Here is a 56082-nt window from a genome sequence, read left to right on the forward strand (position 1 = left end):
GTTAGTCAGATGTACATTTGCTGACTAACACAGCTATCGTCGGCACGCCGCCCGGAGCAGGCTCACTCCTACAATTGGATTTGCGGTGTTATTGCTGGACGGGTACCCACGGCAGGATCGGGATCGCGGTCACGGCATTCTGCGGACTGCCTTCGATCAAGCGATCGCTGTAGACCAGATACACCAGCGTATTGCGCTTCTTGTCCAGGAATCGCACCACCTGCATGGTCTTGAATACCAGCGAAGTGCGCTCCTTGAACACCTCATCGCCATCCTTCAGATCACCCTTGAACTTGATCGGGCCGACCTGACGGCAAGCGATCGACGCTTCTGCGCGATCTTCAGCGAGGCCCAGACCGCCCTTCACACCCCCCGTCTTGGCGCGCGACAGGTAGCAGGTCACCCCCTCAACTTTCGGATCATCGAAAGCCTCGACCACAATGCGGTCGTTCGGACCGACAAACTTGAACACCGTCGACACCTGACCGATTTCCTCGGCCGAGGCCAGCAATGGCATCGCCATCAGCAAGCCCAACAATCCTTTCGCTAAACGCATCGAATTTTCCTTAGACCAGAATTAGGTTGTCACGGTGAACCAGCTCAGGCTCCGCCATGTAACCAAGCAAACCAACAATCGCATCCGACGACTGACCGATGATTTTTTGTGCTTCCAGCGCACTGTAGTTAGCCAGGCCACGAGCAATCTCACGACCATCGGGCGCCACGCAGACGACCATTTCACCGCGACGGAAACTGCCCTGCACCAACTTCACACCTACCGGCAGCAAACTTTTATTGCCCTGTGACAACGCCGACACCGCACCATCATCCAGCACCAACGTGCCGCGAGTCTGCAGATGCCCGGCCAGCCATTGCTTGCGCGCCGCGAGCATGCCGCGCTCAGGCGACAGCAACGTACCGATACGCTCACCCGCCTTCAGACGATCAAGCACACGCTCAAGACGCCCACCAACAATGATGGTGTGCGCACCGGAACGTGCAGCCAGTCGCGCAGCACGCAACTTGGTCTGCATACCGCCACGCCCCAGCGCACCGCCCGTACCACCCGCTACCGCATCGAGACTCGGATCATCGGCGCGCGCTTCGTAAATCAGCTGCGCCTCGGGATTATTGCGCGGATCGGCGTCAAACATGCCATCGCGGTCGGTCAGGATCACCAGCAAATCCGCCTCGACCAGGTTAGCCACCAGCGCCGCCAGGGTGTCGTTGTCGCCAAAGCGGATTTCGTCGGTGACCACGGTGTCGTTTTCGTTGATCACCGGGATGACTTTCAGGTCGACCAATGCGCGCAAAGTGCTGCGGGCGTTGAGGTAGCGCTTGCGGTCGGACAAATCGTCGTGAGTCAGGAGAATCTGCGCAGTGTGCCGGCCATGCTCGGCGAAACTCGATTCCCACGCCCGCACCAGACCCATCTGACCAATCGCAGCGGCTGCCTGGAGCTCGTGCATCGCACTGGGTCGTGCGGTCCAGCCCAAACGACTCATGCCGGCCGCTACCGCCCCGGAGGACACCAGCACCAACTCGACACCAGCCTCATGCAAGGCCACCATCTGCTCCACCCAGACACTCATTGCCGCGCGATCCAGCCCTTTGCCATCAGCTGTCAGCAAAGCGCTGCCGATCTTCACGACCCAACGCTGCGCACCTGTCACCTTGCTCCGCATCATCTTCAACCTTAGCTTGAGGGCAACGCGACCCAGCGCCGCCCATGACGTTATTTGTGACTTGCGATTTCCAGATACTAAAACGCCGCTCGATTGAGCGGCGCTTAAGTTTACTGCAACGAATCAGTCACGCACGTAAATGATTTCCGGACCGTCTTCGTCATCCACATCTTCTTCGTCCCAATCATCGTCGCCGATGTCATGGACCGACTTCACGCCGCTGCGACGCAGGGCACGCTTGTCATCCAGCGCCTGCAGTTGCGCGCGCGCTTCGTCTTCGATGCGCTGATCGAGATCGGCAAGCTCTTCCTTGTAAGCCGGGTCATTGGCCAAGCGATCGGCACGATCTTCCATGTAACGCATGATGTCGTGACACAGACGCTCGGTACCGATCTTGGCGATCGCCGAGATCACATAGACCGGACCGGTCCACTCGAGGCGATCAACGATTTCCTTGACGCGCTCTTCGTGCTCTTCTTCAAGGATCTGGTCGCACTTGTTCAGCACCAGCCAGCGATCACGCTCGGCCAGGGACGGGCTGAACTTGATCAGTTCGTTGACGATCACTTCAGCGGCATCCGGCGCGCTGGAATCATCCAGCGGCGCCATATCGACGAGGTGCAGCAACAGACGCGTACGCGCCAAGTGCTTGAGGAAGCGAATGCCCAGGCCAGCACCGTCGGAGGCTCCCTCGATCAGACCCGGAATGTCGGCAATGACGAAGCTCTTCCAGCGATCGACGCTGACCACACCCAGGTTCGGCACCAGCGTGGTGAACGGATAGTCAGCCACTTTCGGCTTGGCGGCCGAGACCGAACGGATAAAGGTACTTTTACCGGCGTTCGGCAAGCCCAGCAGACCGACGTCAGCCAGTACTTTCATTTCCAGTTTCAGGTCGCGCTGCTCACCCGGCTTACCCGGCGTGGTCTGACGCGGCGCCCGGTTGGTACTGGATTTGAAACGGGTGTTACCCAGACCGTGCCAACCACCCTGCACTACCATCAGTTTCTGGCCAGCCTTGGTCAGGTCGCCAATCACTTCCTGAGTAGCAGAGTCGATCACCGTAGTGCCGACCGGCACGCGCAGGATCAGGTCTTCGCCCTTCTTGCCGGTGCAGTCAGTGCTGCCGCCATTGGAGCCACGCTCGGCATCGAAGTGCCGGGTGTAACGGTAGTCGACCAGGGTGTTGAGGTTTTCGTCAGCCATCATGTAGATGGAACCGCCGTCACCGCCATCACCGCCGTTCGGGCCACCGTTTTCGATGAATTTTTCCCGACGGAAACTCATGGCGCCATTGCCGCCATCACCAGCCTTTACGCGAATCGATACTTCATCAACAAACTTCATAACCAACGCCTCTCGCCGTACGGACGAGCCGAAAAACAATCAAGACATAAGACTCTTGCAAAAATGAGCGCAGCGACCCCAAAACACGACCTGCATCGCACGCCGACAGCCCATACAAACAGTTTTGCAAGAGACTCACCCCACAAACGAAAAAGCCCCGTCGCGAGACAGGGCTTTTCCAGCGATCGCGCAATTAAGCTGCGACAACGCTCACGTAACGGCGGTTGAACGCGCCTTTTACTTCAAACTTGATCACGCCTTCGATTTTCGCGAAGAGGGTGTGATCCTTACCCATGCCAACGCCGTAGCCAGCGTGGAATTGGGTGCCGCGCTGACGCACGATGATGTTGCCCGGAATGATTTTCTGGCCGCCATACATCTTAACGCCAAGGCGTTTGGCTTCTGAGTCGCGACCGTTACGGGTACTACCACCAGCTTTTTTGTGTGCCATGAGTCAATTCTCCTAGTGAGGAATTAGGCTGAAATTAAGCCTGAATACCGGTGATTTTGATCTCGGTGTACCACTGGCGGTGGCCCATACGCTTCATGTGGTGCTTACGGCGACGGAACTTGATGATGCGGACTTTATCGTGACGACCTTGGGAGATCACTTCAGCCACAACGGTAGCGCCAGCAACAACTGGAGCGCCGATATTCACGTCGTCGCCATTGGCAACCAACAGAACGCGATCAAAGGTAACGGATTCGCCGGTAGCGATTTCCAGTTTTTCGATCTTCAGGTATTCACCCGGGGCGACTTTGTACTGCTTGCCGCCAGTAACGATTACTGCATAAGACATGGTATTTCTCCGATAATCCTGCTCACCCAGCTCTTTATAAGAAGAGGTATTGGCTGGCATGGCTGCATAAGGCTGGAAGGCCCGTTGCAATTGCGTAAGGCAGGTGCTGCCCAGGAAGTTCAGGGTGCGCGATTGTACGCAAGGTGCCGCAGGCTTGCAAGTAGCCGTCTATCGCGCCTTGACAGGTCTGGATGGGGGTCCTAGCATGCCGCGCAACCCTTCTGGAGCGACTCTCGCTGATGCAACCCCAAGCTTTCTACCGCGCGGTGGCGGACGATTTTAGCGCCGTCGACGGCATCATCAAGAAGCAGCTGACTTCCCGAGTACCGCTGGTATCGAAAATCGGCGATTACATTACCTCGGCCGGCGGCAAACGTCTGCGTCCTTTATTAGTGTTGCTGTGTGGCAAGGCCCTGGGTCGCGAAGGCGACGACATGCGCCTTTTGGCCGCCACCATCGAATTCCTGCACACCGCCACCCTGCTGCATGACGACGTGGTCGACATGTCCGGCATGCGCCGTGGCCGTTCTACCGCCAACGCCATGTGGGGCAACGCCCCGAGCGTGCTGGTCGGCGATTTCCTGTACTCGCGCTCGTTCGAAATGATGGTCGAACTGGGCTCGATGCCGGTGATGAAGATCCTGTCCCAGGCCACGCGCATCATCGCTGAAGGCGAAGTACTACAACTGTCCAAGGTGCGCGACGCCAGCACCACCGAAGAAACCTATATGGAAGTCATCCGCGGCAAGACCGCGATGCTCTTCGAAGCTTCGACCCACAGCGCCGCTGCATTGGCCGGTGCTACCGCTGAGCAGAGCGAAGCCCTGCGCACCTTCGGTGATCACCTCGGTGTGGCGTTCCAACTGGTCGACGACCTGCTCGACTACAAGGGCGACGCCGAAACCCTGGGCAAGAACGTCGGTGACGATCTGGCCGAAGGCAAACCGACCCTGCCGCTGATCTACACCATGCGTGAAGGTACGGCTGAACAGGCTGCACTGGTGCGTCAGGCGATCCAGAAAGGCGGGATCGAAGACCTGGAAAGCATCCGCATTGCCGTGGAAGCCTCCGGTTCGCTTGAGTACACCGCGCAACTGGCCCGCGATTACGTGGCCCGTGCGATCAAGTGCCTCGATGCCCTGCCGGCCAGCGAATACCGCGATGCGCTGGTTGAACTGAGCGAGTTTGCGGTCGCCCGTACGCACTGATACAGCCCACTGTGGGAGCGAGCCTGCTCGCGAAAGCAATCTGCCAATCGACATCAATGTTGACTGACACACCGCTTTCGCGAGCAGGCTCGCTCCCACAGTTGTTTCTGCGCTATGCCCTCCCTCGCGTAAAACCCTATACAATGTGCGACTTTTAGCGATCCATACCCAAGGAGCCTTAGTGAGCACGTTGCCACCCTGCCCGAAATGCAATTCCGAATACACCTACGAAGACGGTACCCAGCTGGTGTGCCCGGAGTGCGCCCACGAGTGGTCCGCCAGCGGCGAAGCCGAAGTGGCGTCTGATGATGCCGTGAAGAAAGACTCGGTCGGCAACGTCCTGCAGGACGGCGACACCATCACCGTGATCAAGGATCTGAAGGTCAAGGGCACTTCGCTGGTGGTCAAGGTCGGCACCAAGGTCAAGAACATCCGTCTGTGCGATGGCGACCACGATATCGACTGCAAGATCGACGGTATCGGCCCGATGAAACTCAAATCCGAGTTCGTCAGAAAGGTCTGATTCCGTTGTCATCCATCCCGCGCCAGGCGTGGGATGGAGCTTCACCCTCCCCGCTCTACCCCAGCAAAACCGCGCAATAGCCAAACGCCAGCCGTTTTGACCTTACGCAATCTTTACCCGGAAAATTTCAGAATCCGCCAATAGACGCTTGCTATTTGGCGAATAAGAATTATTCTCATTGAAACCCTTCAAGGAGATGAGAACCATGACTTATTTGATCGACGCGTGGCTGGATCGCCCACACCCTTACCTCAGAATCCTCCATCGGGAGACCGGTGAAGTCTGTGCGGTGCTTGAGGAAGAAGCCCTGCATGAGTTGCAAGACCAAGGGGATCTGGACGTCAGCAGTCTCAATTCCAGCGAACCATTGGTGCTCAAGGAGCTGGTGCGCAATCTGTTTCTGTTCTGCTATGCCCGGGCCTTGCGCCCGACCAGTGAACTGCATCACAAGATAGAAGTATGAGCAGTAATACAAAACATGTGGGAGCGAGCCTGCTCGCGAAGGCTTCAACTCGAATCTCAGTTTAGATCCAGTCGCCTGCATTCGCGAGCAAGCTCGCTCCCACAAAGGTCTTACAGAACGTCCAGCAGCTCGACGTCGAATACCAGAACGCTATGCGGCGGGATGCTGCCAACGCCTTGAGCGCCGTAAGCCAGTTCGCTCGGCACGTACAGACGCCATTTGCTGCCGGCATTCATCAGTTGCAGGGCTTCGGTCCAGCCAGCGATCACGCCGCCAACCGGGAATTCTGCAGGCTGGCCACGCTCGTAGGAGCTGTCGAACACAGTGCCGTCGATCAGTGTGCCGTGGTAGTGAGTACGGACCTGGTCTTCACGGGTAGGCTTGGCGCCTTCGCCCTGAGTCAGCACTTCGAATTGCAGGCCGGAAGCCAGGGTGGTGATGCCGTCACGCTTGGCGTTTTCAGCCAGGAAAGCCAGGCCTTCGCCAGCAGCGGCTTCAGCTTTGGCAGCGGCTTCGGCTTGCATGATTTCGCGGATAACCTTGAAGCTGGCGGACATTTCTTCCTGGCCAACACGGCTTTCCTTGCCGGCGAAAGCGTCGGTCAGACCGGCCAGGATCGCGTCCAGGCTAACGCCCGGTGGCGGGTTGTCGCGCAGCTGGTCGCCCAGTTGACGGCCGATGCCGTAGCTGACGCGGGTTTCGTCGGTGGACAGATTTACTTCGGACATGACACTGCTCCGCTGTGCGGACGGCCACAAGACTTGCCGTGCGAGCACAGCGCGTCCCGGCGCGCCCGGAACCAAAAGGGCGAGCAGACTAGCACAGATGCCCGGCGATGGGGCGCAAGGCCTACAGGGCTGAACGCCAGGCGAGCGGCACCTTCAGGCATTCATCGATACTGCCGCCCAGGCCGCACATTTCGTCATGCACCGAGGTGTGGACAAGATTGAAGGGCAGCACCGGAAACGCATGCAGCAGATCCCGCGCATGCTCCACTGATCGCAGGGTCAGCATCTTGCCTTTGGGATCACTCAACGGATATGCCGCCCCGTGCATCCGCGCTTCGAGCAGATAAATCCCGCCCTCCATGGAGATCAGGTTCAACTCATCGACCTTCCTGGCGATGGCAAACGCATTCAGCTCTTGCAGGTTCATGAACGCACCTCACAAAGTGGCGAGTCAGGACCTCTACAGGGATATGCTTGCGCGCACCAAAGCACAAGCCACAAACGACACCGCCCGTCTGTTTCGCAACAGACGGGCGGTGTTTTTTTGCAGCGATCAACGGTTGATCAGTGCTTGGTGACTTTGTCCAGGTAACCCATGGCGAACGCCGAAACGACGAAGGTCATGTGGATGATCACGTACCACATCAAATGCTCGGGATCGACGTTCTTGGCGTCCATGAAGATGCGCAGCAAGTGGATCGATGAAATCGCCACGATCGAAGCCGCCACTTTCATCTTCAACGACGAAGAGTCCATGGTGCCGAGCCAGCTGAGCTTTTCCTTGCCTTCGTCGATGTTCAGTTCAGAGACGAAGTTCTCGTAGCCGGAAATCATCACCATCACCAGCAGGCCGCCGACCAGTGCCATGTCGATCAGCGACAGCAGCACCAGAATCAGTTCCGACTCGGCCATCGAAAAAACGTTGGGCAGGATGTGGAACACTTCCTGGAAAAACTTCAGTGCCAGCGCCAGCAACCCGAGCGAGAGCCCGATATAGATTGGCGCCAGCAGCCAGCGCGAGGCGTACATTGCATTTTCGATAAAGCGTTCCATTGAATCTCACACAAGGGGGTGGAAATGGCGGCGAGTATACCAGCCCCCTGTGACAGCCAGAAACTGCCCGAAAATCCGCCACCTGCGCGTGTGGATGATTTTTTTCTGCTAGTGTCGAAACCATTGACAGCCCAGTGACTGCAGACAGGACGTGTGGAAATGGATGTGCGATTACCGATAACGACGGCCGGAATTTGCCTTGCTCTGTTGATCAGCGGTTGCTCGCCCGGCGACGAAAAACACGCCACCAGCCTTGAAGAAAAAACCGCAAAGTTCGAACAGTCACTGGACGCCATCACCGACACCAAGCTCAAGGACGCCATCACCGAACTCGGCGGCTCACTGCTGCTGCTCGAACGCGCGCAACTCAAGCTCAACGACAATCCGCCGCGCACCGAATACGGTGAAGACGCACTCGCCGTGCTCAAGCACTATCCTGCCCCGCAGGCGCTGGTCGATACGTTTATCAACGGCCTGTTCGTGCTGCACAAGGATGCCAGCTCCGATTACCTCACCGATCTGCAACCGGTGTTCCCGTTCAACCTGAACATTCCCGGCGGCTTCTTGTTTCCACACGGTGTGGAATGGCAGTCGGTGACGTTGAGCAACAAACGCGTGATCGCCTATCAGCCGGAATGGTCGGAAACCGATCCGGGCATTCAGCTCAGCCCCTCCAGCTCCAACGTCACCAACCCCGATGACCTGACCGTGACCTACCCGTTCATTGACGGACTGGACGTGGACAAGAAGTCCCTGCCGCAACCGGTCAGCCTGCAAGGCCAGATCGAAGTCATCGCACCGCGCCGCTTGTACAGCTTCGACCTGACGCAAAAAGACGTCGGCCAGACCCGCAGTAACGACAACCTCAGCGTCAAACTGCTGAAGCTCGAGAACAACTACGCCGAAGTGGAATTCAGCAACAATCTGCCACTGGCGGCGGAAGTCGCAGAGACGCAGCTCAATCCGCTGATCGTCCAGGCCCGCGACAAGACCGGGCAATACCTGATACGCGCCGGCTCGATCAACGAGAGTCCGGAGCAAGTCGCGTTCTACGAAAAACAACTGGCCTACCTGCAACAGCAGAAGGGCTGGAGCGATGCGCTGGAGAAGCAACTCACCGAAGAGCAGCAGGCATTCGAGGACAAGCACCCGCGTCGCTATAACAAGGTCTATTTCAATGGCCCGATCGACACTCTGGAAGTCAGCGTACTCGACTTCTCCTCGGCGACGGTGACGCGCAAATCGCTGGATCTGCCGATTCGCACGTTCAATCAACACACGACGCAGAAGGCCATTCAACCGCTGGATCTGCCAGTGACGGTCTACGACGATCTGGCAGCCAACTGGCTCAAGGGTGCGAGCCTGACCGAAGAGCAACTGAAGGCAGGCATTCGCATTCATCAATACGTTGAAGAACCGAGCGCTGCACGCATCGAGTTTTCCCATCGCCGTACGTTCAACGATGAACTGCTGGGCGATGACTTCAGCCCGGGGGTCAGCCCTGTCACGTTCTTTACCGAAAAACGCAGTGGCAAACTCGATGAACCGATCGAACTGCCGCCCGAGGCATACCAGGTCGATCCGCTGCGCGCGACGATCACTTACGACCTGAACCTGTTCCCGGAAACCCCAGCGATCGCCGTCGGTTCAATGCCGCTGTTTCTCGCGACTGTGGCCAAGCAGGCATACGACGCCAAGTCCTTGCCCAAAGGTCTGGAGATCAAGAACAACCTGCTGGTGGTGGACCTGAAATTGTTTCCGCCCAACGAATGGCGTTTCTTCGTCAAAGACGACAGCGGCAACTACCTCAAGCAGATTCTTTCTGTCAGCCACGATGCGAGCGCAGAAGGCCCGGCGCTGTTCGGCGTGCACTATTTTTATGGCCGCCCGACGCACGTGGAAACCTATCAGCGCACCGACCTCGCCACTGTGCAATACGGCTTTGAGGTCAAACTCGACCGGGCGCAGGTACCTGAGGCTGCCCACTGAAGAGCCAGATCAAAAGATCGCAACCTGCGGCAGCGCCTACAGGGCGCGGCCACGGCCACCGTTGATCTGCCGCAACTGGGCTTGCAGGTGCAGGCTCCAGATCTGCGGATCATCGGCCAGTTCATAGCCGTGCAAGGTCAGGCTTTCAACGATGGTGTCGAGTATCGATTCGGCGGCGACCGGCCCATGAAACGGGCCCTGAGCTTTGATGGCGGAAGGTTGTTCACCGGCCATGCCGGCCGCGAAGAGCAGCGTCCACATGCCGTTATCGCCGGCCAACGGCTTGATGGCGCATTCGATACGGGTCACCAGACCCAGGCATTGACGGGTGAGACAGAGGTTGCGCGACATGGCGGCGACCCTCGGTGAAGCCGGTATTCAGCCCTCACGGGAGGACTGGCTCGATCCAGTGATACTGTCGATATCCTTGAGCTGAGAATAGAAGAAAAGTCCGCTGCGCAAGCCGAATGAGACCAGAAGGCGCCGAATGGTCATTGTGTGAATATTGGCGTCAGAGTTGTGGCATATCTCCCGAAGATCTCCACAAAAATCAATCTGGAAAAACAACTGTGGGAGCGAGCTTGCTCGCGAATACGGAGTGTCAGGCAACTGATTCGTCGACTGATACGCCGCTTTCGCGAGCAAGCTCGCTCCCACAGGGTTCGCTTTAAGACTGTTAAGCCGGTTTGGCTTCGGCCAGCGCTTCTTGGGCCAACTCTTTCTCGGCTTCCTTGAGGTCTTCTTCGCTGATCATCTCGGCGATGTCGCGCAAGCGCTCGACCACCCGTGCGTTGATGCTGCCTTCCGGGAATTCGCCGTCGGCATTCGGTTCACCGGCCGGTTCGCCCACCAACAGACTCAACGCCTCGTCGGCCTGACGCACCGCGTACACGTGGAACTGCCCGGCACGCACCGCCGCCAACACTTTCTCATCAAGCATCAGCGTGGCCACGTTGGCCTGTGGAATGATTGCGCCCTGCTCGCCAGTCAGCCCGCGCGCTTCACAGAGTCGGAAGAAGCCTTCGATCTTCTCGTTGACCCCGCCCACCGCCTGCACTTCGCCGAACTGGTTGATCGAACCAGTGATCGCAAAGCACTGCTTGAGCGGGGTTTTCGACAGCGCCGAAATCAGCGTGCACGCCTCGCCCAGCGACGCGCTGTCGCCGTCGACGTAACCGTACGACTGCTCCAGCGCGATGCTCGCGGAAATCGCCAGCGGGAATTCCTGGGCATAACGGCTGCCCAGATACCCGGTGAGGATCATCACGCCTTTGGAGTGGATCGGCTGACCGAGGTTGACCTCACGCTCAATGTCGACAATGCCGCTGCCACCCGGGTAAACCGTGGCGGAAATCCGCGCCGGCACACCGAACGCCGAATCGCCGACTTCGAGCACGGTCAGACCGTTGCACTTGCCGACCGCCGCGCCATCGGTGTCGATCAGGATGATCCCGGCAAGCATGTCGTCGAGAATCCGCGCCGACACACGACCGGTGCGCGTGGCCTTGGCTTTCAAGGCACGTTCGATATGCCCGGCATCGGTCATTTCATCGCCGGCCAGGTGACGGATGAAATCCGCTTCGCTGACCAGTTGGAACAGATCGCCAATACGCGCCGACAAACGCCCTTGGTGCTCGGCCAAACGTGCGCTGTAAGTCGCCAGGCGCGCTACCGCATCGGCAGTCAGCGGCGCCATGCCTTCTTCCGAAGTACGGGTTTTCAACAACTGGGCGAATTGCTCCAGGCTCTCGTCGACCATCGGGATGTCTTCGTCGAAATCCACGAGGACGCGGAACATCTCCTGGAAGTCCGGATCGAGGTCTTGCAGCGTGTAGTACAGCGACCGCGCACCGATGATGATGACTTTGACCTGCAACGGAATGTGCTGCGGGTTGAGCGTCACAGTGGCGAAACGGCCCATCTCGCCCAGCGGCGATTCCATTTTCAGCTTGCGCGATTGCAGGGCGCGTTTCAGCGCATCCCACACGAACGGCTCGCTGAGCATTTTTTCCGCTTCAAGAATCAGGAAACCGCCGTTGGCGCGGTGCAAGGCGCCCGGACGCAACTGACGATAAGTGGTGTAGAGCGCGCCCTGATCGGTGGTGTATTCGATGCGACCGAAGAGGTTTTCGTACGTCGGGTGCGGCTCGAAAACGACTGGCGCACCGCCGCTGAGCGGATGACCGACCACCAGGCTCGGTGCGTATTGTTCTTCCAGCAGTTTGCGCGCGACGGCGTCGGTCTTGCTGTCATCGACCAGTTGCTCGACCACGGTTTTCAGCAGATAGACCTGCATGGCTTGCAAGTAACCACAGACCGCAGCGTTCTCGGCGTACTTCTCCGACAGCGGCGACAGCAATGGCTGCAAGGCTAGGGTGATGGTTTCTTCGTTGAGCGCACGCAGTTGATTGTTCGATTCGCGCTTCCACTGCGGCAGGCTGGCGAGTTCTTCGTTCAGACGCTCTTCGAGACCGGAGATGTCCTCGTGGAAACGCTCGCGATCGGCTTCCGGCAACTGGGCGAATTCGGCTTCGTCCAGCGCTTTGCCGTCGAGCATCGGCGTGAAGGCGATATTGCTGCTGTCGCGGTACAGGGCGACGTCTTTTTCCAGGGCCAGGCGCTCGATGATGTCGAGGGCTTTGTCGTAGCGCTGGTTGAATGCACGGTCGATGGCACTTTTCTTTTGCTGATAGGACGGGTGTTCGAACACCGCTGGAAACGTCGCCAGCAAGTTGTCGATCAAACCGTTGATGTCACCGATAAACGCGCCGGCAGTGCCCGAAGGCAGTTCCAGCGCACGCGGCTCGCGCGGCTCATCGAAGTTATTGACGTAGACCCAGTCCGCCGGGGTCTGCAGGCGCTTGCCTTCGGCCTTCAGGTAGCGTTTGACGAACGAGAAACGACCAGTGCCGGGCTCGCCCATGACGAATACGTTGTAACCGGGGCGTGGCATGGCCACACCGAACTGCAAGGCTTCGACCGCGCGTTCCTGGCCGAGCACACCGCGAAAGGGCTCCAGATCATTGGTGGTAGTGAAGCTGAACTGTTCAGCGGAAAACGGACGGGTCAGCGCTTCGGGCGCGAGACGCAAGCTGGCAGCAACAGGATCAGGCATCGGGCTTCCTTAACAATCAGGCGGGGCAGATAGCGGCATTCTGGCGCTGCCTGTGCCCCACTGGCAAGGCGCGCCACATGACAAAGCATAGACAACCGGCCAAGCCTGCGGCCCGCCCCCTGAAACCGGGGTTTATTCCAAATATTTTGCAAAAAACCACGGAACCCCTGGAACGTGCCTAAACTCCAAACTGCGCGGCTGGAACTAATACCGGCCCACTGGCTTCGTTTGGCTCTGTCTCATACAGAGCTTGGGGGGCCAGAACCCTGTCCATTGGTATGCACACAAAGAGAAAAAAGCTATGAAACGGATTCTTCTCGGTACTCTCTTCACCGCTGTATCCATCAACGCAATGGCGCAAGCTCCAGGCGGCCCGGATTGCGGTTGGGGCAACATGCTGTTCGAAGGTCAGCGTGGCACCCCGGCGCACTTCCTCGCTTCCACCACCAACGGCACTTCCGGTAACGCCACCTTCGGTATGACTTCCGGCACCAACGGTTGCTCGACCAACGCGTCGCTGACCTACGGCGGCAAATCCTGGTTTGCCATGAATGGCATGATGAACGAGCTGTCCGAAGACATGGCCAAAGGCAACGGCGAAGCGCTGACGACTTATGCCGTGGTACTGGGCGTGGCGCCGGAAGACCGTGCGCACTTCGCTGCTGTGACTCACGAGCACTTCCAGCAGATCTTCAGCAAGGCTGACGTGACCGCTGAAGACGTGCATACCAACACCCTGGCCGTACTGAAATCGGATCCTCGTCTGGCCAAGTACGCAACTCAGGCTTAAGCTCGACCTCGCCCGCTTCCTTCGGGAAGCGGGTTTTGTTTTTTCGGCCCGCCCTCCTTGGGTCTTTATTTCTTTCCTGTTCAAGTTGCCGACTATGCTCAAACGCCTTGCCTGGCTGGCGCTCTGTGTCTGCGCCCCGCTGTCCGCCGCGCCCCACATCGACCCTCAACGTTTGCAGCAACTGGCCAACGACCGCTTCTGGATTTCCCTCGGTCACTACGAAACCGCCAAGCTTGGCGGCTGGCGCAGCTATGTCAGCGACAAGAAATTCTTTCTCGCGCCCGATGGCAATGAGCATCCCGACCACGAACTGGCGGCCACCGTGCAAGCGCTGTACGCCCCGGCCAGTCTTGGCGAGCAACATGCGCAATGTGTTTATCCGGCGCGCACTCGCTGGCTGAAGGCGCAACTCAATCTCAGCGATCTGCCGACACCGGCATGCGCCGAATACAAAAAGTGGTTCAAGGACGTCTCGCCGCACAGCGCGGTGATGATCTTCCCGGCGGCTTATTTGAACAGTCCGTCATCGATGTTCGGCCACACCCTGCTGCGCATCGATCAAGCCGATGTGCAGGCCGACAAGACCTCGCTGCTCAGTTACGCGATCAACTTCGGTGCCTACATCGAAGGTTCGGACAACAGCATTCTGTATGCCTGGAAAGGTTTGATGGGCGGCTATCCCGGGTTGTTCGCGCTGGTGCCCTATCAGGAAAAACTCTCGGAATACCGCAGCCTGGAAAACCGCGATCTGTGGGAATACCGATTGAATCTGACCCAGGAAGAAACCGCGCGCATGGTCGAGCATGTGTGGGAGTTGAAGCAGATCCAGTTCGACTATTTCTTCTTCGACGAAAACTGCTCGTATCGTCTGCTTGAGTTGCTGCAGGTGGCGCGGCCGAGCCTGCGCCTGACCGAACAATTCCCGTTGACCGCAATTCCCACCGACACCGTCAAAGCGGTGAAGGAAGCCGGGCTGGTGGAAAGTATCGAATACCGCCCGTCCCGCGAGCGCGAATTGCTCAGCCGTGCCGAGCCTTTGAACAGTGACGAACAGCAATGGGTGCTGAACGTCAGCGCCGATCAACAGCAGTTGCAGGATCCGGCGTTCAAAGCCCTACCCCGCGACCGTCAAGCGTTGATCATCGACGCGGCATATCGTCTGGAGCGCTACCGCGCCAACGGCCAGGAACGCGATCCACAACGGGCACAGCGCAGCTTTGAACTGCTGCGGGCGATCAACAAGAACCCCGCCCCCGAACTGGACATCCCACAACCGGGCTTGCCCGAAGACGGCCACGAATCGCGCACCTGGCAGGCCGGTCTCGGCACCCGTGGCGACCGTGCGTTCGGTGAGTACGGCTTGCGCATGGCGTATCACGACCTGAATGACAACGCCGAAAGCTTCCCGCTCGGCGCGCAGATTGAAATCCTGCAGATGAAGCTACGTCAGTACGAGGGCAATCACTGGCAGTTCCAGCAACTGGATCTGGCGACCATTCGTTCGCTGACACCGCGCAATGAGCTGCTGCAGCCACTGTCGTGGCAAGTCACTGGTGGTCTTGAGCGCGTACCGGGCAAGCACGATGACGAGACGCTGGTCAGCCACGTCAATGGTGGCGGTGGCGGCACTTGGGCGTTGGGTGATGACGTATTGGGTTTTGCCCTCGGCACCGTGCGCGTCGAGCACAACAATGACTTCGCCGAATTCGTCTCCCCGGCCGGCGGTTTCAATACCGGCGTGCTGTGGAAAAACCCGCTGGGCAATCTCAGCCTCGAAGCCAAAGGTGATTACTTTTTCAATGGCGAAGTGCGCCGCAGTCTGAGTCTGAATCAGCAGTGGGAGTTGTCGCGCAACCTTGGTTTGCGCCTGAGTGCGCAGCGTGAGTTCAGCCATCTCGCCACCCCGGAAACCGAGGTCATGCTTGAAGTGAAGTGGTATCACTACTGATCCCAAAACCAATGTGGGAGCGAGCTTGCTCGCGAAAGCGGTGGGTCAGTCGATATCAGAGTTGCCTGACACGAAGCCTTCGCGAGCAAGCTCGCTCCCACAGGGGATTTGTGGTGTTAATGGATTTTTCACGGCGCTTCGACAGCCGCCTCATGAATCAGCTTCTAGACTTTCCCCATAGGCCGGAGAACCGGCGCGGGAGAGTGCGATGTGGCGGTGTGCGGGTTTGCTGGGTGTTGTGCTGTTACTGGGCGGTTGCCAGACCACCCATGAAGATCTGATCGCCAAGGGTTATCCACCGGCCTTCGCCGACGGCTTCGATGACGGTTGTGTCAGCGGTCGTCAGGCGGCGGGTTCGATCAGCGGCGAGTTTCGCAAGAACGTGCCGCGCTATCTGAAGGACAAGCAATACGCCGAAGGCTGGACCGACGGCTTCCGCCAGTGTCAGGCAATGCTGGAAAACAAGGACCGCGAACAGTATCGCAATGAACATTGGGACGAACGCGAGCGCGCCTGGCAGCAACAGAAAGATCAGGACGCCGGGCGGGCCTATCGCTCGCAATAGTCGTTTCCAGACATCCAGTGAAACCAAATGCCTGCGAGCATGGCCCAAACCTCATACGAGGAGGACACCATGAGTCGCGCATTCGTCAACGAAGACAACGCCGCCGCGCAAGCCGATCAGCCGGTCGAACGGCAGGTCAGCACGCAGCCCAACTACGTCACTGCTCAAGGGCTCGCGCAGCTGCAGGAGAAAGTCGCCGAACTGCAAACCTTGCATGCCGAACAATCGGCCAAAGGAGAGCAGGCTGACAAGCAGCGTCTGGCGGATCTGGAAAGGGATTTGCGGTATTTCAATCAACGCCTGAGCAGCGCACAAGTCGCGGTTGCCGCGACCTCCACCGACAAAGTGCAGATCGGCAGTTGGGTGACCTACGCCGACGAACACGACACCGAACGCCGGGTGCAACTGGTCGGCGAAGATCAGGCCGATGCCAGCAAAGGCCTGATCAATTGGGGCTCACCCTTGGGCCGGGCGCTGTTCGGTGCCCGGCTCAATGACGAGGTGCTGTGGCAGCGCCCCGCCGGCGATCAAGTGATTGAAGTGATCCGCATCGAACCGGCTTAAACCACGCCCTGCGCGAGCATTGCGTCGGCGACTTTGACGAAGCCGGCGATGTTCGCGCCTTTGACGTAGTTGATGCGCCCGTTCTCTTCGCCGTAATGCACGCAAGCGTGGTGGATCGACTGCATGATCGCGTGCAGCTTGCTGTCCACCTCACCTGCCGTCCACAGCAAGCGCATGGCGTTCTGCGACATCTCCAGACCACTCACCGCCACACCGCCAGCGTTGGACGCTTTGCCCGGCGCAAACAGAATCCCGGCCTCGATAAAGATATCCACAGCCTCGAGCGTGGTCGGCATGTTCGCGCCCTCAGCTACGCACACGCAGCCATTGCGCAGCAGTGTGCGCGCGGCTTCGGCGTCGAGTTCGTTCTGCGTAGCGCACGGCAGCGCGATATCGCACGGCAACGACCACGGCAACTGACCGGCGCGGAATTCCAGGCCGAACGCTGCCGCCAGTTCGCTGATGCGTCCGCGGTTGACGTTTTTCAGTTCCAGCAGTGCCAGCCACTGCTCTTCGCTCAGCCCGGCTTCGCAATACAACGTGCCTTCGGAGTCGGACAGGGAAATCACCTTGCCGCCCAGGTCCATCACCTTGCGCGCCGCGTATTGCGCGACGTTGCCGGAACCGGAGATCGCCACACGCTTGCCTTCGACGGTCTGCCCGCGACGCTTGAGCATTTCTTCAGCGAAATATACGCAGCCGAAACCGGTGGCTTCCGGACGAATCAGGCTGCCGCCGTAGGTCATGCCTTTGCCGGTCAGCACACTGGTGAACTGGTTGCTCAGGCGCTTGTACTGGCCAAACAGGAAACCGATCTCGCGCGCACCGACGCCGATGTCACCGGCCGGCACGTCAACGTCGGCGCCGATGTGGCGGTACAACTCGCTCATGAACGCCTGGCAGAAACGCATGACTTCAGCGTCGCTCTTGCCCTTCGGATCGAAGTCGGAGCCGCCCTTGCCGCCGCCCATTGGCAGCGAGGTCAGGGAGTTTTTGAAGGTCTGTTCGAAGGCGAGGAATTTCAGCACGCCCATGTTCACCGACGGATGGAAACGCAGGCCACCCTTGTACGGGCCGATGGCGCTGTTCATCTGGATGCGGAACCCGCGATTGACCCGGACTTTGCCCTGATCGTCGACCCACGACACGCGAAACATCACCGCGCGCTCCGGCTCGCAGATGCGCTCCAGAATCCCCGCGGTCAGGTAATGCGGATTGGCTTCGAGAAACGGCCACAAACTGCGCAGGACTTCTTCGACGGCCTGGTGGAATTCGGGTTGATCCGGGTCGCGTTTTTTCAGGCGAGCGAGGAAGGATTCGACGGATTCGATCATGGGAAAAGTCTCGGCAAATTTATTGTCGTTGGAGGAGATTGGGCCGGACTGTAACAAACGAAATGCGCACAGGAACAGAGCAAAATGTCGCAGTTATGAAATTAAATGGTGCACAGGATATAAATCAGGCCGGTTTTTGGACCTGCTTTGCACTCTAATGGTGAGATTAGATTCACGTCATGCACCAACAGTTACAGCCCCTTCGCGAGCAAGCTCGCTCCCACATTTGAAATGCGTTCCCCTGTGGGAGCGAGCCTGCTCGCGAAGGGATCGCCTCGGTCTCGCTGACAAAAACCAGGCAAAAAAAACGGAGCCCGAAGGCTCCGCTCTTTTATGCCACCAACCCGATATCAGGCCAGTTTCTTGTGACGTACCCGGTGTGGCTGAGCAGCCGCTTCGCCGAGACGCTTTTTACGATCCGCTTCGTACTCGGTGTAGTTGCCTTCGAAGAACACCGCTTGCGAGTCATCTTCGTACGCCAGGATGTGCGTCGCCACACGGTCCAGGAACCACCGATCGTGAGAGATCACAATGGCAGCGCCCGGGAAGTCCAGCAGGGCTTCTTCCAGGGAACGCAGGGTTTCCACGTCGAGGTCGTTGGACGGTTCGTCGAGCAGCAGGACGTTGCCGCCCTCCTTCAGAGTCAGCGCAAGGTGCAGACGACCGCGCTCACCACCGGACAGATCCTTGACGAACTTCTGCTGATCGCCGCCCTTGAAGTTGAAACGACCAACGTAGGTACGCGACGGGATCTCGTAGTTGCCGATGCGGATCTGGTCGGAACCGTCGGAGATTTGCTGGAATACAGTCTTGCTGCCATCCAGGTCATCACGGCTCTGGTCAACGCAGGCCAGTTGCACGGTTTCACCGACTTCGATGCTGCCCGAATCCGGTTGTTCCTTGCCCATCAGCATGCGGAACAGGGTCGACTTACCGGCACCGTTACCGCCGATCACGCCGACAATGGCGCCTTTCGGCATCGAGAACGACAGGTTGTCGATCAGCACGCGATCGCCGTAGCCCTTGGTGACGTTCTTGAATTCGATGACCTTGTCGCCCAGGCGCGGACCGGCCGGGATGTAGATCTCGTTGGTTTCGCTGCGTTTCTGGAATTCCTGCGATTGCATTTCTTCGAAGCGTTGCAGACGCGCCTTGGATTTCGACTGGCGGGCTTTCGCGCCTTTGCGCACCCACTCCAGTTCTTCTTTCATGGCTTTTTCGTGCGCCGACTGCTGCTTGGATTCAGCGGCCAGACGATCGGACTTGGCTTCAAGCCAACCGGAGTAGTTGCCTTCGTATGGAATGCCCGCGCCGCGGTCGAGTTCGAGAATCCAGCCAGCGACGTTATCGAGGAAGTAACGGTCGTGCGTGATCGCTACCACAGTGCCCGGGAAGTCGTGGAGGAAGTGCTCCAGCCACGCCACCGAGTCGGCGTCCAAGTGGTTGGTCGGTTCGTCGAGCAGCAGCATGTCCGGCGCGGACAGCAGCAGACGGCACAGGGCCACACGGCGTTTTTCACCACCGGACAGGTGTTCTACTTTGGCGTCCCAGGCCGGCAGACGCAGCGCATCGGCGGCGACTTCCAGTTGACGCTCAAGGTTRTGACCATCGCTGGCCTGCAGGATCGCTTCGAGTTTGGCTTGCTCGGCGGCCAGCTTGTCGAAGTCGGCATCCGGATCGGCGTAAGCGGCGTAGACCTCGTCCAGACGCGCTTGCGCATCCTTGATCACGCTGACCGCTTCCTCGACCACTTCACGCACGGTCTTGGTCGGATCAAGTTGTGGCTCTTGCGGCAGATAACCGATGTTCAGGTCCGGCATCGGACGGGCTTCGCCCTCGAACTCGGTGTCGACGCCAGCCATGATTTTCAGCAGCGTGGACTTACCCGAACCGTTGAGGCCGAGTACACCGATCTTGGCGCCGGGGAAGAACGACAGCGAAATGTTTTTGAGAATTTCCCGCTTCGGCGGAACAACTTTGCCCAGCCGATGCATGGTGAAGACGTATTGAGCCATGGAGAACCTTGGGTCAGTGACAGATGAATGATTGCAGCGCAGGCGAAGCCCGGCCAGACCATGCGCGTCGTTCACTTGATGGTTATCAATGCGTGCGCGCTGAAAAAGTCTGAGTCTAGGAGCTGGAACGCTCCCGCGTAACCGGCAAAGCTACCTTAATGACCGGTGGCAGTCCAGCCGCGCGGGGCTGGCACTTCGCCACGACTCAAGGCATGCTAGCCGCCCTTTGGGCGTCCGGCTTATAGTGCACGTCGCGCCAGTCCAGCCAAATCGCAGGATCACAGCTTGTCCAATGTCACTCCGCCAGCTTCTGTGAGCAGCACCCCACCGGCGCCCGGCTCGTCCCTGCGCGGTACATTAAAGGGTGCGCTGGCGACGCTCGTGCTTTTATTGCTGGCGTTGCTGTTCTGGCAACTGCTCGATCAACTGCGCGAAACCCAGAAAAACCAGCGTCAGTACACCATCGATTACACCGCCGACCTCGCCGCGCAGGTCAGCCTGAACATGGCGCTGAACGCGCAAATCGCCCTCAATCTGCTACCGATCGTCGAACAACCGCAATCAGCCGACGAACAGCAGGTGCTATTGCGCAAGCTCCAGCAATCCTTGCCTGACCTGCGCAGCCTGGCCCTGCTCACCCCTTCCGGCAAAATCATCAGCGACAGTGACGACAACAGCCACGACGCCAGCTACCTCACCGAACTGGTACGCCGCAGCCGTGCACAGGCGCATTACTTCAGCAACGCCGACGATGGTTCTGTGGTGCATCTGTTATTGCATCAGGCCAGCGGCAGCACGCGCGGTTATTGGGCATTGCGCCTGACGCCGACGTTCTTCGACTCGCTGACCAAACAGGGCGAAACCGGCATCCGCCCGTTGTGGCTGGTGGAAAACCGCCTCAATCATCAGATCATCAGCCGTGACGAAGCGCAGCCCTCGGCCAAGGCTGGCGTCTTGAGTCCGGACGACATGGCCAACACGGTGTTGACCGTGCCGCTGAGCAGCAGCGACTGGCAGTTGCGTGGTCTGTTTGACCGCCAGCGTGTGCTCGAAGAACTGCTGCCGGCGTTCATCGGCAAATGCCTGCTGGGCCTGGCGTTCTCGATGTTGCCGGTGATTGCCCTGCTCAACATGCGCCGGCGCCAGCGCCAGTTGCATGAGGGTCGCCGGCGTTATCAGGACATCTTCGAAGGCACTGGCGTGGCCCTCTGTGTGCTGGACCTGTCCGGTCTGAAGCAGGTCTTCGACAAGGCGCAGATCCAGACCAGCGACCAGCTCAAGGCCTGGCTCGACCAACCGGCGCAACGCCAGCAACTGTTGCAGGAACTGCGCGTCACCGAGGTCAACCAGGTCGCGCTGCAACTGCTTAACGTCAACTCCTGCGAGCACGCCTGGCAGCTGTTGATCGACGGCCATCCGCACCGCCAGTGCGCCATCGGCAATCAAGTGCTCGACGCTGTGTTGCAGCAACAAAAGCAGCTGGAACTGGAAATCAAACTGCCGGACATCAACGGCCGCGACCAGCACCTGTGGATGGTGTTGCGTCTGCCGACCGAGCAGCACGACTACAAAGCGGTGATCCTCAGCATCAACGACATCACCAGCCGCAAGCTGATCGAACTGTCGCTGCTCGAACGTGAAGGCTTCTGGTCAGACGTGGTGCGCACCGTGCCGGATCATCTGTATGTGCAGGACGTGATCAGCCAGCGGATGATTTTCAGCAACCACCACCTCGGTCAGACCCTCGGCTACAACCGCACCGAACTGCACCAGATGGGTGAGTATTTCTGGGAGATCCTGCTGCACCCGGAAGATGCCGACTACTACCATCGCTCGCGGCAGATGCAGCGCCACGCCGGTTACAGTCAGTTGCTCCAGTGCCAGTTGCGTTTCCGCCATCGCGACGGCAAATGGCGGCGTTTCGATATTCGCGAACAAGCGCTGGCCCGGGACAAACACGATCAGGTCACGCGGATCATCGGCGTGGCCAAGGACATCACCGAACAGATCGAAGCCAGCGAATCCCTGCGCGACAGCGAGCAGCGCTACCGCATGCTCGCCGAAAGCATCAGCGACGTGATTTTCTCCACCGACAGCAAGCTCTCGCTGAACTACGTCAGCCCGTCGGTGCAGGCGGTGCTGGGTTATGACGCGGAGTGGATTTTCCAGAACGGCTGGCAATCGACCATTGCCAACCCGCAGCAACTGAGCGGCATCTACACGCTGATGGATCGCGTCAGCAAGGCGTTGGACAAACCCGAGCAACTGGCGGTGTTGCGCAACCAGGTACAGACGCAATTGTTCCTGTTCGACTGCCTGCGCGCCGATGGCCGCAAGATCCCGATCGAGCTGCGTCTGGTGCTGGTGTGGGATGAACATGGCGCGTTCGAAGGCGTACTCGGTGTCGGTCGCGACATCAGTCAGCAGCGCCGCGCCGAGAAAGACCTGCGCATGGCCGCCACGGTTTTCGAACACTCGACCTCGGCGATCCTGATCACCGACCCGGCCGGTTACATCGTGCAAGCCAACGAAGCCTTCAGTCGCGTCAGCGGTTATGCCGTGAGCGAAGTGCTCGACCAATTGCCGAACATGCTCACCGTTGATGAACAACAGGACGCGCACCTGCGCTACGTGCTCAAACAATTGCATCAGCACAGCACCTGGGAAGGTGAAGTCTGGCTCAAGCGCCGTAACGGCGAGCATTACCCGGCGTGGGTCGGCATCACCGCGGTGCTCGACGACGAAGGCGATCTGGCCAGTTACGTGTGCTTCTTCAGCGATATCAGCGAACGCAAGGCCAGCGAGCAGCGGATTCACCGCCTCGCCTACTACGACGCCCTGACCCACTTGCCGAACCGCACGCTGTTCCAGGATCGTCTGCACACCGCGCTGCAATCGGCCGAGCGGCAGAAGTCGTGGGTGGTGCTGATGTTCCTCGACCTCGACCGTTTCAAACCGATCAACGACTCCCTCGGTCACGCCGCTGGCGACCGCATGTTGAAAGACATGGCCACGCGCCTGTTGGCCTGCGTCGACGATGACGACACCGTGGCGCGCATGGGCGGCGACGAATTCACACTGCTGCTGCAACATCGCTCCAGCCGCGAACTGGCGCTGAACCGGGCGATTCATGTGGCCGAGCAGATCCTCGGCAGCCTGGTGCGGCCATTCGTGCTCGAAGGCCGCGAGTTCTTCGTCACCGCCAGTATCGGCATCGCCCTGAGTCCACAGGACGGCAACGAACTCAGCCAGTTGATGAAGAACGCCGACACCGCGATGTACCACGCCAAGGAGCGCGGCAAGAACAACTTCCAGTTCTATCAGGCCGACATGAACGCCAGTGCGCTGGAGCGTCTGGAACTGGAAAGCGATTTGCGCCACGCCTTGGAACAGAACGAATTCGTCCTGTATTACCAACCGCAATTCAGCGGTGACGGCAAACGCCTGACCGGCGCCGAAGCGCTGTTACGCTGGCGCCATCCACGCCGTGGCCTGGTGCCGCCGGGGGATTTCATTCCGGTGCTGGAAGAGCTGGGTCTGGTGGTGGACGTCGGCGACTGGGTGATCAGCGAGGCGTGTCGTCAGTTGAAGACCTGGCACCAGAATCGTGTGCGTGTGCCGAAGGTGTCGGTGAACATCTCGGCGCGGCAATTCTCCGATGGCCAGCTCGGCACGCGGATCGCCACAATCCTGCGTGAAACCGGCCTGCCACCGGCGTGTCTGGAGCTGGAGCTGACCGAAAGTATCCTGATGCGCGAAGTCAGCGAAGCGATGCAGATTCTCGCCGGGCTGAAAAACCTTGGCCTGAGCATTGCGGTCGACGACTTCGGCACCGGTTACTCATCGCTGAACTACCTAAAACAATTCCCGATCGACGTGTTGAAGATTGACCGCACCTTTGTCGATGGTTTGCCGTCCGGTGAGCAGGACGCGCAGATCGCCCGGGCGATCATCGCCATGGCGCATAGCCTGAATCTGGCGGTGATCGCCGAGGGCGTGGAAACCCATGAACAGCTGGACTTCTTGCGTGAGCATGGTTGCGATGAGGTTCAGGGGTATCTGTTCGGGCGGCCGATGCCGGCGGGGCGGTTTGAGGCGCAGTTCAGTAATGATGCACTGTTCATGTTCGACTGAAGTCCTGCGGCGCGGCATTCGCGAGCAGGCTCGCTCCCACAAGGGATTGATGTCGGTCAGGAAATCGCAAGAGCACCCCGGTTACTGTGGGAGCGAGCCTGCTCGCGAAGAGGCCTTCAAAAGCACCGCACATCTGTCATGAACGCCACTTGTCTGCGACATGATGTCGTTTCATATGCCATCCAAAACCCATTGGGTTAGAATGCCCCCCTTTTCTGCCCCCGATCCTTGAGGACCGCCATGTTCAGCCGTGATTTGACTATTGCCAAGTACGACGCCGACCTTTTTGCCGCCATGGAGCAAGAAGCTCAGCGCCAGGAAGAACACATTGAGCTGATCGCTTCGGAAAACTACACCAGCCCAGCGGTGATGGAAGCTCAAGGCTCGGTCCTGACCAACAAGTACGCTGAAGGCTACCCAGGCAAGCGTTACTACGGTGGTTGCGAGTACGTTGACGTTGTTGAGCAACTGGCCATCGACCGCGCCAAGGAACTGTTCGGCGCCGATTACGCCAACGTTCAGCCGCACGCCGGTTCGCAAGCCAACGCCGCTGTTTACCTGGCCCTGCTGCAAGGTGGCGACACCATTCTGGGCATGAGCCTGGCACACGGTGGTCACCTGACCCACGGCGCCAGCGTTTCCTCCTCCGGCAAGCTGTACAACGCCGTACAGTACGGCATCGACGCCAACGGCCTGATCGACTACGACGAAGTCGAGCGTCTGGCGGTTGAGCACAAGCCGAAAATGATCGTGGCCGGTTTCTCTGCCTACTCGCAGATTCTCGACTTCCCACGCTTCCGCGCCATCGCCGACAAAGTCGGTGCTTACCTGTTCGTCGACATGGCTCACGTGGCCGGTCTGGTTGCCGCTGGCGTTTACCCGAACCCGGTGCCTTTCGCTGACGTCGTGACCACCACCACCCACAAGACCCTGCGCGGTCCACGTGGTGGCCTGATCCTGGCTCGCGCCAACGCCGAGATCGAGAAGAAGCTGAACTCCGCGGTATTCCCGGGTGCCCAGGGTGGCCCGCTGGAGCACGTGATCGCCGCTAAAGCGATCTGCTTCAAGGAAGCGCTGCAGCCTGAGTTCAAGGCCTACCAGGAACAAGTGGTGCTGAACGCCCAGGCCATGGCCGAAGTGTTCATCGAGCGCGGTTTCGACGTAGTGTCGGGCGGTACCAAGAACCACCTGTTCCTGCTGTCGCTGATCAAGCAGGACATCTCCGGTAAAGACGCCGACGCCGCGCTGGGCAAAGCGTTCATCACCGTGAACAAGAACTCCGTGCCAAACGATCCACGCTCGCCGTTCGTCACGTCCGGCCTGCGCTTCGGTACTCCGGCTGTGACCACTCGTGGCTTCAAGCAAGCCGAGTGCAAAGAGCTGGCTGGCTGGATCTGCGACATCCTGGCTGACCTGAACAACGAAGCGGTGATCGACGCCGTTCGTGAGAAAGTCAAAGCCATCTGCAAGAAACTGCCGGTATACGGCGCTTAATTGCGACGTTAAACCCGCAGCATGAAAAACCGGCCAAGTGATTGGCCGGTTTTTTTTCGCCCCTGATTTCCCGTGTAGGAGCTGCCGAAGGCTGCGATCCTTTGATCTGGATCTTAAAAACAAGATCAAAAGATCGCAGCCTTCGGCAGCTCCTACACGTGGTTTTGGCCACTGGTCAGACCGGTCATGCCAATTTTGATATTTTCACTTGTCATCGCGAAAAAACCGAGCGTAGACTGCACCCGCACTGGACATACCGGTAAGACCACAATAATTAAGTCCTGAATCTGATGCGTTCAAGCGCACGGCAGCCAGGACACCGACCAGGATTCCTCCCATGCTCAGATGGTGCTCGCGTTCAATCTTCCTCCAAGTGGTTCTCGGACTGATGCTCGGCATCGTCTGCGGGCTGACCCTTCCTGAATACTCGGCCCAGCTCAAACCGCTCGGCGACGGCTTCATCAAACTGATCAAGATGCTCATCGGCCTGATCGTGTTCTGCGTGGTGGTCAGCGGCATCAGCGGTGCCGGCGATCTGAAGAAGGTCGGGCGCATCGGCCTCAAATCGGTGATCTACTTCGAAGTCCTGACCACCATCGCGCTGGTGATCGGCCTGGTTTTCGCCTTCAGCACCGGCATCGGCAGCGGCGCGAATATCCATCTCGAGCAATTGTCCGCCGCCGATATGGGCGATATCGCCGAACGCGGCCAGCACATGCACACCACCACGCAGTTCCTCATGGACCTGATCCCAACCTCGGTGATCGGCGCCTTCGCCGACAACAATATCCTGCAAGTGCTGCTGTTTTCGGTGCTGTTTGGCAGCGCGTTGAATCTGGTCGGTGAAGCGGCCTCCGGGATCTCCCGACTGATCAACGAACTGAGCCATGTGATCTTCCGCATCATGGGCATGATCGTGCGTCTGGCACCGATCGGCGTGTTCGGCGCCATAGCCTTCACCACCAGCAAATACGGCCTCGATTCGCTGCAGCACCTGGGCAGTCTGGTCGGCTTGTTCTACCTGACCTGCATCGCATTCGTCAGCGTGATTCTCGGTCTGGTGATGCGTGCTTCCGGCCTGCGCATGTGGCCGCTGTTGAAGTATCTGCGTGAAGAACTGCTGATCGTCATGGGCACGGCATCGTCCGACGCCGTGCTGCCACAGATCATGCGCAAACTCGAACACCTCGGCATTGGCAGCTCGACCGTGGGTCTGGTGATTCCGACCGGCTACTCGTTCAACCTCGACGGTTTCTCGATCTACCTGACTTTGGCCATCGTATTCATTGCCAACGCCACCGGCACACCATTGGCGATGACTGACTTGCTGACGATTCTGCTGGTGTCGCTGATCACCTCGAAAGGAGCCCACGGGATTCCCGGTTCGGCACTGGTGATTCTCGCAGCGACGCTGACCGCGATCCCGGCTATTCCGGTGGTCGGTCTGGTGTTGGTGTTGGCGGTGGACTGGTTCATGGGCATCGGCCGGGCACTCACCAATCTCATCGGCAACTGCGTCGCCACGGTGGCGATCGCCCGTTGGGAAAAAGACATTGATGTACAGCGAGCCAACAAAGTACTGAGCGGTCAGCAGGGCTACACCTTTCAGCCGCGTAAAGCAGCAACTCCGGCGCACCAGCAGGAGTTCTGATTTCAACCCTGCAGGCGCTGCCGCAAGCGGCGATTTTTTGATCGAATTTGCGGCGGCCTCGCAGGCACATGGAGCAAGACAAGTGATTACCACATCAACCGTCGTCAACTCAGTCGTAGAAAAACTCCGCGCCGCATTGGCCAGCGGCCAGTGGCGCTCCGGCGACATGCTGCCGGGTCAGCGCGAACTGGCCGAACAACTGGGCATCAGCCGCCCGAGCCTGCGCGAAGCGGTGATCGTTCTGGAAACCCTTGGCCTCGTACGCTCGATGCCAGGCAAAGGCGTAGTCGTACTCGACGCGCAACTCAGCGACAGCCAAAGCCATGACAGTGCAGTCGCCGGTGCCAGCCTCGAAGACGTGCTGCAACTGCGCTACACCCTTGAGCCGTTCATTGTCGGTCTGGTCGCACAATCGATCAGCAGCAAGGAAGTCGGCCAGTTGCGCCTGACCCTGATGGACATGCGCGAAGCCCTCGAAGCCGGCGACAGTGAGGCCGGGGTCAGCGCCTACATCGCCTTCCACGAAGAGCTGTTCACCCTGACCTCGAATCCGATCTTCCAGAGTGTGGTGCAGCAAACCAGCAACGCACTCAAGCAGAGTGCCGAGGTGCTGCGCAATTCCCCTGAACATCTGGCGGAACGCCTCGAAGAAAACGAAGCCGTAGTCCGCGCGATCCGCAGCAAGAACAGCGCCCAGGCCAGCGCCGAAATGCGTCGGCATATTCTGCGCGAAGGCCAGCGCATGGGCATTGAGCTGAATATTCCGGAAGACAACTTGAGTCGCTGATCCAATGGGAGACCGGTCATGAACAGTTTCGCCTCACCGTCGCCAACCCGATCGACTGCTGCCCCCCTGCCCTTCTCCCGCCTGCGCGCATCGGTGGAGGATCTGTATCCGCGGCTGTTCGATGCGATTCTGGAACAGCGCATCGATTCGGCCAGCCGTTTTACCGAGGACAGTTTGAAAGAGATGTTCGGCGCCAGTCGCGCCGACGTGCGCCGGGTGCTGACCCAACTGTCCCATGAGCACGTCATTGTCTTGCGCGCCAATCACCGGCCGCGGGTGGCGGCACCTGATCGGGAACAAACGCGGCAGGCCCTGCATGCGCGGCGGCTGACCGAGAGCACGCTGGTGCGTCTGGCCTGTCAGCGTCCGCAGGCAGACGATTTGAAGCACCTTCGCACGCTGATCGAGCGCGAACGTCAAGCGGTCGAGCAGGATCGGCGGGGTGCGGCGATTCGCTTGTCCGGGGAGTTTCATCTGCAATTAGCACAAATGGCGGGGAATGCACCACTGGCGCATTTTCTTGGCAGTCTGGTGCCGCTGACGTCACTGGCGATTGCGCGAAGTGAGGGCCAGACGCATAGCTGTTGCGCTTGGAAGGAGCATTTGGCGTTGGTGGAAGCAGTAGAGCGAGGCGATGCTTCCAAGGCCGGGATGCTGATGAATCGGCATTTGAATCTTCTTGAACAGACACTGCTCGGTTCAGACCTTGAGCATTGTGCTGTCGGTTAGATAGCTATCGCGAGCAGGCTCACTCCTACATTTGAAATGCGTTCCCCTGTAGGAGTGAGCCTGCTCGCGATGGCGTCATTACGGGCACCGAAAGCCCATCAGGCAGAAGCCACTCTGGCAAACCCCGCCCGAATCTTCTCTTCCGGCAAATCATCGGCAATAAACACAATCACACTTTCCCGCGCCTCACCCTCGGCCCATTCGGTATCCCAGTCAAAACCATAAAGCTTCAACACCCCCTGAAACACCAGGCGCCGATCCTCACCCGCGATGTTCAGCACACCTTTGTAACGCAACAATTGCTTACCGTGCTCTTCGAGCAATTCATTCATGAACTCGCTGAGCTGATCGATATCCAGCGGCTGATCGGTGCGCAATACCAGACTCGAAATACGATCAATTGACGGCGCCTTGCTCACCGGACGCAGGCTCAATCCGCCGCCGAGATCGGCGTTGAGGTTGAAGCCGCGCACATCAAGAAGTTCTGCCAGATCAATGGTGCCGTGCTCGACTACACGAATCGGCGCCCGGCGGTTGATCCGTGTCAGCCGTTCGCTCAGCGCGTTGAACGTGGCTTCGTCGACCAGATCGGTCTTGCTCACCAACAAGCGGTCGGCAAAACCGATCTGCGCCTGGGCGATGGTCTGGGTCAGGTGTACGTCGGCGTGGGCGGCATCGACCAGGGTGATGATGCCGTCGAGCAGGTAGCGCTCGCGCAATTCCTCATCGATGAAAAAGGTCTGCGCCACGGGTGCCGGATCGGCCAGGCCGGTGCACTCGATGACCAGACGATCGAACGCGATCTCACCGCTGTCCAGCCGTTCAAGCAGCAGGTACAGCGCTTTGGTCAGGTCTGTGTGAATGGTGCAGCACACGCAGCCGTTGGCCAGGGTCATGACTTGCACCGGCTCATCACCGAGCAACTGAGTGTCGATGCCAGCGTCGCTGAATTCGTTTTCGATCACGGCGATTTTCAGGCCGTGCTCGGCTTTGAGGATATGGCGCAGCAAGGTGGTCTTACCGGCGCCGAGGAAACCGCTGAGTACCGTGACCGGGATGGGAGAGGACAAAACTCGATCTCCTTCAAATGAATGAACAACACAAAAACAAATGTGGGAGCGAGCTTGCTCGCGAAAGCGGTGTGCCAGTCAAATTATTCATCAACTGACATTCCGTATTCGCGAGCAGGCTCGCTCCCACAGGGATTACCTCAACCTTGCGCTGTCAGCTCAACAGCACTTCGGCCCACCCTTGCCACCGTAACGCGCCTCCTGACGTTCGCGAAAGAACATCTCGTAGCTCATCACCGGTTTGTCCGGGTGCTTGGTTTGCATATGCTCGACGTAGGTGTCGTAGTCGGGCATGCCGACCATCAGACGCGCGGCCTGACCGAGGTATTTACCGAGGCGACTCAGGTCATTGAACATGGTGCAATCCTCTGGTTACGCATCCGGCAGGGCCTGGAATGGCGATTCTTTATCCGTACGCTCTTTCTTGCCCCAGGCGGCGATGCCGACCTTCAGCGCATAGAACAGGATGCTGAAGACCACGAACAGGAACAGCGCGGTAAGCGTTGCGTTGGTATAAGCGTTGAAGATCACGTGCTGCATCTGCTCGACGCTTTTTGCCGGTGCCAGCACCTGACCATTGGCCAGCGCATCGCTGTATTTCTTGGCCAGCGACAGGAAACCGATCGCCGGGTTGGCATCGAACAGTTTGATGAAGCCAGCGGTCGTGGTGCAGATCAACAGCCAGGTGGCTGGCAGCAGGGTGACCCAGATGTAGCGCTGACGCTTCATCTTGATCAGCACCACGGTGCCGAGCATCAGCGCGATACCGGCCAGCATCTGGTTGGAGATACCGAACAATGGCCACAAGGTATTGATGCCGCCCAACGGATCGATCACGCCTTGGTACAGCAACCAGCCCCACATCGCCACACAACCGGCGGTGGCGATCAGGTTGGCAGTCCACGACTCGGTGCGTCTCAGCGCCGGCACGAAAGAACCGAGCAGATCCTGCAGCATGAAGCGCCCGGCACGGGTGCCGGCGTCCACAGCCGTCAGGATGAACAGCGCTTCGAACAGAATCGCGAAGTGGTACCAGAACGCCATGGTGTTTTCACCCGGCAGGACACTGTGCAGGATCTGCGCGATACCGACCGCCAGGGTCGGCGCACCGCCGGCACGGGCCAGAATGGTGGTTTCACCAATGTCATGCGCCACGGCTTGCAGCGCTTCCGGCGTGATCGCGAAGCCCCAGCTGGAAACCACTTGCGCAACCGATGCGACATCACTGCCGACCACAGCAGCCGGGCTGTTCATGGCGAAGTACACGCCAGGCTCGATCACCGACGCGGCAACCATGGCCATGATCGCCACGAACGATTCCATCAACATGCCGCCGTAGCCGATGTAGCGAGCGTTGGTTTCGTTATCCAGCAGCTTCGGCGTGGTGCCCGAAGAGATCAGTGCGTGGAAACCGGATACCGCGCCGCAGGCGATGGTGATGAACAGGAACGGGAACAGACCGCCCTTCCACACCGGGCCAGTGCCGTCGACGAACTGGGTCAGCGCCGGCATTTTCAGCTCGGGCATGGTGATCAGAATACCGATCGCCAGGGCGACGATGGTGCCGATTTTCAGGAACGTCGACAGATAGTCGCGCGGTGCCAGAATCAGCCAAACCGGCAGCGATGCAGCGACGAAACCGTAACCGACCAGCATCCAGGTAATCTGCACGCCGGTGAAGGTGAAGGCCTTGGCCCACACCGGATCAGCGGCGATCTGACCACCGAGCCAGATCGACCCGAGCAGCAGCAACACGCCGACCACGGAGATTTCGCCGATGCGGCCCGGGCGGATGTAGCGCATGTAAATGCCCATGAACATCGCGATCGGAATGGTCGCCATTACGGTGAAGATGCCCCACGGGCTCTCGGCCAATGCTTTAACCACGATCAGCGCCAGCACTGCGAGGATGATGATCATGATCAGGAAGCAGCCGAACAGGGCGATGGTGCCGGGCACGCGGCCCATTTCTTCACGCACCATGTCGCCCAGGGAACGGCCGTTGCGCCGGGTCGACATGAACAGCACCATGAAGTCCTGCACCGCGCCCGCCAGCACCACACCGGCAATCAGCCAAAGCGTGCCGGGCAAGTAGCCCATCTGCGCGGCCAGCACCGGGCCGACCAAAGGTCCGGCGCCCGCGATCGCGGCGAAGTGGTGACCGAAAAGAATGTGTTTGTTGGTCGGCACATAGTCCAGACCGTCGTTGTTGAGCACGGCGGGGGTTGCCCGACGCGGGTCCAGTTGCATCACATTGTTGGCGATGAACAGACTGTAGTAACGGTACGCAACCAGATAAATGGCCACAGCGGCGACCACGATCCACAAGGCGTTGATTGCCTCGCCGCGGCGCAATGCCACTACGCCAAGGGCGCACGCTCCTACGATTGCCAGCACTAGCCAGGGTAAGTGGCGTAGCAGGCTATTATTATTTTTCATTTTATTATTCCAGCCAGGGTGGACAAGAAAGACAGCCACCCCGAGTTTAGCGCTTACGGCGCCAAAGGCCATACCCCGACGTTGGTCTAGACGCTTTAGCGATTGGCTGGCGCCCGCATTCGCGGTCTATAGTCAGCGAACCTTCATGAGGATTGCGCCATGAGCGAGCACCCAGCTGAGCGTCGCCGCTTCAAACGTATCGCGTTCGATGCCAAGACTGAATTGAGTCAGGGCGAGTACATCTGGCCGGTCAAATTGATTGATCTGTCGCTCAAGGGTCTGTTGATCGATAAACCCGAGCCGTGGCTAGGTGATCGGGAGCGGCATTTTCTGGTCGATATTCATCTCAACGATGAGGTCGGCATCAAGATGGAGGTGCAACTGACCCACGACGACCATGGCCAGCTCGGCTTCGTCTGCAAGCACATCAGCCTGGAGTCCATCGAACGCCTGCGGCGCTTGATTGAGTTCAACCTGGGTGACCCGCAGGAGCTGGAACGCGAACTGGGTGCCTTGATCGAAATCTAGCCATCACTGCAAATCCCCTGTGGGAGCGAGCGTGCTCGCGAAGACGGTGTGTCATTGAGCAATGCTGCCGACTGACACGACCCCTTCGCGAGCAGGCTCGCTCCCACAGGTTCGGAGTTCACTCAAACAATGCGTCGAGGGCCTGTTCGAGGCGGGTCACGGCGATGATCTGCAAACCCGGAGGCGATTCCTTCGGCGCATTGCCCTTCGGCACGATCGCCCGCTTGAAGCCATGCTTGGCCGCCTCCTTCAGACGCTCCTGCCCACTCGGCACCGGGCGCACTTCACCCGACAACCCGACCTCACCGAACACCAGCAGATCATGCGGCAACGGCCGGTTGCGCAAGCTCGACATGACCGCCGCCATCAACGCCAGATCCGATGCTGTCTCCAACACCTTTACCCCACCGACCACGTTAAGGAACACGTCCTGATCATGGGTCGGAATGCCGCCATGGCGATGCAAAACTGCGAGCAACATCGCCAAACGGTTTTGATCCAGCCCCAGCGTCACCCGACGCGGATTGGCCAGATGGCTGTCATCAACCAGCGCCTGCACTTCCACCAGCATCGGCCGCGTGCCTTCCCACGTGGCCATGACCACGCTGCCGGGGACTTCTTCCTGCGCACGAGTGAGAAAAATCGCCGAAGGGTTGGAGACTTCTTTCAACCCCTTGTCGGTCATGCCGAACACACCGAGTTCGTTGACCGCACCGAAACGGTTTTTCACCGCACGCAGCAAACGCAAACGCCCATCGGACTCGCCTTCGAAATACAGCACAGTGTCTACCATGTGCTCCAAGACGCGAGGACCGGCCAGCGCGCCCTCCTTGGTCACGTGGCCGACGAGAAAAATCGCCGTGCCGCTCTGTTTTGCATAACGCACCAGCAGCGCCGCGCTCTCACGTACCTGGGAAACACCGCCGGGGGCCGATTGCAGCTGTTCGGTGAAGATCGTCTGGATCGAGTCGATCACCATCACCTTGGGCTTTTCCTGACGGGCGGTGGCGATGATGGTTTCGATGCAGGTTTCGGTCATTACCCGCAGTTGATCCTGCGGTAAGCCGAGGCGCCGGGCACGCATGGCCACTTGCTGTTGGGATTCTTCGCCGGTGACGTAGAGAGCCGGCATGCTTTTGGCCAGGTTGCACAAGGTCTGCAACAGAATGGTCGATTTGCCGATACCCGGATCACCGCCGATCAGCACCACAGAGCCGTCGACCAGACCGCCACCGAGGACCCGGTCCAGCTCACCCGACGCTGTGGAAAAGCGCGGAATTTCTTCGATGCTGACTTCGGCCAGGGTCTTGATCTGCGCCTGCTGCCCGGCCCAGCCGGTGCGGCCGGTCGGTGCCGTGGCGCCGCCGCTTTCGATCATGGTCTCGGTCAGGGTGTTCCAGGCGCCGCACTCGCCGCACTGGCCCGCCCACTTGGGAAAGGTTGCGCCGCACTCGGTGCAACCGTACATGCGCTTGGCCTTGGCCATCAGAACCCCCGACAAAAACCGCGATGATAACGCACGTACCGCCGATCAGCGCGGCGCCGCACTACGGATTTCGCCACTGGCCAGACGCGCGGCGCTATTACCCAACGGATCTTCGGCATTCAGGTCCGCGCCCTTGGCTTTCAGCGCATCAAGCAATTCCAGGCGCTTGAACAATCCGGCGTACATGGCTGCCGTCTGCCCGGCGCCATTGCGCTGATCGGGGCTGCAATCGGTGGCCATCAAGCGTCGGGCGATCTGTACTTCACCTTTGAAAATCGCCCCCATCAGCGCGGTGTTGCCACGTTGATCCTGGGCACAGGCATCGGCACCGGCTGCAAGTAAGCGCTCCACGGCCGGAGCCTGACCGTGATAGGCCGCCAGAATCAGCGCGGTGTAACCCTTGCTGTCGCGGGTGTCGAGGGAATACCCGGACTCGATGAACGTGTCGAGCATCGGCACATCACCGCGTCGGGCCGCATCGAAGTAATAGTCGCGCAGTTGCGCCTGGATTGCCTCGGGACTCTGCTCGACCGGTGCCGCCCATGCCGCGAACGACAGGCAACCGGCCAAGAGTAAAAGACAGCTTCGCATCAGCATTCTCCTTTAACGGAACGGGGCCTGACTCAGGCCCCGCGTGCGCTGCATCGGTATCAGTCGACCAGTTTCGCTGCCAGCGCCTTGACCCGGCTCAGGTCGCCTTTGGCCACTTCAGTGACGCCAGTGCCATATTCCGGATCGGCCTTATAAAGGAAGGACAGGATGATGTGCTTGCTCTCGTCATCGGTGGTTGCCAGCGAGCCGCCGAAGCTGTCGATCAAGTCCCGGCGTTCTTGCTTGCTGAACGAGCGATACAGATCGCCGGCCTGCTTGAAGTTCTGCTCACGCTGGATTTTCGCCTGCTGGGTGCTGCCCGATAGCGCCGATTGGCTGTAACGCGCGCTTGGCGTCTCGTCACGGGGTTGCAGTCGGCTTGGCTGGTAGTTCACACCGCTGTTGCTGGCACCGAAGTTCATTGCGCCATCCTGATTGCCATTGTTCACGGCAACTTTCGGCGCATTGATCGGCAATTGCAGGGCATTGGCACCCAGGCGATACATTTGCGTATCGGCATAGGAGAACACTCGACCTTGTAACAAACGGTCTTCGGAAGGTTCGATACCTGGAACTACATTGGCTGGCGCCATGGCCACTTGTTCGGTTTCCTGGAAGACATTCGCCGGATTACGGTTCAACACCATTTGTCCAACTTTTCGCTCAGGAATACCTGGCCAGATCTTGGTAGCGTCTAATGGATCAAATTCAAACTTGGACAAATCTTGTGGTTTCAGCACTTGAATGTACAAGTCCCATTTCGGGAAGTTACCTTTATTAATGTTGCTCACCAGGTCATTGGTCATATGACTGTAGTCTTGACCCTGGACGTTCGCGACTTGTTTTGGCGTGAGGTTATTAAGTCCCTGCAAGCTCTTCCAGTGAAACTTGACGTAGTGGACTTCACCCTTGGCGTTAATCAACTTGTAAGCATGAACACCATTACCGTCCATTTCTCGATAACTGGCCGGCGTTCCCGAGTTCGAATACAACTCGGTCAGGGTACGGGTGGCTTCCGGTACATGGGAGAAGAAGTCGAATCGGCGAGAATCGTCATCTAGGTTAGTCCGAGGGTCCGGTTTGAAGGCATGCACCATGTCCGGAAACTTGATCGCGTCACGGATGAAAAAGGTCGGAAAATTGTTGCCGACCAGGTCCCAGTTGCCGTCGGCCGTGTAGAACTTGGTGGCGAAACCTCGTGGATCACGCAGGGTTTCCGGCGAGTGATTACCGTGCACCACCGCAGAGAAGCGTACGAACACCGGTGTGCTCTGGCCAGCAGCAAACACTTTGGCCTTGCTCAGGTCGCTGAGATCGTTGGTGACCGTGAACGTGCCATGGGCGCCAGTGCCTCGGGCGTGAACCACGCGCTCGGGAATGCGCTCGCGATCGAAGCGCTGCAGCTTCTGAATCAACTGCACATCCTGCAGCAGCACCGGGCCGCTGGCACCGGCGGTCTGCGAGTTCTGATTGTCGCCGACGGCGGCACCGTTATCGCGGGTCAGGGGCGCGGCGTTAACCGAAAAGGTCAACAGGCTGGCGGTGAGTACACCGAGGGTGCGGCGACGGGGAAAAGCCCCCAGTCCAAGTGCGGAATTCATATCAGGATCCTCTGGTTGTTTTGGGGCGCATCCAGATGCGCCAACCCAAGGCTAGAGGCCTGCGGCGTTGAACATAAATAGAAAGAACGTAACACCATGATTGAGAAAATTGGCTTTCCGATCAGCGAGTTACAGTATATTTCGCGCGCGATTGATGGCACTTTGCAAACTAATCGCCAATTGATGTGTCGATAAAAACGGGCATTGTAAGAAGGTGTTTCGCGCAGGACGCGTTTTGCTGATTTACACTGCGTACACCAAACTCATCTGTAACAAGGAAATAACTATGGGCGTGCTTAGCGAGTTCAAGGCCTTCGCGGTCAAAGGCAATGTGGTCGACATGGCCGTTGGTATCATCATCGGTGCTGCCTTCGGCAAGATTGTTTCGTCATTTGTCGGTGACGTCATCATGCCGCCAATCGGCCTGTTGATCGGTGGGGTGGACTTCAGTGATCTGGCCGTCACGCTCAAGGCCGCCGAGGGCAATGCGCCTGCAGTGGTAATGGCCTACGGCAAATTCCTGCAGACCATTCTGGACTTCGTGATCGTCGCGTTCGCCATTTTCATGGGTGTCAAAGCGATCAACCGCCTCAAACGCGAAGAAGCCGTGGCCCCTACCCTGCCACCGGTTCCGACCAAGGAAGAAGAGTTGCTGGGCGAGATCCGCGACTTGCTCAAGGCCCAGAACACCCGGCCCTGAATGCTGTGCACGATAGAAACAACGGCGCCTTCGAGGCGCCGTTTGTTTACCAGTAATTTTCCACAGCCACCTGACCGGGCCGGCGGGTCAGGCTGAGGCTCATGTGGCGTTTTTTCAGCAGCGCGCGGGTGTCATCGATCATCTGTGGATTGCCGCACAGCATGACGCGCGAATGCTCCATCGACAGCTCCACACCCGCGGCGCGCTCCAGTTCACCATTTTCAATCAGGGTAGTGATGCGCCCGTGCAATGCGTCAGGATGCGCTTCACGCGTCACCGTCGTGATGAACTGCAACTTGTGCGCATGTTCGCTAAGGTATTCACGCTGCGTGAGTCCGGCAATCAACGCCTGATAGGCCAACTCCCGCGCCTCGCGCACGCTGTACACCAGAATGATTCGCTCGAATTTTTCCCAGACTTCGAAGTCCTGCAAAATCGACAGAAACGGCGCTACCCCGGTGCCTGTGGATAACAGCCACAGATCGCGACCGTCGACGAAACGGTCCAGCGTCAGGTAGCCGAAAGCCTGGCGATCCACCAGCAAGGTGTCGCCGACCTGCAGCCGACTCAGCTCACTGGTGAACTCCCCGCCCGGCACGACAATGGAAAAGAACTCGAGAAACTCGTCAAAAGGCGACGACACCATCGAATAGGCACGCCACACAATGCTGCCATCGGCTTTGGCCACACCGAGCCTGGCAAACTGCCCGGCGCGGAAACGGAACCCTGCATCCCGACTGGTACGCAAGGTAAACAGGCTTGGGGTCAAGGGTTGAACATCAAGCAATGTCTGCGTGGTGTATTTCTCGGCACTGGCGGTCATGAGGCACTCCATTGAACGATTGCTGCCAGTGTCGCGCATATTGGTCGCCTTAAACACCGACGATGAGTAATGGCATTCAGCTATTCACCTACATGAATAGCAACTCAACTCATCAAGAAACCTTAAATGCAAAACTGAAAGTTAGGATGACGACCTGAATACTAAACGCCGTCATTCGCTAAGAACTTTTTATAAAAACATTCCCACCATCAATATCGAAAAAATTTAATACCCCTTGTATGAAACGTCCTACACTCCGTTGCGTGCCGGATCTTTTGGATCCATTTTGCGCCCCCCCAGCAATACCAATGGAGACTCTGTAATGGAAACGTGGAAGGAGTCGCAGTTAAAGCAACTGACTTTCGCCAGGGATATAGACGCTGCTTATACGATTCTGTTGAGATTCGCCGAAAACCTGGGCTTTAATTTTTGTGCCATTTCGGTTACTTCACCCAATCGGGAACTACGTCTTGATCCCTTGCAAATCAACAACTACCCCAAAGAATGGAACGCACAATATGATCAGAAACATTACAGTAAAATCGACCCACTAATAGCACACTGCAATCACTCAATGATGCCCATCGTCTGGAGCGAATCGGTATTCGCAGAAAAGCCTCAGCTTTGGCAGGGTTTGCAGCAATATGGACTGCAATATGGCTGGTCACAGTCGTTCCACCATGAGCAAAGCGGTTTGTGCAGCATTATCAGCCTGGCGCGCAAGCATTGCCCCATCAGTCCTCTGGAGTTGTATGAACATTTTGGTTATATGTTCTACGCCACCAGTCACCTGAGTGAACTGTTCGCCAGGACGCTGCCGCCCCAATCTCTCAAGCCCCGCCAACCGCACCTGTCGCCCCGCGAACTGGAGGTTCTGCAATTATCAGCCGGCGGCAAGACCGCTTATGAGATTTCGAAAATCCTCAGCCTGAGCGAACGCACCGTGAACTACCACGTGCAGAACGTCATCGAGAAACTCAACGTCTGCAACAAGATTTCCGCTGTCATCGCGGCCGCCAGAGCCGGCATCATCTAATCAAGCAGTCTTGCGTCCCCTATAAAACGTGCAGGTAATAACCAAGAAAAAAACGTACCATTCGCGACCCTCCTGAGTGATGACGTGAACGTTCGGCGTTGCAGTACACTCGGTCGGTGCCGCAGCACAATGTCAGGGCTGTGGAACACCCCGTTGATTACCCTGAGTTCCCGCCCCATGCCTTTGCTTGATACGCCCTTTGCMCAACTCGACCTGATCCGCCAGCCCGAACAGCAGAACGAACCGCTGCAAGCCTTCGATGCCGCTGACGAATACCTGCTCAACCATCTGGCGGCCCAGCAACCGGCGGCGGACACGCACGTATTGGTGCTCAACGACAGCTTCGGGGCCTTGGCTGCCAGTTTGTCAGGCAAGGTCAGGGTCAGTAGCAGCGGTGACTCATTCCTCGGTTTCCAGGGGTTGGAAAAAAACCTGCTGCGCAATGGTCAGGCATTCGACGCTGTTCGCGGGATCCCCGCCAGCGAGCCATTGGTCGGACCGTTTGATCGGGTGCTGATCCGCGTGCCGAAAACCCTTGCACTGCTGGAAGAACAACTGATCCGTTTACAGGGGCAACTCGCGCCCGGCGCTGAAGTCGTCGCAGCGGCCATGGTCAAACACCTGCCACGCGCCGCCGGTGATCTGCTTGAACGCTACATTGGTCCGGTGCAAGCCTCGCTGGCGGTGAAAAAGGCTCGCTTGTTGATCGCCACGCCTGAAGCAAAAGCCCCGGCCGTCTCGCCCTACCCGTCACGCTATCGCCTCGACGAGCCACCGATCGAGTTGCTCAACCACGCCAACGTGTTCTGTCGCGAAGGCCTGGATATCGGCACGCGTGCGTTCCTGCCGCATCTGCCGAAAAACCTGGGCAACGCCCGCGTCGCCGATCTGGGCTGTGGCAACGGTGTACTGGCAATCGCGAGTGCTCTGCAGAACCCTGATGCGCACTACACGCTGGTCGACGAGTCGTACATGGCGGTGCAATCGGCTAGCGAAAACTGGCGCGCAGCGCTGGGCGACCGCGAAGTGATCGTGCGAGCCGGCGACGGTCTGGCCGGACAGGAAGCGCAGTCGCTGGACGTGGTGCTGTGCAATCCGCCGTTTCATCAGCAGCAGGTGGTGGGCGATTTCCTCGCCTGGCGCATGTTCCAGCAGGCGCGCGAAGCGCTGGTAGTGGGTGGCGCGCTGTACATCGTCGGCAACCGTCATCTGGGTTACCACAGCAAACTGGCGCGGCTGTTCCGCGGCGTCGAGCAAGTGGCGGCCACGCCAAAGTTCGTCATTCTCAAAGCGCGCAAGTAAACCTCAAGGCAAAAAAAACCCTCCGTGAGGAGGGTTGCAAAACCGTACCCGAAGGCGCCGGGACGGGATGATTCAGTGTGTGGTCAGGCCTGCCGCATTCATGAACAGGCGCATCAGGCTGGCAGCGATAAACAGCGCACCGACGCTACCGACCCAGATCAAGGCCAACCAGCCGAGCCGCTGCCACAGCGGTTTTTTTTCGGCTTCTTCAATGTCGTGCAGGGAATGTTTGCCGGTCATTGTTTCGATCCTCAGTAAGATCGATGGCGCCGTTGCCGACGCCATCGCGAGCAAGCTCGCTGCCAAAGGGTTTCGCTTAGTGATAACCGTCCTCATGGGTGACCTTGCCGCGGAACACGTAGTAGCTCCAGAAGGTGTAACCCAGGATGAACGGAATGATGAACAGCGTACCCACCAGCATGAAGCCCTGACTTTGCGGCGGTGCGGCGGCGTCCCAGATCGAGATCGACGGCGGCACGATATTCGGCCACAGGCTGATGCCCAGACCGCTGTAGCCGAGGAAGATCAGCACCAGGGTCAGCAGGAACGGCATGTAGTTGGCATTGCGCGCCACAGCGCGGATCAGGCCGTACATTGTCACCAACACCAGAATCGGCACCGGCATGAACCACAACAGGTTCGGCATGCTGAACCAGCGCGAAGCGATTTCCGGGTGTGCCAGCGGTGTCCACAGGCTGACGACACCGATCACCGCCAACAGCACGAATGCCAGTGGCCTCGCCAGATTGTGCATTTGCTCTTGCAACTTGCCTTCGGTTTTCATGATCAGCCAGGTGCAGCCGAGCAAGGCATACGCCACCACGAGTGCGGCGCCGCAGAACAGGGTGAACGGTGTCAGCCAATCCAGTGAGCCGCCGGCGAACTGCCGATTGACCACCGGCAAGCCGTCGATGAACGCGCCCAGCGCCACGCCCTGGAAGAACGTCGCCGCCACCGAGCCGCCGATAAAGGCTTTGTCCCACAAGTGGCGCTTGTCGTCCTTGGCCTTGAAGCGGAACTCGAACGCCACGCCGCGGAAGATCAATCCGATCAGCATGAAGATCAGCGGCAAGTACAGCGCCGACAACACCACCGAATAAGCCAGCGGGAAGGCGCCGAACAACGCCGCGCCGCCCAGTACCAGCCAGGTTTCGTTGCCGTCCCAGACCGGCGCGACCGTATTCATCATTACGTCACGGTCGACTTTGCCCGGGATGAACGGGAAGAGAATCCCGATGCCCAGATCGAAGCCGTCCATGACCACGTACATCATGATGCCGAAGATGATGATCACGGCCCAGATCAGCGGAAGATCAATACCCATGGCTCAAATCTCCTTGGTCAGGCTGGGGGTGTCGTGATCGGCATCGGCCGAATCGTCGGCGGCGGACAACGGACGCGCCGGAGTACGCTGCTTGCCTGGACCACCGTCCGGCGTCTCGGCGCCTTCGCTGATCTTCGGCCCTTTGCGCACCAAGCGCATCATGTAACCGAGACCTGCGCCGAACAGGGCGAAATACACCACCACAAACATGATCAGGGTGATGCTCATCTGCATGAAGCTGTGGTTTGAAGACGCATCCGCCGTGCGCATCAGTCCGTAGACCACCCACGGCTGACGACCGATTTCGGTGGTGAACCAGCCAGCGAGAATCGCGATCAGGCCGGAAGGCCCCATCCACAATGCCAGATAGAGGAATGGGCGCGAGGTGTAGAGCGTGTCGCGTTTACGCAGCCACAGGCTCCACAGACCGGTGAAGATCATCAGGAAACCGAGGCCGACCATGATCCGGAACGACCAGAACACGATGGTCGAATTCGGCCGGTCTTCCGGCGGGAATTCCTTGAGCGCCGGGACCTGTTTGTCCAGCGAGTGAGTGAGGATCAGACTGCCGAGGTACGGGATCTCCACGGCGAATTTGGTTTTCTCTTCTTTCATGTCCGGCCAGCCGAACAGGATCAGCGGCGTCGCTTCGTCGCCTTTGTTTTCCCAGTGACCTTCGATCGCGGCGATTTTCGCCGGCTGATGCTCGAGCGTATTCAGGCCATGGAAGTCGCCGATGACAGCCTGGATCGGCGCGACGATCAGCGCCATCCACATCGCCATCGACAGCATCGTGCGGATCGCCGGATTGTCCTTGCCGCGCAGCAAGTGCCAGGCCGCCGAAGAGCCGACGAAGAACGCCGTGGCGACAAACGCAGCCGTTGCCATGTGCATCAGACGATAAGGGAACGAAGGGTTGAAAATGATTGCCAGCCAGTCGGTGGGGATTACCTGACCGTTGACGATCTCGAAGCCCTGCGGAGTCTGCATCCAGCTATTGGACGCGAGAATCCAGAACGTCGAAATCAGCGTGCCGATGGCCACCATGACGGTGGAAAAGAAGTGCAGCCCACGTCCGACCTTATTCCAGCCAAACAGCATCACCCCGAGGAAACCGGCCTCAAGGAAGAATGCCGTGAGCACTTCATAGGTCAGCAACGGCCCGGTGACGGCGCCGGCGAAGTCCGAGAAGCGGCTCCAGTTGGTGCCGAACTGGTAGGCCATGACGAGCCCCGAGACCACGCCCATGCCGAAGTTGACGGCAAAGATCTTCGACCAGAAATGGTAAAGGTCACGGTAGGTGTCGTTATGGGTTTTCAGCCACAAGCCTTCGAGCACCGCGAGGTAACTCGCCAGGCCGATGGTGATGGCCGGGAACAGGATGTGGAACGAAATGGTGAACGCGAACTGAATTCGGGCGAGATCGAGTGCCTCTAAACCGAACATAAGTCTTCCTCTGTCAGGTAATACCGGCTTCGGGGCTTGTGGCCCCTGCGCCTACTGCCCCCACGGATATGGAGTGCGGCGAATTCTGATTCGTTCTTTTTTAACAACCATCGCAACGCAGGGAGTCTGGCCAACGGGCCACCAGAGCATGGCCCGGGAGGGTCTTGATCTGGATCAAGCAACGTTGAAAGAGTAGTCCCATTTCCGACGAACAACTGCGTGGTCGTTTGCCGCGTGACAAGTTGCCTCATCGGCGTGGCAATGCTCTGCAATGGATTTCTTGCGGCGAGCTGGAGGAAATCGATGTCTGGCTAACTAAATTTTTTGTCATAGCAACTTCCTGTTACAGACTGGTGATAACCTCGCGGTTCCCCTCGAGCCAGACCTGCCTTCAGATGCCCAGCCAAGAGCCCCTGCTGTTACGTCACCATCGTCCGTTTCTCGCTTTCTGGTTCGCGCGGATCTTCACCGCCAGCGGCTTTCAGATGCTCACTGTGGCAATTGGCTGGAACCTCTACCAATTGACCGGCAACGTCCTCGATCTGGGTCTGGTCGGGCTCGTCGAATTCGCCCCGCGTGTGCTGTTCATGCTGCACACCGGGCATGTCGCTGATCGTTACGACCGGCGCAAAGTCGCGGCGATCTGTCAGTCGTTGCAGGCATTGATCGCCCTGGCGCTGGCCATCGGCAGCGCCACCGATCACGTCACCCGCGAGATGATCTTCATCCTCGCCTTCCTGCTCGGCGCGGCGCGTTCGTTCGAGATGCCGACCACCCAGGCACTGCTGCCGAGTATTGTGCCCAGCGCACTGTTCCCACGGGCGGTAGCAGCGGCACAATCGGCGCAACAGTCGGCAACCATCGTCGCCCCGGCGCTGGGCGGCTTGCTCTACGCGTTCGGCAGCGTCTGGGTGTATGGCCCGACCGTGTTGCTGTATGTCATTGCCTGCACCTTGATGCTCAACCTGCCCGCGCGGCAAACGCCATTGAACAAAGGCAAAGCCACGCTGGATTCGTTATTGGCCGGGATTCGCTTCATTCGCAGCCGCCCGGACATTCTCGGTGCTATTTCGCTGGATTTGTTTGCGGTACTCCTCGGCGGCGCCACGGCGTTGTTGCCGGTATTCGCCAAGGACATCCTGCTGACCGGGCCATGGGGCCTCGGCCTGCTACGTTCGGCACCGGCGGTCGGCGCACTGGGGATGTCGCTGTTCCTCGCCCGATTTGCCGTAGAACGCAACGTTGGCCGAGTGATGTTCACCGCGGTCGGGGTATTCGGCGTTGCCACCATCGCCTTCGGCCTGTCGACCTCTTTCTGGTTCTCGCTGGCGGTGCTGGTGGTGCTCGGCGCAGCGGACATGATCAGCATGGTCATCCGCGCCTCCTTCGTACAACTGGAAACCCCGGACGAAATGCGCGGCCGGGTCAGCGCGGTGAACGGGTTGTTCATCGGTGCTTCCAATCAGTTGGGCGAATTCGAGTCCGGTGTCACCGCTCACTGGTTCGGTACTGTCCCAGCGGTGGTGATGGGTGGAATCGGCACGCTGGTGGTGACCGGGACGTGGATCAAGTTGTTTCCGACGCTGGCTAACCGGGATCGGATGCATTTGCCGGTGGAAGAGGTGAAGGTCTGACAACCTCCAAAACACAAAATAACTGAAAAGGTGCGGTACATAGTTACCGCACCGAGTGTAATGTATCGCCTTACACTCCAGCCCATGATCAAATCCTTCACTGACAGGAGGCAGGCTCATGCCCATGCACAACCCGCCACACCCCGGCGAAACACTGCTGATGGATGTTTTGCCCGAGCTTGGCATCAGCGTGACCGAATTGGCCCGACACTTGGGCTTCGCGCGCCCACATCTTTCCCGTGTACTACACGGACATGCGCCAATCAGCCCGGATCTGGCTGTGCGTCTTGAGCGTGCTGGCATTGGCAAGGCGCGTGTGTGGCTAGGCGTACAAACCGACTACGATCTGTGGCAAGCGGAGCATCGGGAGCAACCGGTTATCGAACTGATCGCTGTCCACGCCTGACACCTCCAGCCACTACAACTCCCCCGCCACTTTCGCCCGCAAGGCCTTGCCGCCGAGTTGCTCGACCAGCGTCAAGGCAAACTCCAGCGCAGCGCCTGAGCCTTGTGCGGTGACGCAGTTGCCGTCGACCACCACCGGTTGATCAACAAACGTACAGCCCGAGAGTTGATGGCTGGCGCTGGGCAAACAGGTCATGCGCCGCTGGCGCAGCACGCCGAAGGATTGCAGGGCGATGGCCGGGGATTCGGCGATGGCGGCGAACAGGCGGCCGGCACTGGCCTGATCCTTGACCAGTTGTTGCAGCGGTTGATGCGCAGCCAGGTGTTGCGAACCGACGGCGCCGCCGGGCAGTACGATCAGGTCGAAGGTTTGCGCCAGCACGTCGACCAGCATGCCATCGGCGGTCAGGCGTGTGCCACGGGCGCAGGTGAGCATGCGTCGCCCTTCAATACTGGCGGCCACCACCTCGATGCCGGCCCTGCGCAGCACGTCGATCAGGGTCACGCTTTGCAGATCATCGATGCCCTCGGCGAGGGTAATCAGGGCTCTAAAGGTCATGGGCGTTATCCGCTGGGTGATCTTCCAAGCGTAGACAGATTTGTCCGGCCCTGTTCGCAGACAGCCGTTACTTGATGTAAAGCTGGGTCGACATCGTATTGCGTGGCGCGTTGATCGAGGTGTTGCTGAAGGTGAAGGTGCCTTCCTGCTTGCCCGCCAGATCGAAGGTATAAAGAGAACCGACGGTTTTGTTGCCGGGAGTGCACTCGGTCAGGTTGCCGTTATCAAAGGCACAGACCGGCGCTCGGGTGCCGTTCACCTCGAAACCGTCCAGGGTGGCATGCGGCTGGCTCTGGCCGTATCCGACTTCCAGTACATAGACCTTGATGCTCGGCCCACTATGATTGCATTGGGTCTGCGTCTGGCCATCGGCAATGTCCTCCAGGCCACAGGCCGGCGATTGCACCTTGATCACTTTCACTTGGGTCAACGGATCCGCCGAGGCCGCCAGCACTATCGGAGCCACGGCCATCAGTGCTGCAATCAAACCCGAAACCTTCATCCAGCACCTGCTCATGCGCTTCCCGTCCCGAAAAAATCAGCGCGCAGTATGGCGCAGTTGGCTTCTAGGCAAAACTTCGCCGACGATCGACACCAACAACCGCCATATTCCTCACGCTGCTGGTATGATGCGCGGCTTTTTCCGGCCCACCACAATTTTCCAGGCGCTTGCGATGGTCTGTGCTTTGCTGTTGAGGTCGATACATTCACGGCGCCACGCGCGCCACGGGGAGCAGACATGCTGGAAAGGCTGTTTCAACTCAAGGCACACAACACCAACGTGCGCACCGAGATTCTGGCGGGCATCACGACTTTCTTGGCCATGGCCTACATTCTGTTCGTCAACCCGAGCATTCTCGGTGAGACCGGCATGGACAAGGGCGCAGTGTTCGTCGCTACCTGTCTGGCCGCCGCGATCGGTTCGACGATCATGGGCCTGATCGCCAACTACCCGATCGCCCTTGCGCCGGGCATGGGTCTGAACGCCTTCTTCACCTACACCGTTGTCCTGCACATGGGCCACACCTGGCAAGTGGCGCTGGGCGCGGTGTTCATCTCGGCGGTGTGCTTCTTCCTGCTGTCGATCTTCCGCATCCGTGAATGGATCATCAACAGCATCCCGCTGCCGCTGCGCTCGGCGATTGCTGCCGGTATCGGCCTGTTCCTGGCACTGATCGCCCTGCACAACGCAGGTATCGTCGTCAGCAACCCGGCGACCATGGTCGGCCTTGGTGACCTGAAACAACCTGCACCGATTCTCGCCACCCTCGGTTTCGCCCTGATCGTCGCCCTCGAAGCATTGAAAGTGCGCGGTGCAGTACTGATCGGCATTCTGGCAGTGACCATCATTTCCATCGCCATGGGCGTCACCCCGTTCAACGGCGTGACCTCGATGCCACCTTCGCTGGCGCCGACCTTCATGCAACTGGACATCAAAGGTGCGCTGGACATCGGTCTGGTCAGCGTGATCTTCGCGTTCCTGTTCGTTGATCTGTTCGACAACTCCGGCACCCTGATCGGCGTCGCCAAGCGCGCCGGTCTGATGGGCAAAGACGGCCACATGCCGAAAATGGGTCGCGCGCTGATCGCCGACAGCACCGCGGCCATGGCCGGTTCGTTGCTCGGCACGTCGACCACCACCAGCTACATCGAATCCGCGGCTGGCGTGAGTGCGGGCGGGCGTACCGGTCTGACGGCCATCGTCGTGGCGATTCTGTTCCTGCTGGCGCTGTTTTTCTCGCCACTGGCGGCCAGCGTTCCGGCGTTCGCCACCGCGCCGGCACTGCTGTTCGTCGCCGTGTTGATGACTTCCGGCCTGGCGGAAATAGACTGGGACGACATCACCGTCGCCGCGCCGGTCGTGGTGACCGCGCTAGCCATGCCGTTCACTTATTCGATCGCCAACGGCATCGCGTTCGGTTTCATCGCCTGGACCGTGATCAAGTTGCTGTCCGGCCGCGCTCGTGAGCTGAACCCGGCGCTGGTGACTCTGTCGATTCTGTTTGTGATCAAGTTGGGTTGGTTCAACGCATGACATTCGATTCCCAGGCTTACGCCGAGCAACTTGAAGCCAAGGTCACGCGTTTGCGTGATCTGCTGGCGCCGTTCGATGCCCCCGAGCCGACCGTGTTCGACTCGCCGCTGCAGAACTTCCGTCTGCGCGCCGAATTCCGCCTATGGCGCGAAGGTGGCGAGCGGCATTACGCGATGTTTTCTCAGGACGACAAACGCACGCCGATCCTCATCGAAGCGTTCCCGATTGCCAGCCTGCGCATCAACCAGTTGATGCCGCAATTGAAAGCGGCGTGGCAAGCCAGTTCGGCGCTGAGCCACAAGCTGTTTCAGGTGGAGTTCCTGACCACGCTGGCCGGCGATGCGATGATCACCCTGTGCTATCACCGCCCGCTGGACGAACACTGGCACGCGGCAGCAACCAGGTTGTCGGCGGATCTCGGTGTGAGCATCATTGGACGCTCGAAGGGCAAACGCGAAGTACTTGGCCTCGATTACGTGGTCGAAAAACTCGAAGTCGGCGGTCGCACCTTCAGCTATCGCCAACCGGAAGGCGCATTCACCCAGCCGAACGGCACGGTGAACCAGAAGATGCTCAACTGGGCGTACGAAGCACTCGGTGACCGCACTGACGACTTGCTGGAGCTGTATTGCGGTAACGGCAACTTCACCCTGCCGCTCGCGACTCGCGTGCGCAAAGTGCTGGCTACCGAAATCAGCAAAACCTCGGTCAACGCTGCACTGAGTAACCTCAGCGAAAACGCTGTGGATAACGTCACCCTGGTGCGTTTGTCCGCCGAAGAACTGACCGAAGCGCTCAACGACGTGCGCCCGTTCCGTCGCCTGCAAGGCATCGACCTGAAGAGCTACGAGTTCGGCAGCGTCTTTGTCGACCCGCCGCGCGCCGGCATGGATCCGGACACCTGCGAGCTGACCCGACGTTTCGATAACATCCTGTACATCTCCTGCAACCCGGAAACCCTGGCGGCGAACATTGCCCAGTTGCACGACACCCACCGCATTACGCAGTGTGCGTTGTTCGACCAGTTCCCGTGGACGCATCATATGGAATCGGGTGTGTTGCTGACCCGGCGTTGATTACGGGACAGCAGATACGAAAAAGCCGTCGTGATTGACGGCTTTTTTGTGGGCGCTCACTAAGCGGGATCGACCTTACGCGGACGCCCGCCCTTTTTGCCATTCGCCCGAGCAGCTTCGGACTTCGCAGCACTGCTTTGACGACCGTTACGTGAAGCAACCACCGACGCGGCCATCCTCATGAGTGACGGGCTCGCTGAAATCAGCCCGGCAATGGAAACGTCAAGGTCTTTGCCCTCATGGCACAGCGCAGTGCCTGCGAAGCCGACTGTCAGCCCCTCGTAATCGCCTGCATCAAACCCGTCAAACTCTGGATACTGGTTCACCGGAAGCAACACACCACTGCCATCCTCAAAACGGATGACCAGAGATGATTCTTCAAAGGTTACGGAGACAGCCTGCAAGCTACTCGCTCGGCGTGCCTCCCCTTGCAGGATGGCGGCGTCGATCATCTCCTCCGTCAGGGGACGATGTGTGGATGGCTTAGCCTTGATGACTTTCATAAATCGATTTCCACTCCTTCCAATGCGCCTATCAATGTCAGAAGAGTTTTGCCCTCTTCTGGCAGATAACGCGCCGATCCCACTCTGTATGTCTTGTCAGTGACGAGTTTCATCCCCAGCACTTCGTTTGAATGGCTGTCCCACAATTGATTGTCGAGACAGACAGTTTGCAATCTTGACCACCAGATCCCGCGTGCTCGCCGCAGATGAGCAGGCTGCTCAAGAGATCGACACAAGCCATCCAGCACGGTTAACGGTGGTCGACGAGAAAGCGGCATGACATCCCAAAGCTCAATATCGTTGTGCCAGAAACTGAACTGTAATCGGGCGCTCCAGCTACCTGAATTCACGTGAACGTGCGGGGGGCAATGCTCATCTCGCAACATGATGACAATCGACAATCCTTTGTAGCTGCACACCTTCATGCTAACCCATCCGTTAGGTTAATAAGTTTCAGGATTCAAGATTCCTTTCAAATCCGACGCCTGGTGATCGGCACATGACGTTTCACCGCTTTTCAGGCTAGCGTCGCAACAGGTCATGAGCCGGGCAATCTCCAGTGAAAAACGTAAGCAAAGCTGTCGTCATATCTCGATCAATATTGCTTCTGTGCGATCACCGAACATAAAACGCCACCTCCATTTTTGTTCAATTGACCATGGTAACCATCTAGTACATTTTATCTCCACAGGCTGAAATCCTCGGCCAAAGCCAAAAACAATAAGTGGAGTTACCCCTCATGCCCCCTATCGTTCTGGTGCTCAACGGCCCGAACCTGAACCTGCTCGGCACCCGCGAGCCGGCGACTTACGGTCACGAAACCTTGACGGACATCTCGGCGTTGTGCGGTCGCGCAGGCGAAGAATTCGGCCTGGCCGTAGAGTTTCGTCAGACCAATCACGAAGGCGAACTGCTCGACTGGATTCACGCTGCCCGCGGCCGTTGCGCCGGGATCGTGATCAATCCGGCCGCGTGGACGCATACTTCGGTGGCGATTCGCGACGCACTGGTGGCCAGTGAATTGCCGGTGATTGAGGTACACCTGTCCAACGTCCACGCCCGCGAGCCGTTTCGTCATCACTCGTTTGTCTCGGCGATTGCCACGGCGGTAATGGCCGGGTTTGGCAGTCATGGCTATCGCCTGGCGCTGGAACATTTCAGTCAGCGGCTGAAGGGGTAATGCGCATGTCTCGCTCTAACGTAATACTCGCCGGGTTGATCGGCGCCGGCATTCAGGCCTCGCGCACGCCGGCGCTGCATGAGCACGAAGGTGATGCCCAAGGCCTGCGTTATCTGTACCGACTGATCGATCTCGATCAACTGAAAATGGACAGCACCGCCCTGCCCGACCTGCTGCTGGCGGCCGAGCGGATGAACTACACCGGGCTGAACATCACCTTCCCGTGCAAGCAGGCAATCATTCCGCTGCTTGATGAGTTGTCGCCGGAAGCCAAAGGTATTGGCGCGGTGAACACCGTGGTGTTGAAGGACGGTAAACGTGTCGGCCACAACACTGACTGCCTTGGATTCGCCGAGGGTTTTCGCCGGGGGCTGAAGGACGCTGCCCGCAAGCGCGTAGTCCAGATGGGCGCCGGTGGCGCAGGCGCAGCAGTGGCCCACGCATTGTTGAGCGAAGGCGTACAGCAACTGACTATTTTCGATGTCGATCGTGAACGCGCTGAGAGTCTGGCGAACAATCTCAATCAGCATTTCGGCTCGGGTCGCGCCGTGGCCGGGCAAGATCTACCGAGTACGCTGAATCAGGCCGACGGGCTGGTGAATACCACGCCAATGGGCATGGCCAAACTGCCGGGCATGCCGGTGCCGGTCGAACTGCTGCGCAAGGAATTGTGGGTGGCGGAGATTGTGTATTTCCCGCTGGAAACCGAACTGCTGCGCAACGCCCGCGCGCTGGGTTGCCGGACGCTGGACGGCGGCAACATGGCGGTGTTTCAGGCAGTGAAAGCGTTTGAATTGTTCAGTGACGTGGTGCCGGACGCGCAGCGGATGCTCGCGCATTTTCAAAGCATGAATGGCTGAGTTCTTTCCCCCTGCTCGCGAAGGCTTACGGCCAGCCAATACATCTATTGACTGACACACCGCTTGCGCGAGCAGGCTCGCTCCCACAGGGGGAATGTGTCAGGCCTGCAGGTAGCGCAGCACCGATTCGCAAATCATCTCGCGATGCCGCTGTTTGATGCTTTCATCCGGCAGATCGATCTGAAAGATCTCGCCAAATGTGTGCCGGTTCGACACACGATAGAAGCAGAACGAGCTGATCAGCAAATGCACATCCAGCGCATCCAGCCCCGCACGGAAAACACCTTCAGCAGCACCACGACGCAGTATCTCACCGAGTGAATCGAGGATGGTGTTGTTCATCGCTTTGATCGCGTCGGAACGCTTCACGTATTCGGCGTTGTGGATGTTTTCGATGCTGACGATGCGCACGAAATCGACATTGCGGTCGTGGTGATCGAAGGTAAATTCCACCAGACGCCGAATCGCCTCTACCGGCGCCAGCTCGGCCAGGTGCAGACGGTTTTCGGTGCTGCGGATGTCACCGTAAAGCTTTTCCAGCACCTCGACGTACAACTGCTCCTTACTGCCGAAGTAGTAATAGATCATGCGTTTGGAGGTGTGGATTCGCTCGGCGATCGCATCGACGCGAGCCCCAGACAAGCCTTGCTGGACGAACTCGACGATCGCCTCCTGCAAGATGTTCTCGCGGGTCTTTTCCGGGTTGTTCTTGCGACTCTTGCGCGGCTCTACAGTGGAAACTTCAGAAGCTGCGGAAAGTTCTGTATTCATCGTCATTGCGGGCTCACGGCCATCACTGCACAGGCGGCGATTATGGGCTGCGCAGCACAGTGAAGGAAGCCGCGCGGCCCGTGTTTAATCCCGCGTTTACGAATTTCCTACAACTTCGCCTGGCGCACGGCACCACTGCGAGATTTGGCCATCGCCGCCAGGCGCACCGCGACGTTCGCCGCGCCATACCCGGCATAGCCATTCTTGCGCTGGATGATCTCGAAGAAGAAACGCCCTTCAAACGGTTCGGTGTAGACGTGGAACAGCTCACCGCCCTGGGCATCACGGTCGTACAGAACGTTGTAATACGCCAGTTCACTGAGAAACTCGTCGTCAAAATCGAAGCGCGCGGCAAGGTCGTCGTAATAGTTGAGCGGAATATCCAGTAGCGGCACGCCGGCTTCTTTGGCGCGACTGACTTCGGCGAAGATGTCGTCACAATCGAAGGCGATGTGGTGCACACCGGAGCCGCGATAACTCGACAGCGCGTGGGAGATGGCGGTGTTGCGGTTCTCGGAGATGTTCAGCGGCAAGCGGATCGAACTGTCGCGGCTACGCAAGGCGCGGCTCTTCACCAGACCATACGGATCAGGCAGCACCACTTCATCGTCCGCTTCGAAATCCAGCAGGCTCTTGTAGAACAGCACCCAACTGTCGAGGCTGTCGGCCGGCAACGCCATGGCCATATGATCGATACGCTTGAGACCGCCACGGGCCGGCGCGTCTGCCAGCAGGTTGAAATCGGTGCCGTAGACGTCGGCCTGTTCATCCACCAGATAAATCAGGCTGCCGTCCGGCGCGCGCACCGCTGCCAGTTCCAGTTCGTTGGGGCCGACCAGTCCACGATAGGGCTGACCTTTGTAAGCGACGGCGCGGGCTAGCGCACTGGCGCTGTCCTTGACCCGCACAGCCGTGGCACACAGCGACGGGCCGTGAGCCTCGAAGAAGCTGTGGGCAAAGGAATACGGTTCGGAGTTGAGGATCAGGTTGATGTCGCCCTGACGCAACAGACTCACGCTCTTGGAACGATGCTGCCCAGCCTTGACGAACCCCAAGCGTTCCAGCCAGTTCGACAGTTTGGCGCCGAGGCTTTCATCGACGGCAAACTCGAGAAACTCGATGCCGTTGTACTCGCTGGCCTTCGGTGTTTCGAAAAGGATTTCGCGATTGGCGACAGGTGTCGCTTCCTGCTCAAGACGCTGACGGGTTTTCTCTTCCAGATACAGCAGTGAACGTAAACCGTCGGCGGCATTGGCCCGTGGCGGCGCGGCGCGGAAGCCATCGTTGAAAATTTCCAGCGACAGTGGCCCGGTGTAACCGCTCTGGATGATCGGCGCGAGGAAGCCCGGCAGATCGAATTCGCCCTGTCCCGGGAAGCAACGGAAATGCCGGCTCCACTCCAGCACGTCCATCTGCAGAATCGGCGCGTCGGCCATTTGCACAAAGAAAATCTTGTCGCCGGGAATGTCGGCAATGGCGCGGGGATCGCCCTTCAGCGACAACGTATGGAAGCTGTCGAGCAACACGCCGAGGCTCGGGTGATCGGCCTGACGCACGATGTCCCAGACCTGTTGATAAGTATTCACGTGACGACCCCACGCCAGCGCTTCGTAACCAATGCGCAAGCCGCGCGCGCCGGCATGCTCGGCCAGCAGGCGCAGGTCATCGACGAGAATTTGTTGATCACCGACGCTGTCGGCCGAGGCGTTACTGCAGACCAGCACCAGGTCGGTGCCCAGTTCCTGCATCAGGTCGAACTTGCGTTCGGCGCGCTCAAGGTTGCGCGCCAGGCGATCACGGCGGCAGCCTTCGAAATCGCGGAACGGTTGAAACAGAGTGATGGCGATGCCGAGATCGGCGCACATCTGTTTAATTTCCCGCGGGCTGCCGTCGTAGTACAGGAGGTCGTTTTCGAAAATCTCCACCCCGTCGAACCCGGCGGCGGCGATGGCTTCGAGTTTTTCCGGCAGGGTGCCGCTCAAGGAAACGGTGGCAATGGAACGCTGCATGCTTCAACTCCCGGACTGCGCCGCTTTATCTTTACTGTAGGAGCCGCCAAAGCCGGCAATCGTTTGATCTTTATTGCTGAAAAGCAAAATCAAAAGATCGCAGCCTTCGGCAGCTCCTACACAGGATGATTTTTATAGTGGGGGAAATTATTGGCTGCATCGATCGTGGCAGCAATTTAAAGTGTACTACCCGGTTAGTTTTGCGTGCGATTATCGAACACAATGGCGGTTTGGCGAATTGACGATTTTTCGTCCACTGCCCAACATCGACTGCACATTGAGTCCGGATCTGAACCACCGGTCGCAGCGTGCAAGTAACAAGCACACCAAATAACAAATCCAAAAACGGGTGGAACACATGATTCCTTCACAGACTTCCCGCATGGCTCCGGCCATGAGCACTGCCACGGGTGGCATCGGCGACAAGATCCGCGGCGCCATGGCTGTCGGCAAGACCCGTTGGGGCATGCTGGCGCTGGTGTTTTTCGCCACTACCCTGAACTACATCGACCGCGCCGCCCTCGGCGTCATGCAGCCCATCCTCGCCAAGGAAATGAGCTGGACGGCGATGGATTACGCCAACATCAACTTCTGGTTTCAGGTCGGCTACGCGATCGGTTTCGTCCTGCAAGGACGCTTGATCGACCGGGTCGGCGTCAAGCGCGTGTTCTTCTGCGCCGTGCTGCTCTGGAGTCTGGCCACCGGTGCCCACGGTCTGGCAACGTCAGCCGTTGGTTTCATGGTCTGCCGGTTTATCCTCGGCCTGACTGAAGCGGCGAACTACCCGGCCTGCGTGAAAACCACGCGCCTGTGGTTCCCGGCCGGCGAACGTGCGGTTGCCACCGGCATCTTCAACGCCGGCACCAACGTCGGTGCGATGTTCACGCCGATGCTGCTGCCACTGGTGCTGCACGTCTGGGGCTGGCAAGCGGCGTTCCTGTGCATGTCGGCACTGGGCGGCATCTGGTTGCTGTTCTGGGGCTTGAAATACTTCAACCCGGAAGATCACCCGAGCGTGAAACAGTCCGAGCTGGACTACATCCGGCAAGAAGTCGAACCGGAACAGGCCCGCGTACCGTTCTCGAAAATCCTGCGGATGCGCGGCACCTGGGCCTTCGCCCTCGCCTACTCGCTGACCGCGCCGGTGTTCTGGTTCTATCTGTACTGGCTGCCACCGTTCCTCAATCAGCAATACAACCTGGGCATCAACGTCACCCAGATGGGCATTCCGCTGATCATCATTTACGTCACGGCTGACTTCGGCAGCGTCGGTGGCGGCATTCTGTCTTCGTTCCTGATCGGTCGCGGGATGAACTCGATCAAGGCGCGGCTGCTGTCGATGTTCCTGTTTGCTTGCTGCATCATCGGCGTGATCATGGCCGCCGGCTCAGCCAACCTGTGGGTGGCAGTGGCAGCGATTTCCCTGGCCATCGGCGCACACCAGGCGTGGACAGCAAACATCTGGAGCCTGGTGATGGACTACACGCCCAAGCACATGATGAGCACCGTGTTCGGTTTCGGCGGCATGTGCGCAGCGATCGGCGGGATGTTCATGACCCAGATCGTCGGCCACATCCTCACCGTCACCAACAACAACTACACCGTGTTGTTCACCCTGATTCCGGCGATGTACTTCATTGCGCTGACGTGGATGTATTTCATGGCACCGCGCAAGATTCCTACCGTCACCGAATAACCTGACCACTTGATTGGCCCCTTGTGGGAGCGAGCTTGCTCGCGAATGCGGACTGACAGTCGAAACAAATGTGACTGACATACCGC

General features: G+C 58.8%; 52 protein-coding genes. 24 read left to right on the forward strand and 28 right to left on the reverse strand.

Translation table 11 applies throughout. From position 1 onward, the window contains the following. Nucleotides 1-88 precede the first annotated feature (88 nt). The 5 genes from AC1DVF_RS07705 to rplU all read right to left on the reverse strand — a co-directional run bounded on the left by AC1DVF_RS07705 (nucleotide 89) and on the right by rplU (nucleotide 3832). Nucleotides 89-556 carry a CreA family protein gene (locus AC1DVF_RS07705; RefSeq protein ID WP_007909822.1) on the reverse strand — a complete coding sequence of 156 codons (468 nt, stop codon included), beginning with the start codon at nucleotides 554-556 and terminating at the stop codon, nucleotides 89-91. Nucleotides 557-566: 10 nt separating this feature from the next. Further along, the gene (proB, locus tag AC1DVF_RS07710) at nucleotides 567-1685 is read right to left on the reverse strand and encodes a glutamate 5-kinase (RefSeq protein WP_477782320.1); all 1119 of its coding nucleotides are present in this window, start codon (nucleotides 1683-1685) and stop codon (nucleotides 567-569) included. Nucleotides 1686-1808: 123 nt separating this feature from the next. Next, nucleotides 1809-3032 carry an Obg family GTPase CgtA gene (gene cgtA / locus AC1DVF_RS07715; RefSeq protein WP_093434800.1) on the reverse strand — a complete coding sequence of 408 codons (1224 nt, stop codon included), beginning with the start codon at nucleotides 3030-3032 and terminating at the stop codon, nucleotides 1809-1811. Nucleotides 3033-3225: 193 nt separating this feature from the next. Then, the gene (rpmA, locus tag AC1DVF_RS07720) at nucleotides 3226-3483 is read right to left on the reverse strand and encodes a 50S ribosomal protein L27 (protein WP_003176049.1); all 258 of its coding nucleotides are present in this window, start codon (nucleotides 3481-3483) and stop codon (nucleotides 3226-3228) included. Between the two features lie 34 nt (nucleotides 3484-3517). Then, entirely contained in the window at nucleotides 3518-3832 is a 315-nt protein-coding gene (gene rplU, locus AC1DVF_RS07725) for a 50S ribosomal protein L21 (RefSeq protein WP_003176051.1), read from the reverse strand. A gap of 239 nt (nucleotides 3833-4071) precedes the next feature. Here rplU and AC1DVF_RS07730 point away from each other — a divergent pair, with 239 nt between their 5' ends. From AC1DVF_RS07730 to AC1DVF_RS07740, 3 genes are all read left to right on the forward strand, one after another. Continuing rightward, entirely contained in the window at nucleotides 4072-5040 is a 969-nt protein-coding gene (locus AC1DVF_RS07730; RefSeq protein WP_093434797.1) for a polyprenyl synthetase family protein, read from the forward strand. Between the two features lie 181 nt (nucleotides 5041-5221). Beyond that, nucleotides 5222-5563 carry a zinc ribbon domain-containing protein YjdM gene (locus AC1DVF_RS07735; RefSeq protein WP_016986200.1) on the forward strand — a complete coding sequence of 114 codons (342 nt, stop codon included), beginning with the start codon at nucleotides 5222-5224 and terminating at the stop codon, nucleotides 5561-5563. Nucleotides 5564-5768: 205 nt separating this feature from the next. After that, entirely contained in the window at nucleotides 5769-6026 is a 258-nt protein-coding gene (locus AC1DVF_RS07740; protein ID WP_025108780.1) for a PA4570 family protein, read from the forward strand. A gap of 110 nt (nucleotides 6027-6136) precedes the next feature. Here AC1DVF_RS07740 and AC1DVF_RS07745 read toward each other — a convergent pair whose 3' ends face one another. The 3 genes from AC1DVF_RS07745 to AC1DVF_RS07755 all read right to left on the reverse strand — a co-directional run bounded on the left by AC1DVF_RS07745 (nucleotide 6137) and on the right by AC1DVF_RS07755 (nucleotide 7807). Then, a complete protein-coding gene (locus AC1DVF_RS07745) occupies nucleotides 6137-6754 on the reverse strand; it encodes an FKBP-type peptidyl-prolyl cis-trans isomerase (RefSeq protein WP_008078561.1) in 618 nt (205 codons plus the stop codon). Nucleotides 6755-6875: 121 nt separating this feature from the next. Beyond that, on the reverse strand, nucleotides 6876-7181 hold the full coding sequence (locus tag AC1DVF_RS07750; protein ID WP_093434795.1) for a DUF6482 family protein: 306 nt from the start codon (nucleotides 7179-7181) through the stop codon (nucleotides 6876-6878). A gap of 137 nt (nucleotides 7182-7318) precedes the next feature. Further along, a complete protein-coding gene (locus tag AC1DVF_RS07755; protein WP_007909801.1) occupies nucleotides 7319-7807 on the reverse strand; it encodes a TIGR00645 family protein in 489 nt (162 codons plus the stop codon). Nucleotides 7808-7966: 159 nt separating this feature from the next. On the opposite strand from AC1DVF_RS07755, the gene AC1DVF_RS07760 reads away from it, so the two are divergent. Further along, nucleotides 7967-9796, forward strand: a complete 1830-nt coding sequence (locus tag AC1DVF_RS07760) for a hypothetical protein (RefSeq protein WP_460096972.1) — start codon at nucleotides 7967-7969, stop codon at nucleotides 9794-9796. Nucleotides 9797-9832: 36 nt separating this feature from the next. Here the strand turns inward: AC1DVF_RS07760 and AC1DVF_RS07765 are convergent, their stop codons facing one another. Together AC1DVF_RS07765 and AC1DVF_RS07770 are read right to left on the reverse strand one after the other, a co-directional pair. Continuing rightward, nucleotides 9833-10147: a PA4575 family protein gene (locus AC1DVF_RS07765; RefSeq protein WP_007909799.1), complete on the reverse strand. Its 315-nt coding sequence runs from the start codon at nucleotides 10145-10147 to the stop codon at nucleotides 9833-9835. A 325-nt stretch (nucleotides 10148-10472) separates the two neighbouring features. Continuing rightward, nucleotides 10473-12911, reverse strand: a complete 2439-nt coding sequence (locus AC1DVF_RS07770; RefSeq protein ID WP_460089017.1) for a Lon protease family protein — start codon at nucleotides 12909-12911, stop codon at nucleotides 10473-10475. 301 nt (nucleotides 12912-13212) lie between these two features. Here AC1DVF_RS07770 and AC1DVF_RS07775 point away from each other — a divergent pair, with 301 nt between their 5' ends. The 4 genes from AC1DVF_RS07775 to AC1DVF_RS07790 all read left to right on the forward strand — a co-directional run bounded on the left by AC1DVF_RS07775 (nucleotide 13213) and on the right by AC1DVF_RS07790 (nucleotide 16778). Beyond that, entirely contained in the window at nucleotides 13213-13701 is a 489-nt protein-coding gene (locus tag AC1DVF_RS07775) for a DUF3015 domain-containing protein (RefSeq protein ID WP_007909797.1), read from the forward strand. A 94-nt stretch (nucleotides 13702-13795) separates the two neighbouring features. Beyond that, nucleotides 13796-15649: an Lnb N-terminal periplasmic domain-containing protein gene (locus AC1DVF_RS07780; RefSeq protein WP_099757227.1), complete on the forward strand. Its 1854-nt coding sequence runs from the start codon at nucleotides 13796-13798 to the stop codon at nucleotides 15647-15649. A 208-nt stretch (nucleotides 15650-15857) separates the two neighbouring features. After that, the gene (locus AC1DVF_RS07785) at nucleotides 15858-16214 is read left to right on the forward strand and encodes a hypothetical protein (RefSeq protein ID WP_093434789.1); all 357 of its coding nucleotides are present in this window, start codon (nucleotides 15858-15860) and stop codon (nucleotides 16212-16214) included. A 69-nt stretch (nucleotides 16215-16283) separates the two neighbouring features. Next, nucleotides 16284-16778: a GreA/GreB family elongation factor gene (locus tag AC1DVF_RS07790; RefSeq protein WP_414925453.1), complete on the forward strand. Its 495-nt coding sequence runs from the start codon at nucleotides 16284-16286 to the stop codon at nucleotides 16776-16778. Here AC1DVF_RS07790 and gdhA read toward each other — a convergent pair. Both gdhA and ettA read right to left on the reverse strand, forming a co-directional pair. Then, entirely contained in the window at nucleotides 16775-18112 is a 1338-nt protein-coding gene (gene gdhA, locus AC1DVF_RS07795; protein WP_477782285.1) for an NADP-specific glutamate dehydrogenase, read from the reverse strand. The genes AC1DVF_RS07790 and gdhA overlap by 4 nt on opposite strands. Nucleotides 18113-18462: 350 nt before the next feature. Then, nucleotides 18463-20127, reverse strand: coding sequence for an energy-dependent translational throttle protein EttA (gene ettA / locus AC1DVF_RS07800; RefSeq protein ID WP_099757230.1), 1665 nt, complete (start codon nucleotides 20125-20127; stop codon nucleotides 18463-18465). Between the two features lie 285 nt (nucleotides 20128-20412). On the opposite strand from ettA, the gene morA reads away from it, so the two are divergent. From morA to AC1DVF_RS07825, 5 genes are all read left to right on the forward strand, one after another. Beyond that, on the forward strand, nucleotides 20413-24261 hold the full coding sequence (gene morA / locus AC1DVF_RS07805) for a cyclic di-GMP receptor MorA (protein ID WP_093434777.1): 3849 nt from the start codon (nucleotides 20413-20415) through the stop codon (nucleotides 24259-24261). Between the two features lie 240 nt (nucleotides 24262-24501). Then, on the forward strand, nucleotides 24502-25755 hold the full coding sequence (gene glyA, locus AC1DVF_RS07810) for a serine hydroxymethyltransferase (RefSeq protein WP_093434775.1): 1254 nt from the start codon (nucleotides 24502-24504) through the stop codon (nucleotides 25753-25755). Nucleotides 25756-26092: 337 nt separating this feature from the next. Next, nucleotides 26093-27406 (forward strand): C4-dicarboxylate transporter DctA, encoded by a 1314-nt coding sequence (locus AC1DVF_RS07815; protein WP_064118745.1) that lies wholly within the window; start codon nucleotides 26093-26095, stop codon nucleotides 27404-27406. Nucleotides 27407-27488: 82 nt separating this feature from the next. Continuing rightward, complete coding sequence (locus AC1DVF_RS07820; RefSeq protein ID WP_460130218.1) at nucleotides 27489-28193, forward strand: FadR/GntR family transcriptional regulator; 705 nt, start codon at nucleotides 27489-27491, stop codon at nucleotides 28191-28193. A gap of 18 nt (nucleotides 28194-28211) precedes the next feature. Continuing rightward, on the forward strand, nucleotides 28212-28922 hold the full coding sequence (locus AC1DVF_RS07825; RefSeq protein ID WP_460089019.1) for a GntR family transcriptional regulator: 711 nt from the start codon (nucleotides 28212-28214) through the stop codon (nucleotides 28920-28922). 98 nt (nucleotides 28923-29020) lie between these two features. Here the strand turns inward: AC1DVF_RS07825 and yjiA are convergent, their stop codons facing one another. The 3 genes from yjiA to AC1DVF_RS07840 all read right to left on the reverse strand — a co-directional run bounded on the left by yjiA (nucleotide 29021) and on the right by AC1DVF_RS07840 (nucleotide 32431). Beyond that, nucleotides 29021-29992, reverse strand: coding sequence for a GTPase (gene yjiA, locus AC1DVF_RS07830; RefSeq protein WP_186623973.1), 972 nt, complete (start codon nucleotides 29990-29992; stop codon nucleotides 29021-29023). Nucleotides 29993-30151: 159 nt separating this feature from the next. After that, nucleotides 30152-30349: a YbdD/YjiX family protein gene (locus tag AC1DVF_RS07835; RefSeq protein WP_003228401.1), complete on the reverse strand. Its 198-nt coding sequence runs from the start codon at nucleotides 30347-30349 to the stop codon at nucleotides 30152-30154. 15 nt (nucleotides 30350-30364) lie between these two features. Continuing rightward, nucleotides 30365-32431 (reverse strand): carbon starvation CstA family protein, encoded by a 2067-nt coding sequence (locus AC1DVF_RS07840; RefSeq protein ID WP_093434763.1) that lies wholly within the window; start codon nucleotides 32429-32431, stop codon nucleotides 30365-30367. A 159-nt stretch (nucleotides 32432-32590) separates the two neighbouring features. Between AC1DVF_RS07840 and AC1DVF_RS07845 the strand changes: the two genes are divergently transcribed. Next, nucleotides 32591-32959: a PilZ domain-containing protein gene (locus tag AC1DVF_RS07845; RefSeq protein ID WP_093434760.1), complete on the forward strand. Its 369-nt coding sequence runs from the start codon at nucleotides 32591-32593 to the stop codon at nucleotides 32957-32959. A gap of 118 nt (nucleotides 32960-33077) precedes the next feature. On the opposite strand, the gene radA is transcribed toward AC1DVF_RS07845, so the two are convergent. Genes radA through katB form a run of 3 tightly spaced genes read right to left on the reverse strand, consistent with a single transcriptional unit; the run spans nucleotide 33078 to nucleotide 36637 of the window. Beyond that, a complete protein-coding gene (gene radA / locus AC1DVF_RS07850) occupies nucleotides 33078-34445 on the reverse strand; it encodes a DNA repair protein RadA (protein WP_007909773.1) in 1368 nt (455 codons plus the stop codon). 45 nt (nucleotides 34446-34490) lie between these two features. Continuing rightward, nucleotides 34491-35036, reverse strand: coding sequence for an ankyrin repeat domain-containing protein (locus tag AC1DVF_RS07855; protein WP_460130220.1), 546 nt, complete (start codon nucleotides 35034-35036; stop codon nucleotides 34491-34493). Between the two features lie 59 nt (nucleotides 35037-35095). Beyond that, on the reverse strand, nucleotides 35096-36637 hold the full coding sequence (katB, locus tag AC1DVF_RS07860) for a catalase KatB (protein ID WP_093434754.1): 1542 nt from the start codon (nucleotides 36635-36637) through the stop codon (nucleotides 35096-35098). Nucleotides 36638-36923: 286 nt separating this feature from the next. Here katB and mscL point away from each other — a divergent pair, with 286 nt between their 5' ends. After that, on the forward strand, nucleotides 36924-37337 hold the full coding sequence (mscL, locus tag AC1DVF_RS07865) for a large-conductance mechanosensitive channel protein MscL (protein ID WP_093434751.1): 414 nt from the start codon (nucleotides 36924-36926) through the stop codon (nucleotides 37335-37337). A gap of 46 nt (nucleotides 37338-37383) precedes the next feature. On the opposite strand, the gene AC1DVF_RS07870 is transcribed toward mscL, so the two are convergent. Beyond that, nucleotides 37384-38160, reverse strand: a complete 777-nt coding sequence (locus AC1DVF_RS07870) for a ferredoxin--NADP reductase (protein ID WP_460130224.1) — start codon at nucleotides 38158-38160, stop codon at nucleotides 37384-37386. A 322-nt stretch (nucleotides 38161-38482) separates the two neighbouring features. Here AC1DVF_RS07870 and AC1DVF_RS07875 point away from each other — a divergent pair, with 322 nt between their 5' ends. Further along, nucleotides 38483-39196, forward strand: coding sequence for an autoinducer binding domain-containing protein (locus AC1DVF_RS07875; RefSeq protein WP_460096983.1), 714 nt, complete (start codon nucleotides 38483-38485; stop codon nucleotides 39194-39196). A 177-nt stretch (nucleotides 39197-39373) separates the two neighbouring features. Then, a complete protein-coding gene (locus AC1DVF_RS07880) occupies nucleotides 39374-40498 on the forward strand; it encodes a methyltransferase (RefSeq protein WP_093434742.1) in 1125 nt (374 codons plus the stop codon). 72 nt (nucleotides 40499-40570) lie between these two features. Here AC1DVF_RS07880 and AC1DVF_RS07885 read toward each other — a convergent pair whose 3' ends face one another. The 3 genes from AC1DVF_RS07885 to AC1DVF_RS07895 all read right to left on the reverse strand — a co-directional run bounded on the left by AC1DVF_RS07885 (nucleotide 40571) and on the right by AC1DVF_RS07895 (nucleotide 43268). Next, nucleotides 40571-40738 carry a DUF2474 domain-containing protein gene (locus tag AC1DVF_RS07885; RefSeq protein WP_194934856.1) on the reverse strand — a complete coding sequence of 56 codons (168 nt, stop codon included), beginning with the start codon at nucleotides 40736-40738 and terminating at the stop codon, nucleotides 40571-40573. A 76-nt stretch (nucleotides 40739-40814) separates the two neighbouring features. Next, on the reverse strand, nucleotides 40815-41822 hold the full coding sequence (gene cydB, locus AC1DVF_RS07890; RefSeq protein WP_460089022.1) for a cytochrome d ubiquinol oxidase subunit II: 1008 nt from the start codon (nucleotides 41820-41822) through the stop codon (nucleotides 40815-40817). 3 nt (nucleotides 41823-41825) lie between these two features. After that, entirely contained in the window at nucleotides 41826-43268 is a 1443-nt protein-coding gene (locus AC1DVF_RS07895; RefSeq protein WP_477782286.1) for a cytochrome ubiquinol oxidase subunit I, read from the reverse strand. Nucleotides 43269-43663: 395 nt separating this feature from the next. Between AC1DVF_RS07895 and AC1DVF_RS07900 the strand changes: the two genes are divergently transcribed. Together AC1DVF_RS07900 and AC1DVF_RS07905 are read left to right on the forward strand one after the other, a co-directional pair. After that, on the forward strand, nucleotides 43664-44902 hold the full coding sequence (locus tag AC1DVF_RS07900; protein WP_186623985.1) for an MFS transporter: 1239 nt from the start codon (nucleotides 43664-43666) through the stop codon (nucleotides 44900-44902). A 118-nt stretch (nucleotides 44903-45020) separates the two neighbouring features. Beyond that, complete coding sequence (locus AC1DVF_RS07905) at nucleotides 45021-45308, forward strand: HigA family addiction module antitoxin (RefSeq protein WP_095048728.1); 288 nt, start codon at nucleotides 45021-45023, stop codon at nucleotides 45306-45308. Nucleotides 45309-45320: 12 nt separating this feature from the next. On the opposite strand, the gene AC1DVF_RS07910 is transcribed toward AC1DVF_RS07905, so the two are convergent. Continuing rightward, nucleotides 45321-45866: a DJ-1 family glyoxalase III gene (locus tag AC1DVF_RS07910; RefSeq protein ID WP_099757235.1), complete on the reverse strand. Its 546-nt coding sequence runs from the start codon at nucleotides 45864-45866 to the stop codon at nucleotides 45321-45323. A gap of 67 nt (nucleotides 45867-45933) precedes the next feature. Further along, the gene (locus AC1DVF_RS07915) at nucleotides 45934-46368 is read right to left on the reverse strand and encodes a DUF4879 domain-containing protein (RefSeq protein ID WP_477782321.1); all 435 of its coding nucleotides are present in this window, start codon (nucleotides 46366-46368) and stop codon (nucleotides 45934-45936) included. Between the two features lie 237 nt (nucleotides 46369-46605). Between AC1DVF_RS07915 and AC1DVF_RS07920 the strand changes: the two genes are divergently transcribed. Both AC1DVF_RS07920 and trmA read left to right on the forward strand, forming a co-directional pair. Further along, a complete protein-coding gene (locus AC1DVF_RS07920; protein WP_477782287.1) occupies nucleotides 46606-47901 on the forward strand; it encodes an NCS2 family permease in 1296 nt (431 codons plus the stop codon). After that, the gene (gene trmA, locus AC1DVF_RS07925) at nucleotides 47898-48977 is read left to right on the forward strand and encodes a tRNA (uridine(54)-C5)-methyltransferase TrmA (RefSeq protein ID WP_099757238.1); all 1080 of its coding nucleotides are present in this window, start codon (nucleotides 47898-47900) and stop codon (nucleotides 48975-48977) included. Before AC1DVF_RS07920 ends, trmA begins: the two co-directional genes overlap by 4 nt. A gap of 59 nt (nucleotides 48978-49036) precedes the next feature. Here the strand turns inward: trmA and AC1DVF_RS07930 are convergent, their stop codons facing one another. Then, nucleotides 49037-49480 carry a DUF2442 domain-containing protein gene (locus AC1DVF_RS07930; protein WP_320336296.1) on the reverse strand — a complete coding sequence of 148 codons (444 nt, stop codon included), beginning with the start codon at nucleotides 49478-49480 and terminating at the stop codon, nucleotides 49037-49039. Further along, nucleotides 49477-49905, reverse strand: coding sequence for a DUF4160 domain-containing protein (locus tag AC1DVF_RS07935; RefSeq protein ID WP_093434713.1), 429 nt, complete (start codon nucleotides 49903-49905; stop codon nucleotides 49477-49479). Before AC1DVF_RS07935 ends, AC1DVF_RS07930 begins: the two co-directional genes overlap by 4 nt. Nucleotides 49906-50219: 314 nt before the next feature. Between AC1DVF_RS07935 and aroQ the strand changes: the two genes are divergently transcribed. Both aroQ and AC1DVF_RS07945 read left to right on the forward strand, forming a co-directional pair. Beyond that, entirely contained in the window at nucleotides 50220-50660 is a 441-nt protein-coding gene (aroQ, locus tag AC1DVF_RS07940) for a type II 3-dehydroquinate dehydratase (RefSeq protein ID WP_477782288.1), read from the forward strand. A gap of 5 nt (nucleotides 50661-50665) precedes the next feature. Then, nucleotides 50666-51520: a shikimate dehydrogenase gene (locus AC1DVF_RS07945; RefSeq protein ID WP_460130234.1), complete on the forward strand. Its 855-nt coding sequence runs from the start codon at nucleotides 50666-50668 to the stop codon at nucleotides 51518-51520. Between the two features lie 99 nt (nucleotides 51521-51619). On the opposite strand, the gene AC1DVF_RS07950 is transcribed toward AC1DVF_RS07945, so the two are convergent. After that, nucleotides 51620-52297, reverse strand: coding sequence for a TetR/AcrR family transcriptional regulator (locus AC1DVF_RS07950; protein WP_194934864.1), 678 nt, complete (start codon nucleotides 52295-52297; stop codon nucleotides 51620-51622). A 101-nt stretch (nucleotides 52298-52398) separates the two neighbouring features. Continuing rightward, a complete protein-coding gene (gene quiC / locus AC1DVF_RS07955; protein ID WP_099757239.1) occupies nucleotides 52399-54300 on the reverse strand; it encodes a 3-dehydroshikimate dehydratase QuiC in 1902 nt (633 codons plus the stop codon). A gap of 358 nt (nucleotides 54301-54658) precedes the next feature. On the opposite strand from quiC, the gene AC1DVF_RS07960 reads away from it, so the two are divergent. Then, a complete protein-coding gene (locus AC1DVF_RS07960) occupies nucleotides 54659-55996 on the forward strand; it encodes an MFS transporter (protein ID WP_477782289.1) in 1338 nt (445 codons plus the stop codon). Nucleotides 55997-56082: the final 86 nt, after the last annotated feature.

It is taken from the genome of Pseudomonas sp. P4_D7 (assembly GCF_056401755.1).

What these genes read in the sequence shown, in the direction of transcription:
- AC1DVF_RS07705 (WP_007909822.1), bottom strand. Translation starts at nt 556, where the DNA reads ATGCGTTTAGCGAAAGGATTGTTGGGCTTGCTGATGGCGATGCCATTG.
- proB (WP_477782320.1), bottom strand. Translation starts at nt 1,685, where the DNA reads ATGCGGAGCAAGGTGACAGGTGCGCAGCGTTGGGTCGTGAAGATCGGC.
- cgtA (WP_093434800.1), bottom strand. Translation starts at nt 3,032, where the DNA reads ATGAAGTTTGTTGATGAAGTATCGATTCGCGTAAAGGCTGGTGATGGC.
- rpmA (WP_003176049.1), bottom strand. Translation starts at nt 3,483, where the DNA reads ATGGCACACAAAAAAGCTGGTGGTAGTACCCGTAACGGTCGCGACTCA.
- rplU (WP_003176051.1), bottom strand. Translation starts at nt 3,832, where the DNA reads ATGTCTTATGCAGTAATCGTTACTGGCGGCAAGCAGTACAAAGTCGCC.
- AC1DVF_RS07730 (WP_093434797.1), top strand. Translation starts at nt 4,072, where the DNA reads ATGCAACCCCAAGCTTTCTACCGCGCGGTGGCGGACGATTTTAGCGCC.
- AC1DVF_RS07740 (WP_025108780.1), top strand. Translation starts at nt 5,769, where the DNA reads ATGACTTATTTGATCGACGCGTGGCTGGATCGCCCACACCCTTACCTC.
- AC1DVF_RS07745 (WP_008078561.1), bottom strand. Translation starts at nt 6,754, where the DNA reads ATGTCCGAAGTAAATCTGTCCACCGACGAAACCCGCGTCAGCTACGGC.
- AC1DVF_RS07750 (WP_093434795.1), bottom strand. Translation starts at nt 7,181, where the DNA reads ATGAACCTGCAAGAGCTGAATGCGTTTGCCATCGCCAGGAAGGTCGAT.
- AC1DVF_RS07755 (WP_007909801.1), bottom strand. Translation starts at nt 7,807, where the DNA reads ATGGAACGCTTTATCGAAAATGCAATGTACGCCTCGCGCTGGCTGCTG.
- AC1DVF_RS07760 (WP_460096972.1), top strand. Translation starts at nt 7,967, where the DNA reads ATGGATGTGCGATTACCGATAACGACGGCCGGAATTTGCCTTGCTCTG.
- AC1DVF_RS07765 (WP_007909799.1), bottom strand. Translation starts at nt 10,147, where the DNA reads ATGTCGCGCAACCTCTGTCTCACCCGTCAATGCCTGGGTCTGGTGACC.
- AC1DVF_RS07770 (WP_460089017.1), bottom strand. Translation starts at nt 12,911, where the DNA reads ATGCCTGATCCTGTTGCTGCCAGCTTGCGTCTCGCGCCCGAAGCGCTG.
- AC1DVF_RS07775 (WP_007909797.1), top strand. Translation starts at nt 13,213, where the DNA reads ATGAAACGGATTCTTCTCGGTACTCTCTTCACCGCTGTATCCATCAAC.
- AC1DVF_RS07780 (WP_099757227.1), top strand. Translation starts at nt 13,796, where the DNA reads ATGCTCAAACGCCTTGCCTGGCTGGCGCTCTGTGTCTGCGCCCCGCTG.
- AC1DVF_RS07785 (WP_093434789.1), top strand. Translation starts at nt 15,858, where the DNA reads ATGTGGCGGTGTGCGGGTTTGCTGGGTGTTGTGCTGTTACTGGGCGGT.
- AC1DVF_RS07790 (WP_414925453.1), top strand. Translation starts at nt 16,284, where the DNA reads ATGAGTCGCGCATTCGTCAACGAAGACAACGCCGCCGCGCAAGCCGAT.
- gdhA (WP_477782285.1), bottom strand. Translation starts at nt 18,112, where the DNA reads ATGATCGAATCCGTCGAATCCTTCCTCGCTCGCCTGAAAAAACGCGAC.
- glyA (WP_093434775.1), top strand. Translation starts at nt 24,502, where the DNA reads ATGTTCAGCCGTGATTTGACTATTGCCAAGTACGACGCCGACCTTTTT.
- AC1DVF_RS07815 (WP_064118745.1), top strand. Translation starts at nt 26,093, where the DNA reads ATGCTCAGATGGTGCTCGCGTTCAATCTTCCTCCAAGTGGTTCTCGGA.
- AC1DVF_RS07825 (WP_460089019.1), top strand. Translation starts at nt 28,212, where the DNA reads ATGAACAGTTTCGCCTCACCGTCGCCAACCCGATCGACTGCTGCCCCC.
- AC1DVF_RS07835 (WP_003228401.1), bottom strand. Translation starts at nt 30,349, where the DNA reads ATGTTCAATGACCTGAGTCGCCTCGGTAAATACCTCGGTCAGGCCGCG.
- AC1DVF_RS07840 (WP_093434763.1), bottom strand. Translation starts at nt 32,431, where the DNA reads ATGAAAAATAATAATAGCCTGCTACGCCACTTACCCTGGCTAGTGCTG.
- AC1DVF_RS07845 (WP_093434760.1), top strand. Translation starts at nt 32,591, where the DNA reads ATGAGCGAGCACCCAGCTGAGCGTCGCCGCTTCAAACGTATCGCGTTC.
- radA (WP_007909773.1), bottom strand. Translation starts at nt 34,445, where the DNA reads ATGGCCAAGGCCAAGCGCATGTACGGTTGCACCGAGTGCGGCGCAACC.
- AC1DVF_RS07855 (WP_460130220.1), bottom strand. Translation starts at nt 35,036, where the DNA reads ATGCGAAGCTGTCTTTTACTCTTGGCCGGTTGCCTGTCGTTCGCGGCA.
- katB (WP_093434754.1), bottom strand. Translation starts at nt 36,637, where the DNA reads ATGAATTCCGCACTTGGACTGGGGGCTTTTCCCCGTCGCCGCACCCTC.
- mscL (WP_093434751.1), top strand. Translation starts at nt 36,924, where the DNA reads ATGGGCGTGCTTAGCGAGTTCAAGGCCTTCGCGGTCAAAGGCAATGTG.
- AC1DVF_RS07870 (WP_460130224.1), bottom strand. Translation starts at nt 38,160, where the DNA reads ATGACCGCCAGTGCCGAGAAATACACCACGCAGACATTGCTTGATGTT.
- AC1DVF_RS07875 (WP_460096983.1), top strand. Translation starts at nt 38,483, where the DNA reads ATGGAAACGTGGAAGGAGTCGCAGTTAAAGCAACTGACTTTCGCCAGG.
- AC1DVF_RS07885 (WP_194934856.1), bottom strand. Translation starts at nt 40,738, where the DNA reads ATGACCGGCAAACATTCCCTGCACGACATTGAAGAAGCCGAAAAAAAA.
- cydB (WP_460089022.1), bottom strand. Translation starts at nt 41,822, where the DNA reads ATGGGTATTGATCTTCCGCTGATCTGGGCCGTGATCATCATCTTCGGC.
- AC1DVF_RS07895 (WP_477782286.1), bottom strand. Translation starts at nt 43,268, where the DNA reads ATGTTCGGTTTAGAGGCACTCGATCTCGCCCGAATTCAGTTCGCGTTC.
- AC1DVF_RS07900 (WP_186623985.1), top strand. Translation starts at nt 43,664, where the DNA reads ATGCCCAGCCAAGAGCCCCTGCTGTTACGTCACCATCGTCCGTTTCTC.
- AC1DVF_RS07905 (WP_095048728.1), top strand. Translation starts at nt 45,021, where the DNA reads ATGCCCATGCACAACCCGCCACACCCCGGCGAAACACTGCTGATGGAT.
- AC1DVF_RS07910 (WP_099757235.1), bottom strand. Translation starts at nt 45,866, where the DNA reads ATGACCTTTAGAGCCCTGATTACCCTCGCCGAGGGCATCGATGATCTG.
- AC1DVF_RS07915 (WP_477782321.1), bottom strand. Translation starts at nt 46,368, where the DNA reads ATGAAGGTTTCGGGTTTGATTGCAGCACTGATGGCCGTGGCTCCGATA.
- AC1DVF_RS07920 (WP_477782287.1), top strand. Translation starts at nt 46,606, where the DNA reads ATGCTGGAAAGGCTGTTTCAACTCAAGGCACACAACACCAACGTGCGC.
- trmA (WP_099757238.1), top strand. Translation starts at nt 47,898, where the DNA reads ATGACATTCGATTCCCAGGCTTACGCCGAGCAACTTGAAGCCAAGGTC.
- AC1DVF_RS07930 (WP_320336296.1), bottom strand. Translation starts at nt 49,480, where the DNA reads ATGAAAGTCATCAAGGCTAAGCCATCCACACATCGTCCCCTGACGGAG.
- AC1DVF_RS07935 (WP_093434713.1), bottom strand. Translation starts at nt 49,905, where the DNA reads ATGAAGGTGTGCAGCTACAAAGGATTGTCGATTGTCATCATGTTGCGA.
- aroQ (WP_477782288.1), top strand. Translation starts at nt 50,220, where the DNA reads ATGCCCCCTATCGTTCTGGTGCTCAACGGCCCGAACCTGAACCTGCTC.
- AC1DVF_RS07945 (WP_460130234.1), top strand. Translation starts at nt 50,666, where the DNA reads ATGTCTCGCTCTAACGTAATACTCGCCGGGTTGATCGGCGCCGGCATT.
- AC1DVF_RS07950 (WP_194934864.1), bottom strand. Translation starts at nt 52,297, where the DNA reads ATGACGATGAATACAGAACTTTCCGCAGCTTCTGAAGTTTCCACTGTA.
- quiC (WP_099757239.1), bottom strand. Translation starts at nt 54,300, where the DNA reads ATGCAGCGTTCCATTGCCACCGTTTCCTTGAGCGGCACCCTGCCGGAA.
- AC1DVF_RS07960 (WP_477782289.1), top strand. Translation starts at nt 54,659, where the DNA reads ATGATTCCTTCACAGACTTCCCGCATGGCTCCGGCCATGAGCACTGCC.